The organism is Desulfoluna butyratoxydans (assembly GCF_900699765.1).
GTDB classification, from domain to species: Bacteria; Desulfobacterota; Desulfobacteria; order Desulfobacterales; family Desulfolunaceae; genus Desulfoluna; species Desulfoluna butyratoxydans.
This window is the reverse complement of sequence record NZ_CAADHO010000015.1, coordinates 1-42,688: the sequence shown is the minus strand read 5'-3', so window position 1 is coordinate 42,688 and position 42,688 is coordinate 1. Positions and strand designations below refer to the sequence as shown.

Here is a 42,688-nt window from a genome sequence, read left to right as displayed (position 1 = left end):
TATAACGCTCTCACATTTTGCCGAAGTGGTGGAATTGGTAGACGCGCACGGTTGAGGGCCGTGTGGGGCAACCCGTGGGAGTTCAAGTCTCCCCTTCGGCACCATTTAAAAGCAAGAGCCGTCGGATTCATATCCGGCGGCTTTTTTGTTTTGTTCAAACCCCATGGCTGTGGTAACAAATCACCCGAGACCCATAACCTTCAACCGGGGCACCTTTTGATTTGCCCCTGTGCGTGATTGCCATGACCACACTCCCTCGAATCAACTGCAGGGCCTGTATCCACTTCTTTATTACCTGGGACAACCGTCACCCCTACGGATGCCGCAAAATGGGCTTTAAAGGCCCTATGCTCCCTTCTATCACCGTACGGAAGAGTTCGGGGCAGCCCTGCCTCCACTTCCAGGCCAAGACCCCTGATAAACGAAAACCCTCCAAGACCGACATCATTGCCTGATCGCGTCATCGTTTAATGATGCCTTGACAGCATTCCGCGCCATACCTTAAAGTTAACTTTAACTACCACACTACAGACGACCCGCTATCAAAGGAATGCGCCCCATGTTCACGATCCATGTGGTGGACGGCTTCATTGAGACCCTTTATCTTGCCGTGTACGAAGAAAAGGTCCTGCTCATCGACTCCGGCTGCCGAAGCGACGTACCCCGCATCGAACAGGTCATGAAACGTCGCCTGAAACGCCCCATGAGTCAGCTCAAACTCGCCGTGGCCTCCCACCCCCACCCCGACCACGCAGGGGGCGCACACACCCTCCGCAGCCGCCACGGCGTTCCCGTTGCCGCCCCCTACGAGATCAACCGCTGGTATGCAGGATTTTCCGGGGGCCTCCAGCACAAAATCGACACCCTCCTGGGCTATGTGGTGGCACGGGCCATGAAATACCCCTTTGAGTGGATCTGGTACAAAAAACACCTCACCTTTGACCACCCCCTCAAAGACGGGGACCGCCTCCCCGGCTTCGAAGACTGGCAGGTCATCGCCACACCGGGCCACACCGCCCACGACGTGGTCCTCTACCACGCCCACAGCAAAACCCTCTACGCCGCCGACGTCATCCTGAAGGTGGGCAGCAGCTTTCGCCCGCCCTTCCCCGTCTCCATGAGACCCGAAATGCGCCAAAGCATCGAAAAACTCCGGAACCTGGAGGTCAACCACCTCCTTTTGGCCCACGGCGGCGCCATCCAGACCGACAATTTTCCTGCCATCCTCGATATCATGCTCAAAGAGATCGACAAAGGCGTCCCCCCGGGCCTTAAACGCCTTAAAAAACTCGAAGGCTTCTCCCCGGTGATGAAACAGTACAACAAAAAAAAGGAATAACCGTGCCTCCGGCGGCAAGGTGAGCCACCTTGAAAGCTGGTTGCCCCAGCGCTTTCCCCCTCGTTCCTCGGGTTAAAACACGGCGGCATTCCTGGTTAACGTGTACACGTCTTGTCCAGAGCCACGCTCAGAATTATCGGTGTGGAAAACCAAGCAATGGGTGGCGAAGGGCACAGGTTCTGTCTGCATCGGACATGGAGGCAGAGCCTGGGAACGAAAATAAGATGCCCCCCACTTTGTACCGGAAGACTCTCACTTTATCTGTCTCGCTCCCAGGCTCTGCCTGGGAGTGCTGGGAGCAAGGCTCCGCCTTGCCGGTATCGAGAACCCCATGCAATCCATGACACAGACCAAAGGCTCCGGCTGAATCGGGGATGGAGGCAGAGCCTCCGAGAAAGCGTTCCCAGGCGGAGCCTGGGAACGAAGGGCCCCTGATACGGTCTCGATATCCAGAACGGGCAAAGCCGTCAGGGAATGTGAGGAGCCTGAAGAATTTGCCTGCGCCCGTATCAATGTGTCCCCATTTAACCAACGGCATCGGACTACGGCACGACACGCTATGGCGATAGTGCATTCCCGAACCTGGTGGCATCTTTTGGGGTTACAGACAAAAAAGGCCGAACACCCATGCGGGTATTCGGCCTTATTGTTGTTTATCTTTTAAAAAGAAAAAATTATCAAAGGGTCAGGGAGCTCTCCTCGCCGAACAGCAGGTCGCAGAGGAGGCGAACCCCGAAGCCTGTGCCCCCGGGGCGGACATAGGGAGAGTCCTTCTGGGTGAAGGCAGGCCCGGCGATGTCGATGTGGGCCCAGCGGGTCTTGCCCACGAACTCCGAGAGAAAGAGAGCCGCGGTGGAGGACCCGCCCCAGCGATGGCCTGCAATGTTGGCAATATCGGCCACATCGCTCTTAAGGTGGGCTTTGTAATCCTCGGGCATGGGAAGGGGCCAGCAACGCTCGTGAACGCGCTCAGAAGAGCGCATCAGGGCCTTGGAGAGCCTCTCATCAGCGGTAAACACACCGGCGATGTCCTGGCCAAGGGCCACCATACAGGCACCGGTGAGGGTTGCCAGGTCGATCATGAGGTCGGGCTTATAGGTCTTAGTGGCCCAGGCCATGGCATCGGCCAGGATCAGCCGTCCTTCGGCGTCGGTGTTGCCCACCTCGATGGTCTTGCCGGAGACGCTTTTCAAAACGTCACCCACGCGCAGGGCTCTGCCTGAGGGCATGTTCTCCACCAGGGGCATGACCCCGATCACGCGCACATCGGGCCGGAGCTGCCCCACGTTGTAGAGGGTCCCGGCAACGGCTGCCGCCCCTGCCATGTCGCTCTTCATGCCCTTAAGGCCTTCGGCGGGCTTAAGGTTGAGGCCACCGGAGTCGTAGGTGACGCCCTTGCCCACGAGGACAACCGTCTTGGTGGCGCCCTCGGGGTTGTAATCGGCCACCACCATACGCGCCGGGCTGTCGCTGCCCATGGCAACCCCGAGCATGGCCCCGAACTTCATCTGGGCCAGCTCCTTGTGATCCTTGATCTCCACAGAGACCCCGACCTCTTCCATGGCCTTTTCCACCATGGCCCCAAACTTTTCAGGCACCTTGTCCATGGGGGGCGTGGAAACCCAGTCCCGGGCCAAGAGAGCCCCGGACACCACGGTCACGGCCTTTTCAGCCACAGGGCGCAGGCGGTTCACCTCGTTGCGGGCGATGAGCACCTCAATGGCCGACAAGGCCTTGACCTTGCGTTCCTTTTTCCCCCGATAACGATGGAAAAAGTGGTTGGCCAGAAGCGCACCTTCGATGACAGCGGTGACCTGGCTCTCTCGATCCATCTTGAGGGTTTCGATGTCCGGCATCACGATGGCCACCTTGGGCTGGCCCAGGTCCAGAGCGCGCCTGACGCCATTGGCCGCCATGCGGCGCAGATCGTCTTCCGTCACCTGCTTGGCTTTGCCGAGCCCGAGGAAAATGAGGCGCTCGGCCTTGATGCCTCCGGTGGAGTAACGCACCAGAGCGTCATCCTTTTTGCCTTCAAACTCGGGCAGGGAGAGGGCATCGTCCACCAGGGCTGCCAGCCGGGCCTCGGCGGTAATGGATTTTTTTTCGCACACCGGGACCACAATGTTGGTAAATCGCCGCCGGGACAAATCGGCACTTTTCAATATGATCATAGAGTTCTCCAATCAAAGGTGCGGTTATACAGAAAGAGCGTAAGGAGCAATACTCCGGTCATTTGCGTGCGGATTACACCATGTTTGTGTGGACGGAACGGACCATGCACAGGTGGCCGGAGCCGCCGTCAAGGACCATGGAGTGGGTCACGATACCAGAGGCGTCGTTTTCCACACCGGCCAAAAAGGTGCCGCCGGAGATGCCGGTGGCCACAAAGCAGGCCTTCTCGCTGTCCACGAGGTCGGTGGTGGTAAGAAGCTTATTGATGTCGGTGCCGTACTTGATGACGGTGTCCCGCTCTTCCTCGGTCTTGGGATCCAGGCGGCCGAAGATCGCCCCGCCCAGGGCCACCACCGCGCAGGCAGAGATCACGCCTTCGGGGGTGCCGCCGGTGCCCATCATCATGTCCACGCCGGAATCCGGGGTCACAGCCATGAGAGAGCCTGCCACGTCACCGTCGGTGTGGAGCTGAACCCTGGCCCCCTTGGCACGGATACGCTGGATCAGCTCCACGTGACGGGGCTTGTCCAGGACAAAGATCACCAGGTCCCGGACATCCTTGCCCAGGGCCCTGGCCGTGTTGTCCAGGTTGTCCTCCACAGGGGCGTCGATGTCCACCACCTGGGCAGCCTCTTTGGGCACCACGAGCTTTTTCATGTAAAAGCTGGGGCCGGGATCGTACATGGAGCCGCGGGGTGCTGCACCAAGAACGGCGATGGCGTTGGGACGCCCCAGGGCCATAAGGTTGGTGCCTTCCACGGGGTCCACGGCAATGTCCACGGCAAGGCCGCGGCCGTTGCCCACCTCTTCACCGGTGTAGAGCATGGGGGCTTCGTCTTTTTCCCCCTCGCCAATGACCACGCGGCCTGCCAGGTTGATGTTTGAAAACGCCTGGCGCATGGCGGCCACCGCCGCACCGTCTCCGGCTTTCTTGCGTCCGGTGCCAACCCATTTGGCCGCTTCAATGGCTGCGGCCTCCGTTACCTTCATCAAATCAAATGCGATATTCATGCGTTAAATCTCTTGGCTTCACTTCCGGTGCGACACTCCCCGCGCACCCCGGGATAATCCGGACTCCGGACCGTATTGTGGTCATCGCAGAACGCAGTCGCCGGACGCAGGCACTGCCCGCATCCGTCCGCATCCTACATGGTTGAATCAAAAAGGATAATCTATACCACACCCACCCGTGGTCAAGCCACCATATTCATCAGGTGAGCGAGGGTCATGGCCCCGAAAAGGGACACCGCGGCCGACCAGACCATCAGACGGCAGGCACTCTCCACGGTGGCCGGTACGTAGGGGTTTTCTTTGTACTCTTCGCAGATGTAGTCCTTGTCCACCACCTTGCCGAAATAGACGGAGGGCCCTCCCATGGTCACCTCCAGGGCTTCGGCAAAGGAGGCTTCCGGATACCCGGCGTTGGGGCTCAGGTGGTTGCGGCCGTCCCGGAAGGCAGCGCGCAGGATCTCTTTCCAGCGTCGGGCAATGCCGTAGTTGGCTGCGGCCACGCAAAAAACGGAGAGCCGTGCCGGGATGAAATTGACCACATCATCCAGCCGGGCCGAAACCTTGCCGAAGGCGATGTACGTCTCGTTTCGGTACCCCACCATGGAATCCAGGGTGTTAACCATCTTGTAGGTCATGGCCAGGGGTGCCCCGCCCAGGGCTGCGAAAAAAAGAGGGGAGATCACACCATCCACCAGGTTCTCGGCCACGGTCTCCACCGCCGCCTTGAGCACGCCCCGCTCATCGAGCTGCGAGGTGTCCCGCCCCACGATCATCCCCACCTTGGCGCGGGCCGCTTCGAGCCCGCCCATGCGCAGGGCGTCGGACACGGCCAGGGCCGCTTTTTTCAGGGACCGCGTGGAGATGGCAAACCAGATCATCAGAATCTCCACCACCCGGGCAAGATCCGCGTGCACATAGGACGCAACAGCCATCACCGCCGTGGCAACGGCCCACACAACAGCCACCATGCAGACGGTAAACAACCCGCCGGAGACCACCGTGGGGACCTTCAGGCGCCTGAAAAAGGCCTCGGACTTGCTGATGAGGTTGCCCATCCAGCAGATGGGATGCGGAATAAACGCGGGATCCCCCACAAGGAGATCCAAGAGAAAGGCTGCAGGCAGGATGTACCACTCGGAAATGGGAAACATGAATCGTCCTTATTTGATGTTGCTGTCTTTATGAAAACTGGAAGAACGGCCATTGGCCGCGTCCCCTCACTGAATTAGTGAAAGCCCTTTGTAATGTCAAGAAAGGAGAGAAGATATCCCCTCAATTTCGGTCTTGAAGTCGGTGAAAAAAAAGGCCATGATATATCTTTTTATTTTGTAACTATTCAGTATGCCTCCGGCGGGTCGCTTTTTTGACTAAAAGCTTCGCAAAAAACGTTTTGAAGGTAACTATGGCTGTATTGTTTCGACGGAGCCCGAAAAAGCCTGCGAAATACCTGTTTACCAAACGTTCTTGTCGCGCCGTTGCCTTTGGGCAAAGGCGGAGGTTTTTTTGAGCTGAGCAGTTACTTTATTATTAACTATATTGACCCCCGCAATTTGGGAGCACACACGTATGGAACACTTGAAAGCCTTTGGTGACCTGGTCCTCGATGTCTGGCAAAACGGTCTTTTTGGTATCGATATCGGCCGCATCCTGGTGGCAACACTCATCTTCCTGGCCTTCCTCCTTTTCCGGAAAACCATCTCCAAGGCCATCTTGAGACGCCTGAAACGGCTGACGGCCAAGACAACCTCCGAGTTGGACGACAAAATCCTCACGGCCCTGGAGCCGCCCCTGAACTTGCTGCCCGTGGTCCTTGGCCTCTTTTTCGCCAGGCAATATCTGGGCTTTGAAGGCGCTGCCGCCATTCTTCTGGACAAGCTCATCCGATCCCTGGTGGCCTTCACCATCTTCTGGAGCGTCTTCAACATCATCCTGCCCATCTCGCACCTGTTCAAGAAACTGGAATCGATCTTCGACCGATCCCTTCTGGACTGGTTCTTCAACGCCACACGGGCTGCCCTGGCCCTCATCGGGGGTGCCACCATTCTGGAGATCTGGGGTATCCGCGTCGGCCCCATCATCGCCGGTCTCGGACTCTTTGGTGTGGCCGTGGCACTGGGGGCCCAGGACCTCTTCAAGAACCTCATCTCAGGGATCCTGATCCTTGCCGAGCGCCGCTTCAAAATCGGAGACTGGATTCAGGTCAACGGCGTGGTGGAGGGCACCGTGGAGCAGATCGGCTTCCGTTCCACCCGAATCCGCAGGTTCGACAAGGCCCCGGTCTTTGTCCCCAACACCCTGCTCTCGGACAACACCGTCACCAACTTCACCTCCATGACCTTCCGCCGCATCTCCTGGCTCGTGGGCCTGGAGTACCGCACCACGGTAAGCCAGCTCAAGGCCATCCGGCAGCGCATCGAGGCCTGGATCACCGAACACGAAGGCTTTGTCAACCCGCCGTCGGCACCCCTGTTCGTTCGCATCGACAACTTCTCGGACTCGTCCATCGATTTGAAAATCTATTGTTTTACCCGCACAACGGTCTGGGGAGAGTGGCTGGAGAGAAAAGAGGAGCTCATCTGCGCCATCAAAGAGATCGTGGAGGAGGAAGGATCCGGGTTTGCCTTCCCGAGCCAGTCCCTCTACGTGGAGACCATGCCGTGGGAAGAGCGCCCCGCTGTGGCCCAGGGCAATGGCCCCGAGCAGATGCTGGTTCAGGCGAGTACAGGCAGCGATTGATAGTTCGCACGTATTCTGGTGCACAGAGTACACCCTACGGGCTGATGACTTATCCATGGATCAGGAAAACCCGCACGGTGCTTCGATGCGGGCAGATCTAAATGCACCGCCCGTTCAATCAACAAACCATCATGGCATTCAAGGTGCCCCGGACAACCGGGGCACCTTTTTTTGTGTTTTGCACGCCAGCTTACTTCAGGTGCTTTTTCAGCAGCCCGAGGAGCCTGTCGTTGGTCTCTTTGTCTTTGAGGGAGAACCGGACGAACTCGCCTTCGATGCCGATGAAGTTGGTGCAGTCGCGGATCAGGAACGCCTCTTCGGCCAAGGCGGCCCAGAGGCCTTCTGCGGTATTCTCGCCGGTGAGCTCGCAGATGACAAAATAAGTTTCAGCGCCGTAGGGGATAATCCCGTCCATGGCATCAAGGGCGGCCACAAACCGATCTTTTTCGCCTTTGACGTAGGCGCGGGTCTCTTCCAGAAAGGTGTCGATGGCCTCTCCGCCGGAGAGGATAAAATTCACGGCCGACTGGGCCATGGCGTTGACGCACCAGGGAAGCACGTACTTGGAAAACTCGGCGATGATGGCCTCAGGGGCCATGAGAAAACCCACGCGCAGGCCGGGGATGCGGAACACCTTGCTCATGGAGTTCAGGGTCACCACGTTGGCCAGGCCGTACCGGGCCACGCTCTGTCCGTAGGCGTCGCAGGCAAAGGGCAGGTAGGATTCGTCGATGACAAACCGGATGTCGGGCCGGGACTCGGCCATGGCCTTGATGGCCGCAGGCGTGGCCATGGTGCCCGTGGGGTTGTTGGGGTTGCAGAGAAACACCGTGTCGTAGCCGTCAGCGGCTTCGGCAATGTCCATGGTGTCCATGGCAAACCTGTCTTCCTTGCGGGTCAAAAGAAAATCCGCATCCGCCCCGTACATCTCGCAGGCATCCCGGTAGTCCGCGTAGGTGGGCCCCACAATAAGGGCCCGCTTGGTCCCAAGGGCCCTGGGGATGGCATAGATAAATTCGGTGGTGCCGTTACCGGCCAAAATGGACGAAGCTGAAATGCCGTACTTTTCCGCCAGCAGCTCCTTGATATGCCCTGCATCCACCTCCGGCAGGCTGACAATGGTGGAGAGTTTGGATGCCAGATGCTCCATGAGCCCTTCAGGCGGCCCCAGAGGGTTCAGGTTGCTGCTCATGTCGGTAATATCAGAAGGGGTTACCCCCAGATCCTTCGCCAGCTTGTAAATGTTGCCTCCATGACCGATTATCATAACCCGAACTCCTTATTTTTCATGGATTTTCATTCTTTTTCAAATATACACCGAATGGCCCGTCAGGCACACCCTGTAAAAATCAAAAAGTCAAAAGCAAGGCCTCCGGTGGCCAGGGGTTAATCCGCGATACCCCAGGTTGCGAATGCGCCTTGATCGTCGTATGTGGAGCGCCGCACTCCTATGCGGCACGGGTAACGACGGATAAAAAAGCCGCACCGGAGTGCGGCGCTCCATAATGACACTGGTGTCCCGGCAACACCGGTTGGCGGACGCCCCCCCCGAAGCGAATGACCTCAAAAGACACGGATAACGATATCCTCAGTCATTTGCTTTCGTTCCCAGGCTCCGCCTGGGAATGATAGACGGAGGCTCTGCCTCCACGATTGAACTCGCTTCACGCTGAAAATTATATGCAATGTGCCGCTATGATTCACACCAACATGGCGGAGCCTGAAAGCCAGAATAGTCACCTATGCCCCACCGGGTTTGGTAAAGAATGAAATGGGCCTCTCCCGCAAAAATGGTTGCCCCATGTCAAACATCACGCGAATGCCCCGAAACCGTTTGCATGATGCCTGACTCCATGCATTCGCCATAGGATTTCCAGGTGCTCCCACCTGGCCGCCGAAGGCAGGCTTTTCTTGCCCACTTTAACCATAGAAGGCATGCTTTTAGAGGGCTGCGGCGGCGGCCACGAAGAGAAACCCTTCGGAGATCTCTGTCATGGCGCCCAGCATATCGCCGGTGATGCCCCCCATCTTTTTCTTGTACCAGGCAAGGAGCACGGCGGTGATGGCGGCATAGACCAGAAGCACCATCACACCCCGGCCGCCGGTGCACAGGGCCAGCAAAACGGGAATAATCATAAACCGAAGACGCGTTGCCAGGGGCACGTCCCCGAAGAGGTCGTGGGCGGTGCCCTCTTTGCGGCCGTAAGGCAAAAGGCCGATACCGAAAATCTGGCTGCCCCGGGCAAGGGCGGGGATAGAGATGAGCAGCAGGGCCCGGCTCCAGCCGGGTGCGCTCATGGAGGCAAGGCCCGCCCACTTCATGGAGAGGATGGCGATCATGGCCAGAACACCCATGGCACCGCTGCGGCTGTCCTTCATGATCTCCAGGACCCGCTCTTTGGGGCGGTGACTGAAGAGGCCATCGGCCGTGTCCCCCAGGCCGTCCAGGTGAAATCCGCCGGTGAGGACCATGAGCAGCACCGTATCCAGGATCCCCACCACCATGGGGGGCCAGATGTGTGAAAGGATGGCGTCCGCAAAGGCGAGGATACCGCCCAGAATAAGCCCCACCACGGGAAACATGGCCACCTGGCCCACGGGGCGGAACACATTGCCCGCGCCCACGGGAAGGATGGTGGAAAACTGCATGGCCGACTTAAGATCCAGCACGTATTCCTTGCTCTTCATGCTCACCCCTTCACCGTCATGGGAATTCCGGAGACCGTAAAGACAACCTTGTGGGCCCGTGCGGCAAGTCGCTGATTGGCCGCGCCCTGAATATCCCGGAACTGACGCGACAGGGTGTTGTCCGGGACGATGCCCATGCCCACCTCATTGGAAACGGTCACCACGGGCACCTTGGAGGCTGCGGCAGCCTCGGCAAACTCGTCCACGAACCCTAAGATCTCTTCTTCGCTCTGCTCAGCCATGAAAAGATTGGTCACCCAGAGGGTGATGCAGTCCACGAGGATCACCTCGGCCTTGTCCTGCTCCTCTTCAATGACCCGGACGATGTCGTAGGGCTCCTCAATGGTGTACCAGGAGTCATCCCTTTGTGCCTGGTGATCGGTGACGCGCCTCTCCATCTCGGTATCCATGGGCTGAAGGGTGGCCACGTAGAGTCGGTTGTCCGATGCAAGGGACTCGGCAAGTTTCTGGGCGTGGGAGCTCTTTCCGCTCCGGCAGCCTCCGGTGACAAAGGTAAAGGAGCCCATTCAGGCCTCTCCTTTCGCCATGGTATCAATGGCATCCATGGCCAGGTGGGTTCGTGTGTGTTCGGCAAGCCTGCCGTAGGCTTCCTGGCGGGCGTCAAGGCCCCCTGCGGTGTCGGAGGGACGCACGTCGATGCCGATATCGGAAAGCCAGGAGTCCACGATGGCCGGGGTGTCGAAGATGCCGTGCATGTAGGTTCCCAGTACCGTTCCGGACGGGGCCATGCAGCCGTCGTGATCCCCTGCGGGCTCACTGTTGCGCTCCAGCACCGCCACCAGGGGGTCTCCGCCGTGGCGGGAGGTTGTGCCCATGTGGATCTCGTAGCCGCTGCCTTCGATGCCTTTATAAGTAAACCGGCTCAGGGTGGTGGTCTTGGGCGCCTTCATCACCGTGGCAACGGGCAGGAGCCCCAAGCCCTCTTCGGTTCCGGCCGCGCCTTCCACGCCCTGGGGATCCTCGATCTTCTCTCCCAGGATCTGGTAGCCGCCGCAGATACCTGCAACGTGCCCCCCTTTTTGGGAGAACACCTTGATGCGTGCGTCCCAACCCGTCTCCTTGAGCCAGGCCAGGTCCTTTCGGGTGTTTTTGGATCCGGGGATGATGACAAAAGCAAATTCAGAGAGGTCGCAGGGGCGATCCAGGTAGCAGAGTTCGATCTCGTCCCGCTGCATAAGGGGCTCGAAATCGGTAAAATTGGAGATAAAGGGAAGACGGATCACGGCCCCTGCGGGCTTGGTACCCGAAAGGGACGAGCGCCCCCTGGGCTGCTCGATGACCACCGAGTCCTCGGAGCCGATATGAAAATCGGTGTACCAGGGAAGCACCCCGAGGACAGGCTTTCCGCTTTTGGTCTCGATCCAGTCGCAGCCGTCTTTAAACAGGGAGATATCGCCACGGAACCGGTTGATGACCACCCCTTTCACCCGATCGGCGTAGTGGTCCGGCAGGCAGGCCAGGGTTCCCACCACCTGCCCGAAGACCCCGCCCCGGTGGATATCGGCCACGAGGATGACGTCGGCATCGGCGTAGTCGGCCATGCGGAAGTTCACGATGTCCCCGTCCATGAGGTTCACCTCGGCACAGGAACCGGCCCCTTCCATGATCACCAGGTCGTTCTCTTCCCGAAGACGATCCAGGGCCTCGGCAGCGACATTGAAGTACCGCTCCTTTTTCTTGTGGTAGGCGGCGGCGGACTCGTCCCCGTCCACCTTGCCCATGAGCACCACCTGGGAGCCGGTCTCCCCGGTGGGCTTCAGCAGCACCGGGTTCATCAGCACCGAGGGCACCACGCCCGCGGCTTCGGCCTGGATGATCTGGGCACGCCCCATCTCCAGCCCCTCGGGGGTCACCCCGGAGTTGTTGGACATGTTCTGGGCCTTGTAGGGCACCACCTTGAGCCCCTGCTCGGCAAAATGCCGGCAGAGCCCGGTGGTCACCACGCTCTTGCCCACGTCTGAGCCCGTGCCGAACACGGCAATACAGCGGGCCAACTTCTTCTGATCGTCAGCTTTTTTCATTCAAAAAATGCCTCCGGCGGCAAGGTGAGCCACCTTGAAAGCTGGTTTCCGCTGCGCTTTAACCCTCGTTCCTCGGGTTAAATCACAGCGGCATTCATGCAGGACTTGTCTGTTCATGTTTTGTTTAAGCCCTACCCCGGATATTTCATAAATACAAAATGTCATTCACCGCCCACACCGTAAACCACGGGCGCAGCCCGTCAGCACATGTGACGTACCTGAGGAACCCGCCTGTGCCCCTGCTATTTTTCGATGCCAACACGTGCTTTGACGCCCTGGTCGGCAAAATAGTGCTTTACGGGCTCGATCTGAGACACCAGGTCGGCCCGGGCCATGACCTCGTCGTGGGCGTAGCGCCCGGTGATGATGAGCTCGGTGCCGTGGGGCTTCATCTCCATGAGGCCCAGCATCTCCTCCAGGGTGATGAGGCCATACTTGACGGCGAGGTTTCCCTCTTCGATGACCACCACGTCATGGGACCCGGTGGAAAGGGCCTCTTTCACAAGGTTGTACCCCTCCCGGGCCCGGGCCTTCTCCTTGTCCGAGGGCTTGCCCTTGACCCAGCCCCCGGCGCCGAACTGACGCACGGTGATCAGGTCGTCAAACCGCTCCAGGGCCTTGATCTCGGAGTAATCTCCCTGCTTCATGAACTGGGCGATGAGCACCTTGAACCCGGCCCCGGCCGCCCGGACGCTCAAGCCGATGGCTGCCGTAGTCTTGCCCTTGCCTTTGCCTGTGTAGACCTGGATGTACCCTTTTTCCATGGTTCGCCTCATGGGTTCCTGTCGGTTAAGCTGTAACGATTCAGCTCATCAAAAGCTGCCTCCGGTGGCAAGGTGTGCCACCTTGAAAGCAGGTTGCGGATGCGCTTTGCCCCTCGTTCCTCGGGTCAAATCGCATCCGCCTTTAAAATGATATTCATTCTACCGTTTTCTGATGACCTGTTTATCAAACTTTTCAAAAGTTTGGCCCCCGGCAGGGCCGCCGGAGGCATAAGCTGAATCGTAACATTAAGATTTCAGATCATACTTCTTTCCGTAGCCCCGGGGGGTAAACATAAAATCGAGGTACCCTTCGGAGGCGCTGTTGCCGATGAACACAGTGGTGAGCATGTCCACGTCGGCTTCGTGAAGGTCTTTCAGGGGCACGATGGTCACCTCCTGGGCGTCCCGCATGGCACTCTTGACGATGCCCACGGGGGTGTCTCCGCTGCGGTGCTTCAGGGCGATCTCCTGGGCCTTGTTCAGCTGCCAGTTACGCTTCTTGCTCTTGGGGTTGAAGATGACCATGACAAAGTCGGCCTCGGCCACGGCGTTGAGGCGCTTTTCGATGAGCTCCCAGGGGGTGAGGAGATCGCTTAAGCTGACGCAAGCAAAGTCGTGGGTCAGAGGCGCGCCCAACAGGGAGCCGCCTGAAGAGAGAGCAGGAATACCGGGCACCACTTCCACGGTGAGGTCGCCCTCTTCCGGGGTGCCGCAGCCGGGACGACGGGCAGAGACCCCTTTCTCCTTGATGATCTCAAGGGCCAGCCCTGCCATGGCGTAAATGCCGGGATCCCCGCTGGAGACCAGGGCCACCTTCTTGCCGGTAAGGGCCGTCTCCACGGCGGCCTTGACGCGGTCCACCTCTTTTTTCATTGTGGTGGCGATCACCTCTTTGCCGTCCATGAACTCTTTGATGAGGTCCACGTAGACGGTGTATCCGGCGATGACGTCCGCGCCTTTGATCACGTCCACGCAGCGCATGGACATGTGGTCCACGCTGCCGGGGCCGATGCCTATAATGTAGAGGACGCCATTGCCAGCGCCGCCGTTACATTTTTCCCCTTCACCTTGGGCACCACAAGGGATCCCATCCTTGCACTCTGAATCGCTGCTGCTTCGCATACACTCACCGTTCCTACGTGTTTTAAAGCGGCCGCCGAAGGGGTCACCACCCCGTCGGTACCGCTGAGTTGGTCCTTGGTATAAAACGAGAGGGATACCCCGAGGCGCTCGGCGGCCTTAAGGATCCCCTCTTCATCGGCTTTTACGTCAATGGAGGCCATGGCCTTCAGGCACAAAGGGGAAATCCCCCCAGCCTGAAACGCTTTTTCAACGCCCTCCAGGATCTCTTCCACATCGGTGCCCCGGTTGCACCCCACCCCAACGGTGACGCGCCTGGGCCGGATCACCAGGGCCCCCTCTTTTGCCGGGTCCGACGAGCAGTCCACCACCACATCGGCTTCAGCCCGTTCTCCGGCCGGGACATAGAGATCCGCCATGTCGGCATAGATCCCCATGGGGTCCCAGAGCAGGGGTTTTCTCTTTTCCAGCAGGGCCATGTTCACGGCTTTGATGGCAGGCGGGTTCTCCACCACCAGCCCCCGCTCGGACACCACCCCGTCCACCGAGGCAATGCCGTGGGTGTCGGTGGCCGTGGTAATGACCGGCACCGCGCCCACAGCCGCCGCAGCTTCCTGCGCCAGGCGGTTCGCCCCGCCGATGTGACCGGACACCAGGCTCACGGCAAAGCGCCCCGCCTCGTCCATGACCACCACCGCCGGGTCCTGGGCCTTGCTCTTCAAAAGGGACGCGATCAACCGCACCACAATGCCCGTTGCCATGACAAACACATGGCCGCCAGCCCCGTGGAACCCGGATGCGATCCCCTCCCCTAAGGACGACACAGTGCGTGCCGAGGAAAACCCGGATGCCCAGGGCTTGTCCGGCAGGCACAGCTCGCCGTCCAGGGCGGCACACAACCTCTGGCCCAGGTGCGCGCCTTTTTCCGTGACAGCCCAGATTTTTACCGTTCGATCCCTCATTTCCGCCTTCTTGTGGTAACAATCAGTTTCAAAAGCATGCCTCCGGCGGCGAGGTGAGCCACCTCGAAAGCTAATTGCCCTTGCGATTTGTCCCTCGTTCCTCGGGCCAAATCGCAAGGGCCTTCGGCTCGGGCTTCGCCCGACATCAACGATCAGGGTGCATTCGAACCGGCCTGCAAGCGTCGAAATCGCTGGATACGTTACCGTAGCTTGTAGATAATCGGTTTTTCCACCATGCCTTCAGCGACCAGAGGCCTTTTCTCGCTCCCAGGCTCTGCCTGGGAGTGTCGGCTGCAAGGCTCCGCCTTGCCGGTGTCAAAAGCAACGGCATGACGAATAAAATTTGCCGAAAGACGTGATCTCAAGCGTGGAGGCAGAGCCTCCGTGGAGCATTCCCAGGCGGAGCCTGGGAACGAAGTCATCCAGATACCGAAGAGTGCCCCTGTCCTCGGCATCCACCACGGGCGCAGCCCGTAAGCGAATGTGATCGGCCTGAGGAACGAAGGCCGGGAGCATTCGCAACCTGGGGGTGCAGGGGCTCAGCCCCTGCCCGCCGGAGGCGCTTTTTGCCCTTGTCCCTTTACGCCTTTTCCACCCCGTCACGGTATTCGTGGGTAAAGGTGGCGTCGTAGAGTTTTGATTTGGCGGCGTTGTGGTCGCCCACGCCTTTGCCCACGATGATGAGGGCGGTTTTTCGGATGCCTTCGTTTTTCATGGTCTCGGGCAGTTTACCGATGGTGGTGTAGATGATCCTCTCATCGGGCTGGCTCACGCGGTAGGCCACGGCGCAGGTGGACTCTTCCCCGTAGTGGGCGGCCAGCTGGCTGGAGACTTTTTCCGCCAGGGCGCTGGAGAGGTAGATGGCCATGGAGGCGCCGTGGGAGGCCAGGGCGTCCAGGGTTTCGCCTTCGGGCACGGGGGTGCGGCCTTCAGCGCGGGTGAGAATCAGGGTCTGGGTCACCTCGGGGAGGGTGTACTCCATCTTCATGGCGGCGGCGGCCCCGAAGGCTGCGGTGACGCCGGGAATGACGGTGTAGGGCACTCCCAGTTTGTCCAGGTCGCGCATCTGCTCGTCGATGGCGCCGTACAGGGAGGGGTCACCGGTGTGGAGGCGCACCACTTTTTTGCCGGCCCGGTGGCCTTCGGCCATTTTTTCCACCATGCCGTCGAGGTCCATGGAGGCGCTGCTCAGGCATTCGCAGCCTTCCCGGGTCCAGACCAGGAGCTCCTCGGGGACGAGGGACCCTGCAAAAATCACGAGGTCGGCCTCTTCCAGGCTTCGCTTGCCCTTGACGGTAATGAGTTCAGGGTCGCCGGGGCCTGCCCCGGTAAAGATAATGGGGTGTCGTACGTCAGTCATCAACCTTCTCCTCGTATTCCGGTGACAATAAAGACCGGATTGGTTCCTTTGAGCATCATGTCCCAGGCCACGGTGGTGGAGACACTTGCATTCATGTGCAGCACCTCCACATTGAACCCTTCGTCTTCAAGGGCGGTCACGGCGGTGCCGAGGCTCTGGAGGAGCACGGTGTTGACCACCATGCGTGCGTTGTCTCCCATGCGGTCTGAGGCCATGCGGATGATGGCGTCCAGGTTTTTACCGCCGCCTCCGATGAAGACCACGTCCGGGTCGGGGAGATCCTGGGCGGCATCGGGAAGAGCCCCTTCCGTAACCGTCATGTTTGTTGCGCCATAGCGCGTGATGTTGGTTCGGATGTCTGCCACGCGCTCGGGTTTCTGCTCCACGGCGCACACCTGTTTCACGAACCGGGAAGCTTCGATGGAGACCGATCCGCTGCCGGCCCCCAGGTCCCAGAGCACCTGGTGACCTTCGAGCCCCAGTTTTGCCAGGGTCACGGCCCGCACTTCGGGCTTGGTGATCATGCCGCGCTGATGGGCAAAAGCCTCGCTGGGCATGCCCAGGCCGATGGCCTGTGGCGGCTCTGCAAGGGCGGCCCCCAGGACGACCATCATGTTGGGATCGCTAAAGGCTCCTGCGGCAATGCCTTCCAGGGAGGCTTCGGTGTGTTTCTCTTCCGGTGTGCCCATGGCCTCGAACACATGGCAGGCGCGGGCTGTGACGCCCTGCTCCATGAGCCGGGCGGCCACGCTGTCCGGGCTGTTCGTAAGGTCGGTGAACACCGCTGTCTTGTCGTGGACCAGAAGGCTCTTCAGGGTCTCGGGAGTCGGCCCCCTGCCATGGAGGCTCACCACCCCGGCGTCGTGCCAGGAAAGGCCCAGCCGGGAAAAAGCACCGGCAACGGCCGAGACGTTGGGGATCACCCGCACGGCGTCGGCACCAAAGCGCTTTGTCACCAGGGAGCCGATGCCGTAGTACAAGGGGTCCCCCGAGGCAAGGATCACCACCTTGCTGCCCTGGGACACCTTCGCTTCCAGGCGGTCCAGAACATCGGACATCTTGCCCTGGATGACGATTTTTTCAGCGGATGTGTCGGGAAAGGCGCTTAAGTGGCGCTTTCCTCCCACGAGCACGTCTGCTTCCGAAATCAGCGCAAGGGAGGCCTGGGGGAGATCCCTCTCCGACAGGCCGAACCCCATGACCGTAATGGACTGGTTCATACCGTCTCCTTCCGGCTGTCGCTTGCCACGTTTCCGTCAAAGTCAAAGATCAGGCACCGGGCCGTGACCTCCCCTCCGGCAAACCCTTTGGCAGATGCTGCGGCCAGTTCGGCCACGCGGTCCACCACCTGTGGGCAGGGCCCTGCAAGATAGGTAAAGGCCTCCCGGGCGGTGTTGGAGGCGGCCACCTTGGCCACCAGCTCGGGGTCGTCCACCATCTCTTCCACCAGGTCGGCCAGGAACCGAAGGTTCAGGTCAGACTTGGCGGCGTGGGTGTGGGGAATGCCTGCGGCCATCTTCACGGCCTTGCCGAAAAAGACGGCCAGGATCACGTCCATGGCCTGGGCTCCGGCCGTCTCCATGGAGCTTTTGAAGAAGTCGCCGATCTGCACGAAGCAGGTTTCGGCACGTTCCGGGAACACCTCCATGGCAAACCGCTCGCTGCGTCGCCCGGTGGTGCAGACCACGCTGTGGGCTCCCATGGCCTTGGCCACCTTGATGGAGGAACGCACCGTGGCTTCATAGGCTTCGTGGGAAAGGGGCCGCTCAATGCCCGTGGTACCTAAAATGGAGATCCCGCCTTCGATGCCCAGGCGGCTGTTGAGGGTCTTTTTGGCCATCTCCTCGCCATCGGGAACAAAGATCTCAACGACCAGAGGGTCGGACTCCCCGGTTTCAGCCCTGAGCATCTCCACAACCGCTCGAATCATCTTCACCGGGCCGGGGTTGATGGCGGCCTGGCCCACCGGGACTTCCAGGCCGGGCCGGGTTACCCGCCCCACCCCCTGCCCCCCGCAAATCACCAGGTCGTCTTCGGCGGCTTCTTCCCGTCGTACCCGCGCGCCGATAATGGCGTTGCGGGTAATGTCCGGGTCGTCACCGCCGTCTTTCATGACGGTGCACACGGCAGTCTCCCCGTCCATCTCGCAGGAGACCAGGGGAATGTCCACATGGCCTTCGCTTAAAAACGCGATGCGGACCTTTTCCGGGCACACCCCGGTGAACAGGAGGCTTAAGGCCCCCTTCACGGCCGCGGCTGCGGCTGTTCCCGTGGTGAACCCGTTTCGTAATGTTCGTTTTTTTGCCATATTTAAGAAAACCTAACGGGTCTCTCTTACGGAACAAGGCAGTAATAGAGAACCCCTGTGACCATCAACGAGACTATCCTCAGAAACTGACCGATGAGCAGGATCTGGGTCCCCATGACCGGGGAGAAGATACCTGCGTACCGGGGCAGCTGGTGCCTGACGGCCCGAATGGGAAAGGCGATGATGTTGCCGATGAGAAGGGCCAGGGCCGTCTGCTTGACGGTGAGGACCCCGGCATCGAGCAAGGCGCCTGCCGCGGCAAAGCCGGAGGAGAACTCGGCGGTAAAACCAAGCACCACCACAGAGAGGGACTCCACGGGCATGATCCTGGAGACGGCCAGGTGTGCCAGGGCTTCGTTCATGAAGTCGAAAAAGCCCAGTCGATGCACGAAAAAGACCGCCACGTAGATGGGAATCACCCAGGTGATGATGGTGGACACACGCTTGGGAAAGCGTTTTCGGATGCCCTGTTTCACCGCATCCCACCCCTTGGCCGTGGGCTCTTTGCCCTCAACCTCTTCGGTTCCGCCTTTTTCACCGTCCAGTATGGCATGGCCCAGCACCAGGAGAAACCCGCTGCGCAGGAGAAGTGCCGTGAAGGTGAGGCCGAAGTAGACCAGACCGGCCCTGCCCACCAAGGGAATCACGATAAAAAAGGTGGTGGGCAGGTGAAGAAAATAGGCCGGGAACTGGTTGAGGAAGTTGGCCATGAAGAGCTGCCTGCGGCTGATGGTACCATCCTTGTAGAAGCCGTAGAGCATGGAATTGGACGCCACCCCGGAGACAAAGGCCGTGGTAAAGGCCGCGCTGCAGCGCTCCCCCAGGCCCGCGAACCGAAAGAGCGGCCCGGCCACCTTGGCAAGGTAGCGCGTCCACCCGGTGGATTCGATGACCTGGCCTGCGACCAGCCCCAGGGAGATAAAGCAGATCAGGCGCAGCAGGGGCTTGAAGACGCGGGTCACCACCACGTGGGGGGTGACCCCGTCCATCCAGACAATCCCTGCTGCGATCATGGCTGCCGTTACGCCCAGGGAGACCGCCAGCGCTTTACCGCTGCCTTTTCCCTTGCGATTTCCGGCCATCTCAGTTTGCCAGCCCGTTCTTCTGCTTGGCGATGATGAGGGTCCAGTAATCGGGCTTGACCTCACGGAGGTCGCCGACGTTCCAGATGATCTCTTCACCTTCGCGGCCGCACTTCTTGATGGCACAGCTGTTCTCCATCAGGCCGCTGTCGGAAAGAGCGTCGGCGATGTCGTCCACGTTTTTGTAGGCTTTGAGGAGCACCACGTTCTCGGAGGTGGCGGCAACCCTGCGGACATGCTCGCCCCCGTAGGCGCCGGAAGTGATCACAAGGGACTCTTCGGCTTCCACAAGGGGGGTATTGATGCGGGCTGCGGCGGCCTGGAAGGAGGTGATGCCGGGGATGGTAACCACGGGGCACTCCGCGTGATCGGCTTTCATGTACTGGAGGATGTACCCGAAGGTGGAGTAGGTCAGGGGATCACCCAGGGTAAGGAAGGCGGCGTTTTTACCGGCCTTCAGAACCTCGGCGATGCGATCGGCGTTCTCTTTCCACGCCTTGGTGGTGACGCCCTGCTCGCTGGTCATGGGAAAGGGGAGAATCTCCACCTCCAGGTGCTCGGGGAGGTGGGGCCTGGCGATCTCCACTGCCAGGCTGAAGCTGTTCTTGGATGAGGATGCCGTGAAGATGACATCCACGTCTTGCATGGCCTTGACGGCTTTCATGGTGATGAGATCGGGATCTCCCGGACCTACGCCAATGCCAAAAAGCGTGCCTCTGTTCTCAGACATAACTAACTACCTCGGTATCCGCCTGCTGTTCAGGCGGTTGATTGGGGCCGGTATCCCACAAGAACCCTGGAACACCGACTGTTTTAAAGCGGCACGTGCCGCATCTTTCATCATAGCAGGGTTGACAGTTGACAGAAACGCCCCTTAACGCGCTGCACGCAGCATCCAACTCCTCCTGTCCGCTGTGATGAAAGCTTCTATGGATCAATCGGCGCCGTCACCTCGTTCCATGCCGATGACACGCCAGTATCGCCTTGCCCGGCGCGGCAAGGCGTGGTCGTATCACCTGGTTGGGGCATGGCCTCAAGGGGCCGACACAGATTTTTTTCTTAACTATTCTGGCAATTCTTCAGCTCAAAAAACGCCTCCGGCGGCCCTGCCGGGGGCCAAACTTTTATAAAGTTTGACAAACAGGTCATAAGAAAACGGTTGAATAAATATCATGTTAAAGGCGGATGTGATTTGACTCGAGGAACGAGGGTCAAAACGCATTCGCAACCTGCTTTCAAGGTATTTTCGTTACAGTGGCTTCGCCACACTTGCCGCCGGAGGCAGTTTTTTAAGAGCTATGTAGTTACCTCTTCTGTACGCCCTCGGCAGAGGCCATGATGGCCAGAGCGTTGACGGCAGCGGCGGCCACGTTGGAGCCGCCTTTTCGTCCCACGTTGGTGATGTACGGAACCCCCGGGGTTTCGAGGAGCTCGGCCTTGGACTCGGCCGCGTTCACAAACCCAACAGGAAAGCCAACGATAAGGGCGGGCTTGATGCGCCCTTCCCGCACCAGCTCCAACAGGCGAAGCAGGGCGGTGGGGGCGTTGCCCACGGCGTAGATGGCCCCGTCGAGACGATCTGCCACAGCGTCCACCGCAGCCCTGGCCCGGGTGATGCCCCCGGCTTTGGCGGTGGCAGCTACTTCGGGATCGGCCACCAGGCAGGTCACGCTTCCCCCGAAGGAGCCCACCTCCATTTTGCGGATCCCGGACAGGGCCATGTTGGTATCGGTAAAGATAGGCTTTCCGCCGCGAATGGCGGCGATGCCGCGTTCAATGGCCTCGGGGTGAAACCGAAGGCTCTCGACGTATTCAAAATCGGCGCTGGTGTGAATCACGCGGCGGGCAATGGGCCACTCCGCGTCGGAGAAGCCGTGGTCACCGGCCTCTTCTCCGATAATCTTGAAGCTCAGGTCTTCAATCTCCTGGGGTTTCATCGTGTCGTTGACTCCTTGTACGCGTTGCAGCGGGCCACAAACGCCTCCCCTACCCCGGCAGAGCTTCCGAAGTGAAGGTGGACGTAGCTGCCCAGTGTATTGCCCTTGACATACCCTTCGTCGGGAAGGGTGCGATGGGTACGCGGGGTGACCCGGTAGATCCGGTCTGCCTTGGGTTCTCCCACGGGTTTGGAATAGTGAAACTCATGGCCCCGCACGGTGGTGCCGGACGGGCCGAGCAGGGAGGTCTCTTTCAGGGTAATCTCCCGGTAGCCCAGGGCGCAGCGTTTCTCCTGCATGCGGGTCTCCAGGGGCAAACAGCCGGTCATCTCCCAGCGGCGTCCCTCAAAATCGGTGATGGCCTCGGAGAGGTACATGAGCCCGCCGCACTCGCCGTAGACGGGCATACCGGCATCGGCGGCGGCTTTGACGGCACGTCGCATGGCGGTGTTTCCGCTGAGGGCTTCGGCAAAGAGCTCGGGGTAGCCCCCACCGAAATAGATGCCGCTGATCCCTTCGGGAAGGGTTTCATCTTCAGCCGGAGAAAAAAAGTCCAGAGTGGCCCCTGCTTTTTCAAGGGTCTCGAGATTATCCGGGTAGTAGAAGCAGAAGGCGCTGTCCATGGCCACGCCGATCTTGACGGGTTGGGCGCTTTCGGGGGTGATCCCTTTGGATTCTTCCTGGCTTAGCGAAAGCTCACCGGCCCGTTCCAAAAGAAGATCCAGGTCGATGTGGGCCTCCACGGTGTCGGCCAGGTGATCGGTTTCCGTGCCGGAGAGTACGTGCTCTTCGTCGGTGACAAGGCCCAGGTGACGTTCGGGAATCCTCAGGGCTTCGTCCCGGGGAATCCCGCCCAGGCAGGGCATGTCGCTGTGGACCGACAGGGCCTCGGTAAGATAGGTGAGGTGGCTCTTGCTACCGATATTGTTAAAGACCACGCCCAGGAAATTGAGCTCGGGGTCAAAGTTTTCAAAGCCGGTGACCAGGGCGGCGGCGCTTCGGGCCATGCTGGCGGCGTTCACCACCAGGATCACGGGGAGCCCCAGCCACTTAGCCATCTGGGCCGATGACCCGGCCTCGTCGGTACCGGAAAAGCCGTCAAAGAGCCCCATCACCCCTTCCACCACGGCCAGGTCCGCCTGGGCCATGGTGCGGGAAAAGGCATCCCGGCAATAGTCCCTACTGAGCATCCAGCCGTCCAGGTTCCGGGAGGCCCGGCCCGTCACCCGCCGGTGATGGCCCGGGTCGATGTAGTCCGGCCCCACCTTAAAGGGCGCCACATCATACCCGCGCCGCTTCAGCGCCGCCATGATGCCCAGGGACAGGGTGGTCTTGCCGCTGCCGCTGGAGGTACCCCCGATGAGAAAACCTGATTTGCCGTGAATCGCCTTACTGCCCATGCGTTGCCAGTCCTTGTATGCTCGGTTCAAAGAGAGTGGGGTATAAAATTGCCCCGATACGCCGGGCCCCTTCCAGAAGGGCCGGGGTGGGCCTGGAGACCAGGGCCTCGTCCACAAAATGAATCTCGCCCTTGCGCACGGCCCGGATCAGGGAAAAGCCGGGTTCCTTTTCGATCTCTTCCCGGGTGACGCGGTTCATGCGCCCCTGCTGCACCAGGTAGACGTCGATCATCGGCCCCTTGGCCAGGAGGCGCTCCTTGCCGTAGATGGCGATGTTGCTGCCCTTGGATGGCACGGCGTCTTCAGCCACGTTGACGCCCCCTGCCAGCTCCAGTGCCCAGGCGGCCATGGAGCCTTTGGAGAAGGTGCGCAGCTTGCCGTGCATGGCCTCGAAGAACACCCTCCGCTTTTCCGGCACCGTCCGGGTGACCTCGTGGATGCGGCGGGTCTCTGTTTCAAAGGCCGACACCAGGGAGCGTGCCTGGGCCTCGTGACCGCTGAGGAGCCCCAGGGCCACCCAATAGTCCATCATCTCGTCCACGGTACCGGGTTGCAGGGAGACCACGGTGATACCTCGGGCTTTAAGGCTGGACACCAACCTGCCGTAGCCCCGCTCGATCATGGGGCGAATCAGCACCAGGTCAGGGCGTGCCGCCAGGAACCGCTCGGTGCCGTCGTGGTAGGAGAACCGGGGGAGCTCTGCTGCCCCGTCGCTCTTGGACGCGCCGATAAGGACATCTGCGGCCCCCATGGCCAGGAGGTTGTCTGTGTGTGCGCTGTAGAGGGAAATGATTCGTGTAAAGGGTTTGTCGAAGGTCACCACCTGGCCCGCAGCGTCGGTGATCCGGGCGGCATCGGCTGCAGGAGCCATAAACAAACCCATGAAGCCAGCACACACGCAGAGGATGCTAAGAAAAATTCTACCCATGGAACCCTCCGGCGTTAAAGAGCACCTGCCGGCTCCCGGTGGTTTCATCTTCCATGACGCGCGCCCTCACCCCGAACACCTCCCAGAGAGTCTCGGGGGTGAGGGTCTCCTCCACGGAGCCGGACACGGCCATGCGCCCCTCTTTCAAAAAATGGAACCGATCACAAAAAAGCGCGGCGGTGTTGATGTCCTGAAAGACCCCCACGGCGCATCGGTTTTCCCGTTTCACCTTCTCGCGCACCACGGAGAGAAGACTCAAGGTGTGTTTCATGTCCAGGTTGCTGGTGGCCTCGTCCAGGATCAAGACGGGCGTATCCTGGGCCAGGGCCCGGGCAAAAAGGGTCCTCTGGCGCTCTCCTCCGCTCACCTCGGTGACGGGACGGTCTGCCAGGTGACGGATATCGGCCACGGCCATGGCCTCGTCCGCCAGTTTGAAGTCGTGCTCAGACGGCGAGCCGAACCGGTCGATGTGGGGGTGCCTGCCCATCATCACCACCTCCCGCACGGAAAAAGCAAAACGCACCTCGTGGCTCTGGGACACCACCGCCACCTGCCGGGCCACCTTACGGGCCGACAGCTTTCGGACCGGAGTCCCGAAAAGTGTTGTGCTCCCGGCATCGGGATCCATCTGTCCGCTCAAAATTTCCACCAGGGTGCTCTTTCCCACCCCGTTGGGCCCTAAGATGGCGTGGAACACCCCGCCCTCAAAGCGGGCGTCGATGCCCTTTAGCACCTCGCGCCTGCCGCGCGTAAACGAAATTCCCTCCATGTGGAGCACGCTGTCCGTCATGCCTATGCCCCCCCTCCCATGCGGCTCTTTCGAAAGATCACGCAGAACACCGGCCCGCCGATGAGGGCCGTCAGCACCCCGATGGGCACTTCATAGGGTAGCACCGCACGGGTCACGGTATCGGCAAAAAGCAGGAGAACCGCCCCGATGATAAGGGTTGCGGGAAGAAGCTTCCGGGCGTCCGGCCCGGTGACAAACCGCACCATGTGGGGCACAAGAAGCCCCACAAAGCCGATGATGCCGGAGACCGCCACGCAGACCGCCGCCACAAGGGACGCGGCCACCAGGAGGATAAGGACCGTCTTGGAGGTATCCACCCCCAGGCTTCGGGCGCTTTTTTCGCCCAGGGCCAGAAGGTTCAGATCCCGGGCGTAAAAGAGAAAGAGGAGAAACCCGGCCCCGGAAACGCCGGAGAGAACAGCGGCATCACGCCAGGTGGCCGCGGCAAAGCTGCCCATGAGCCAGAAGATGATGACGGAAACCTGCTCGTCGGCCAGGTATTTCATAAAGCTCAAACCCGCCGAGAGGATGGCCGACACCATGATGCCCGATAAGATGAGGTTGGAAGAATCGATACCGCACCGCAGCAGCCGCCCCGAGGGCGAGGCCATGGCGATGACGATAAACAGGGTGAGGATGGCGCCCCCAAAGGCAAAGAGGGGAACAGACAAGAGGGTCTTGCCCATGCCGAAGAGAAGGGCCACGGCCGCGCCAAAGGCGGCACCGGAGGAGACGCCCAGGGTATAAGGGTCGGCCAGGGGATTCAGCAGAATGTTCTGGTAAACGGCCCCTGCCACGGCCAGCCCGGCCCCTGCGGCTGCCGCCGTCAGGATGCGGGGAAGCCTCACCTCCCAGACCATGACCCGTGCTGTTTCAGCCGCTACGGTGGCCCCGTCCGTACCGGTCACCCCGTTCCAGAGTGCCCCAAGGACATCCTGAAAGGAAAACGCCACAAACCCCATACGGGCCGAGAGCAGCACCGCGCAGAAAAGGAGCGCGCACAGGCACACCAGCCCTGCCGAGCCTTTCATCAGGGCAAGGGAGGGTTTTGTTTTCCTCATGGACTCCGTGGCGATGGTCATGGGGGGGCCTTCCATCAACGTTCGGGTTTAAAAGCGAAAACCTCCGGCGGCAAGGTGTGCCACCTTGAAATCAGGTTGCGGATGCGTTTTGCCCCTCGTTCCTCGGGTCAAATCACATCCGCCTTTAAACAAAACTCACCCAAAAAGGGTTTTAAAACCTGTTTGTTAAACTTTCATGTCGCGCCGTAGCCCTTGGGCGAAGGCGGATTAAAAGTTTAGCCTCCGGCAGGGCCGCCGGAGGCAACCAAACCATAGAAAACTACTTGCCGGTGTGAACCGTTACCGCGTCCACGGCATGCTCGGCGTAGAGCTTGGCCCACTCGGGGTTCTCACCCAGGCCTTTGAGCTCGCAGGTCACTTTGATGCGCATCTTTTCAATAACGGTCTTCCAGGCGTCGTCTTCGTCTCCGGCCATGTCGTTCCTGGCATGGTCACCGGCAACCACCATAAAGGGCTTCATGAAGACCTTCTTGGTTTTGATGTGTTTCAGGGCGGTGGTGACGTCATCGAGGCCGGGGTACCCTTCCACGGTCCCCACCAGGGTGGTGACCTCGGGGTACATGGAGTTCATGGTCTTCTGGAATTCAATGTACGCGCTGGTGGGGAACACCTCGTTGCCGTGGCCCATGTAGACCAGGACAGCGCCCATCTTCTTGGCCTTTTTCACGTCCGCTGCCATGGTCTTGGCGGCGGCTTCAATGTCATTGCGGTACTCGGGATGCAACCCGGCTTTGCCCAGGGCGGGACGGCCCAGGGTCATGTAGGAGAAGGGCTTCCATTTGGCGCGGAGGGTGTCGATGCCTGCAATGGCGTCCACATAGGCCTTGAGGTCGAGGTACTCTTCGCCTGCGTAGACGTGGGTGGTCTGCACCACCACGCGTTTTTTGCCCTCTTCCTGCAGGGCACCGAAGGTGGCCAGGGGGCCTTTGACATCGTAAAGCCAACCAGGGACGCCGGGGTTGGCTTTTTTCCAGGCGGCGTCATCGGCGCGGTCGTGCCAGATGCCCCGGATGATGTTGGAGGTAAAGGCGTGCTTGATCTCCGCCTTGGGGAACTCTTTTCTCATCTCTTTGTCGATGGTGAGGATGGCCTTAAGGGCTTCGGGGTAGCTGGTGCCGAAGCTTGCAATAACCACGGCGTCCACCGCCTCTTTTTTGGTGGCAGCCGTGGCCGGGCTCATGGCAGGAAGGATAGACAGTGAAACAATCAGGAACAGAAGGGTCGCTTTTTTCATCATTTTTTTCCAATCTCCGTTCGTAACAGGTGTATTACAATCATATGACATCGCCGGGGGGTCAACCGATGGACCAGATGGGAACGCTGCCTCCTTTTAAAGCAATGCGCCCCTTTTCATACCCGGCCATACGGCACTGAATCGAGGTAAACCCCTTGGATATCATGCGCCACCATGCCCAATGGATGTCTCCCTCTCCGTCCAGAGGAGAGACCACAGCCACCTTGTCCACATCAAAGGACACATGGCCGCCCTTAAGCAGGTCATCCGGGGCAACGCCTTCGGGAAGTTGCCCCTGCACACACAGAATCATGCCTTTTTTCATCATCGGCTCCTTTATAAACTGATCATTTACAAAGGACCGGAGACCGGCTGACTCCTTGCACAGCCCCTCCGGTCCGACCATCACCGAAAAAGGGCTGTTCCCTGTTTGCTTCGCCCTTTTCATTACGCGGTTCCCCTGTTCTCCGCAGGAGCGCTTTGTGATGCGACATTCCGCACCCAAAGCAACGCGTCTTATGCCGGGCAGGTCTTCTGACTCCCGGGCCTTCCGAACGGCGCACCTTCCCGCCCTGATTGCCGCCGGCCTGAAAAGGAGGGCCAGCAGCGGGCAGTGGCTTATGGATAAGAGGGAGTCCCCTCACCCGTGCCGTACGGTTCCCGGTTACAGCGGCGGGACCGTTCCCGATTTTCACGGGATTCCCTTCCTGCGTGTATGCAAGACCCCTTGCGGGGACCCGGTCACGTACTCACCCGAAAATCCGCCGCCGTGATGGGCGCAGATTAACGGGCTTCCAAAACAAAAAATCCCCATGCCTGCAATCGTATGCAGGCATGGGGATTCCGTATTCAATCCTCACGGTCGGGCGCACCCTTTACCACGGCAGTGCGCCACTTCTATATGATTCAATCCCCGTGTTCCGGCGGCTTTTCCTGTTTCAGGCCGCCTCTCTCACCACGGTGGAGATATGACGAAAACATCAGACAACGGGACATCATATAGCGCATGGCAGGTCTTCTGACTTCCGGATCATCCGTACCTCCGCGCCTTCCCCTCATTGTTCGACCCGATTACTTCGGACGCATCAAGAAAGTGGCGTTGTTGCGAAGGACGTCCCCGGTTACAGCGGCGGGCCCGTCTCCGATTCTCACGGAGTTCCCTATTAAGCATTAGCTGCACCAAGCATAGGATGTGATCCTAAGCCACACTTTTCCGGTTGTCAAGCCAATCTAAGGCCCGTGCCCCATTCCCTGCCCGACGGCCATCCCGTTAAAATTCCGAACGATGGCACCGGACAGGGAACATGCAGGGGCGATGCATTCACAGGGGCTGCTTATTCAGCAAGCCCGTCGGCACGTTTCGCTGCCCGTACACCGGAGAACTTGAAGAGGAAGAGACCGAGCAGCACCACGGCGGTACCCACGCCAATGACGGTGGAGGTTCCGATGGAGAGCCCGAACCCGATCTTGGCCTGAAGGATAAAGGTAACCACCACGGAGGTCATGAAGGTCGCCGGCAGGCAGGCGATCCAGTAGTTCTTCATCTCCTTGGCAAGGAACACGGCTGCAGACCAGAGAACGAGGGTGGCCAGGGCCTGGTTGGAGAACCCGAAGTAGCGCCAGATGATCCCGAAGTTCTGGGTGGAGATTACAAAGCCCAGGGCAAACAGGGGCACCGCGATCATGAGCCGCTTGGCGGTCTGGGACTGGCTCACCTTGAAGGACTCGGCCAGGATCAGTCGGGTACTTCGGAAAGCGGTGTCCCCGCTGGTGATGGGCAGCACGATAACCCCGATGACGGCCAGGAAGCCGCCCACAGGCCCCAGAAGGACGTTGGAGACTTCAGAGACAACGGCTGAAGGAGTCCCTGCGGCAATCACGGCGTTAAGAGCTTCCGGGGACTTGTAGAAGGAGAGCCCCACGGTGGCCCAGATCAGGGCGATGATGCCTTCAAGGATCATGGCGCCGTAGAACACAGCGCGGCCGTCTTTTTCGTTTTTGACGCACCGGGCCATCAAGGGAGACTGGGTGGAGTGGAACCCGCTGATGGCACCGCAGGAAAGGGTGATGAACAGCAGGGGCCAGATGGGCTTGTTCGCAGGATGGGCGCTGGTGGTCACATCCAGGTTGGGCAGGATCTCATAGCCACCGAACATCAGGGCCACCACAGTGGCAACAGTGGTGATGAGCAGCAATGCGCCCAGAAGGGGATAGATCTTTCCGATGACTTTGTCGATGGGAAGGATGGTGGCGAGGAAATAGTAGCCGAAGATGGCAAAGATAAAAATCTGGGTATTCACGCCGGTCAGCCCGGTGAGGAGCTTGGCCGGGGCCAGAACAAAAATAACGCCCACCAGCATGAGGAGCACCACGGAGAAGACTCGCATGGCCTGTCGTGCGGGCATGCCGAGGAAATCACCCACCACCTCGGGGATGCTGCCCCCGCGGTTACGCATGGAGAGCATGCCGGAGAAGTAGTCGTGAACCGCCCCGGCAAAAATACAGCCGATGACAATCCAGACCAGGGCCACCGGTCCGTAGAGGGCCCCCAGGATGGGGCCGAAAATGGGGCCGATCCCGGCAATATCCAGGACCTGAATAAAAAGGACCTTCCACTTGGGAAGGGGCATGTAGTCCACCCCGTCCTCAAGCTCGTAGGCAGGGGTTTTTCGGGAGCTGTCCGGCCCGAAGGTTTTTTCAACAAACGTACCGTAGGTAAAGTACCCGAGAATCAGTGCAGCAACGCACGCAAAAAAAGTAAGCATAATATATCTATCCTCCATGACAAAACGCATTGATCGCCCTTGGGGCGGTTCCTCTTTCACACCTGCTGTTGTAGCGGAATAAAAAGGGGATACGCCACGCTCGAAACGGCCCATGTCGTTTTTCGGGGATGGAATGCATCAGGAGGGTGCCGAAACAACATGGCCGCCCAAAGGGGCGGCCATAGAGCTTTCAAAAAGGGAGATCAGGGACGCGCCGAAGGATGGTTCCGGGGGATGGAAAAGGAGACCTCCGTACCCTGGCCCTGGGTACTCTCGATGACCATGCGGCAGGAAGGGCCGTAGATCCGTCGTAGCCTCTGGATGGTGTTCCGCACCCCGATGCCCTCACCGGCAGCTGCCAGCTCCTCGGGGTTGTACAGGCGGCCCACCGTCTCCTCGGACATGCCCACGCCGTCGTCGGTCACCCGCACCGTGAGAAGCGTTGCATTACAGCCAATGGAGACGGTCACCGTCCCCCCCTTCTCATTGGGGGTGATCCCGTGCTTGACGGCATTTTCCACTACGGGCTGGATCACCAGGGCGGGGATGGGCCAGTTGTCGCACCCCTCCCCCACATCAAGCCGGTAGGAGACCCGGTCGCCGAAGCGGGCCTGCTCAATGGCCAGGTACGCCTCCACCTGCTCCAGCTCCTCCTGTACGGTGATGTAGCCTTTGCTCTGGTCAAGGTTCCGGCGCATGTAACTGGACAGGTCCAGGATCAGCTCCCTGGCCCGGTCGGGCCGGGTACGGCAGAAGCTGGCGATGGTGTTAAGAGAGTTGAAGAGAAAATGGGGGTTGATCTGGGCCTGGAGCCGCCGGATCTCCGCATAGGCCAGCATCCGGGCCTGGATCTGGATGTCTTCCAGCTCCAACTGGGTGGAGAACAGCACGGCAAGCCCACGGGCGGTCTGAAAGTGGACCTTGTCCAGGGGTTTTTCCCGGGTGCCGTAAAACTTCAGGGTCCCCACGATGCTCTCCCCCTTTTTCAAGGGGACGATGATGCCGTGATGGAAGGGGCAGCCATGGTGCGGGCAGGCGATCTCCCGCTTCGTGTGCCGGAACAGGGGCAGCCCGTCGTCCAGAACCATGCCGGTGGCGGCGGTGCGGATGGGTTCACCGGCAATGTGATGATCCGCCCCAACCCCCATGTGGGCCAGCACATGGGTGGTATCCGTGATGGCAACAGCCGCCACGTCCACCTGTCGGAAAATGATCTCAGCCGTCTTTTTGGCCGAGCCCGCCCCAAGCCCTGCGCGCAGATACCCCACGGTGAGGTTGGCGATTTCCAGGATCTGCTGGACCTGGCGGGATTCCCGCCGCTCGCGCTCCCGAAAGAGCCCCTTGATCAGCTCCACAAAAAAGGCCGCCCCCACAGAGTTCACGAAGATCATGGGCACGGCAATGAGCCGCACCAGGTCCACGGCCTCGGAAAAAGGCTTGGCAAACAACAGCACAAGCCCCATGTGCATGGACTCTCCGGCCACCCCCAGACCGAAGGCCACCTTCCAGTTCATCACCCGTGAGCCGTACCATCCGGCCAAAAGCCCGGCGGCCACACCTTCCAAAAGCGTGGCCGTGGCACAAGGCGCCGAGGTAAATCCGCCGATATCAATAAGGAAGCGATGCCCGCCTGCAATGACACCAGCCCCAAGCCCCACCCAGGGGCCGCCGAAAAGCCCGCCCGTCACCACGGCCATGGCCCTTAAGTTGGCAAAGGCGTCGTGGACCGGATCGAACCCGTAGTTGCCCAGAATGGCAAACAGGCCGAAAAAGCAGGTCAGAACAGCCTTCTCCACCCAGGGGTGCTTCCCCAGAAAGGTCTTGCCCGCCGCCCCCATGTTCAAAATGAGAAAGGCCGCGGCCACGGTGAGGCCCAGGTGCTCTATAAGGGTGATCAACAGATGGGTGATGGATACATCCACGTTCGGGTATTCTCCTTTAAAAAAGCCTCCGGCGGCCAGGGGATTTTTGGCCTAAGTGGCTTCGCCACCCCTGGCCCCCAGGTTCGCGAATGCTCTTTCGCCTTCGCTCCTCAGGCTCATCACATTCGCTGACGGGCGTCGCCCGTAGTCTACAGCATAGCGCGCTCACGAGAACTTATATATCCATAAGAAATCACGAGAAATATTCCCAAAGCACCTCGGATTATATCAACCCCATAAACGAGGGAGAGATGATCCGCATCCTGGAGTCCAGGGCACATCCTCTGGCCGCCAAAGGCGCACTTTTTCCAGAATATCTACCTCAACCGTAGACCGCACAGACACCAAGGGGCCAGACTTTCATAGGTACCGGTCGTTTTTTGGAGATGCGGGGACTTTTCCGGGGGCTGGAACGACAGGGAATCAGAGCCCAAGGTTCTCCTTGAGGCCTTTGACACGGTTTCGGCTCACCACCACCTCGCTGGCGGCGGGGTCATCCATGACGAGGAGGTACTTGCCGTTGTACCAGCTGGTGACCTCGCGGATGTGCTTGAGGTGAACCAGGCTGGCGCGGTGGACGCGATAGAAGGGGTAGCCTGCCACCAGCTCTTCGAGGCGATCCAGGGTGGGGGCACCGTGGGAGATGTAGTCGCCGTCATGGGTAAAGACCCGCACCCGTTTTTCTTCGGCCCGGCAAAAGATCACCTCGTCGGGATCCAGGAGCAGCAGGCGTCCCTGGCTCTCCACGGACAGGCGCACCACATGGGGCGACCTGGCGCCCAAAGCCTCCAGCAGCCTTGCCATCTCATCACCCGGAGCCGAAGACTCCGCCTCCAGCCGCTCCCTGGCCCGCCCAACGCCCTTGGCCACGCGTTTCATGGAAAAGGGCTTCAGGATGTAGTCCACAGCCTGCTCGTCAAAGGCCTTCACCGCGTACTGGTCATAGGCCGTGCAGAAGATGAACAGAGGCGCCTTGTGCAGGTCGCCGCAGGCTTCAATCACGTGAAACCCGGTGTGACCCGGCATGTTGATGTCCAGAAAAACCAGATCCGGCTTCAAGGTGCCGATCTTTTCCACCGCTTCTTTGGCGGAGTTGGCCGACCCCACCACGGTGACATCCGGCAACCCCGACAACAGGTAAGCCAGCTCGTCCACGGCAGGCTGCTCATCATCCACCACCAGACATCGAATTTCCATACCCCCTCCCATATAAGCGCCGACGCACATCGCATTGCCACTATATACATCCCGAAGGCAACACGTCAAACAGACACCAGGCCCTTCAAAACGCAAAAAAGCGGGATATCGCCGGGCGACTCCCGCCATGCCGTGCCACACAACCTGGCCGTATTTCAGCTCTCTTCCAACACCCGATTCATGCGGCCCTGGCCGTAGCCCTCAAGATCGGCGGCCACATGGAGATACCCTGCCTGCCTCACCGCAGCCACCACCTGCGCCATCAGCTCCTGATCAAACACACGCCGCAGGTCCTCCTGGGAAAACTCGATCCTGGCCACGGTCCCGTGGTGCCGCACCCGATAGTGCGAAAACCCCAAATCGTCCAGGGCAGCCTCGGCAGCCTCCACCATGGCAAGGGCCTCCCGCGTGATCTTCTCTCCGTAGGGAATACGCGTTGCCAGGCAGCTCATGGCCGGTTTGCGGGCCACAGACAGCCCCAGTGCCTCGGCAAGCTCCCGAATCTCAGACTTATAGAGGCCCGCATCCACCATGGGTGCCCCGATACCGAGCTCTTCCGCGACCTTAAGTCCGGGGCGGTAGTCCCCCAGGTCATCGCAGTTCACCCCATGCACTACATTGCTCACCCCGAGGGCCTTCGCTTCATTACTCATCTGCGTGAACATACGGCGTTTACAATAATAACATCGTTTGGGGGTGTTCCCCAGAAAATCCTCATCCTCCAGCATGCCGGGATCATAGAGGATATGCCGAACCTTCAGTGCCTTGGCACAGGCCCTGGCCGCTTCGATTTCACGACGCGAGTGCACAGGGGAGACCGATGTCACCGCCACAACGTTCTCTCCGAGGGTATCTACCGCTGCTTTCAAAAGCAGTGTGCTGTCCACGCCTCCAGAAAAAGCTACAGCCAGGGATTCGTATGTTTTCAGGCGTGTTAAAAGGGTTTTATACTTTGTTGTACTGCGATTCACAGGGGTCCTGACTCCACCAAAATGGTTTACAATTGTTTACAACTTTTATATACATGACCGTTAACAAGTAGAAAATAACCAGTTGGCATCATATTATAAATAATTGAGATTTTCAAAGGTGATCACATGGCAAAGGAAACCGTAAAAAACTCAACCGATGCGCCCAAGGAGGCCGCAGCCAAGGAAGAGTCTCCCAAAAAGGAGAACAAAACAACGGCTGAAAAGACCACCGCAAAGAAAGCTCCCAAGTCTAAAAAAGCCGTAAAAAAGGCAGCAGCCACCAAGAAGAAAAAAGAAGAAAAAGCATTAAAAGCAGAAGCTAAAACCACCACCGCCAAAAAGACCACCGCGAAAAGCACCACGAAAAAAGACGGTGCCGCTGAGGCCAAGAAGCCTGCTGCTAAAAAAACCACGGCAAAAAAAGATGATGCCAAGGCCAAAGCCGATGCAAAAAAGAAGGCTGACGAAGAGGCGAAGAAAAAAGCTGAAGAGGAAGCCCGCCTGAAGGCCGAGGAAGAGGCCAAGAAAAAAGCCGAAGAAGAAGCCCGACTCAAAGCCGAGGAAGAGGCCAAGAAAAAGGCTGAAGAGGAAGCCCGTCTGAAGGCAGAGGAAGAGGCAAAGAAAAAGGCTGAAGAAGAAGCCCGACTCAAAGCCGAGGAAGAGGCCAAGAAAAAGGCTGAAGAGGAAGCCCGAATCAAGGCAGAGGAAGAGGCCAAAAAGAAGGCTGAAGAAGAAGCCCGTCTGAAAGCGGAAGAAGAGGCAAAGAAAAAGGCCGAAGAGGAAGCCCGACTCAAAGCCGAAGAAGAGGCAAAGAAAAAGGCTGAAGAGGAAGCCCGTCTGAAGGCAGAGGAAGAGGCAAAGAAAAAGGCCGAAGAGGAAGCCCGAATCAAAGCCGAAGAAGAGGCAAAGAAAAAGGCTGAAGAGGAAGCTCGACTCAAAGCCGAGGAAGAGGCAAGAATTAAAGCCGAAGAGGAAGCCCGACTCAAAGCCGAGGAAGAGGCAAGGATAAAAGCTGAAGAGGAAGCCAAACGCCAGGCTGAGCTGGACGCCAAAAAGAAATCCGAGGCAGATGCTCGCCGCAAGGCAGCCGAAGAAGCCCGCGCCAAAGCCGAGCAAGAAGCCAGGGTTCAGGCCCAGGAAGAGCAGCGCCTGCGTGAGGAAGCCGCCAAAAAGGCCTCCACGCGAAAGCTCATCACGGCTGTCTGCGCCTTCGGCGTATTCGTCCTGATCCTCATCGCCTCCAGCGCCTCCAACACCTCCAACTACTTTGTCACGACCAAAAAGCACTCCACCTTAATATATAAGGGAATCTTCTCCCCCACCGGCAAGGAACTCCTCATTGAAATCCCCACGGCCGTGACCCTGGATACCGTCAAGGAGACCTACACCCTTCAGGAGGTGAAGCCCCTGATCTTTGCCCACCACATGAATTCGGCATCAGCCCTTCGCACCACGGAAGGGGTTCCCGATCTTGAGGCCATCATCGCATCCTACGAAGCTGCCGTGGACTTTGCCCCCGGCACTGAGGAGCTTGACGAAGCCCTTAAGCAGCTGGAAGCAGCCAAAGACGTCTTAAAGGCCATTGAGTAGTCGCCAGCCTGATCGGTTGACGCACTGCTTATAGAAAAGACCACCCTGCCTCCCATACTGGGGAGGCAGGGCTATAAAAATACAAAAACCCCGCCCCCAGAAATTGTTTAAGGCATCCATTCAGGCAATCCCCTGCCAGCCCTTTTTCCAACGTGTAAAGACCATCACCACAGCCCCTCAGCGCCCCAACGGACCCCACAAACCAACACGCTGAAATACAGAACAATTCCCCTCAACACACCCTTGGCACACCCCTTGCTCTAACATTGATCAGACAACGCAACACGACTCAAAACCAGACCGGAAGACGCCGCCCCAGACGCACTGCATGAGACCGATCCGGTCATCCATCCCACACCCAAGGAGGCCCAGGTGAACGATCTCCATCAACGTGTCCTCATCCCTGTAGACGGATCCATTCAATCCACCCATGCCGCACTCTACGCGGCACGCATCCTGATCCCTGAAAAGACGACGTTCACCCTGTTTTTGGTGGAAAATGTCGTGCCGGAAACATTCTGGGACAACCAGTCCGACGGCATGGAAGGCCCAAGCCCCGACAAACTGGGCGGTTGGTGGGAAGAAAACCACATCCGCTACAACCGCAAGGTCATCGAAAAAATCCGCACCGACCTGATCAAAGAAGGGTTTTCAGATGAATCCGTGGAGGTAAAAATCCGCCCCAGGCGGGTGGGCATTGCCCGGGACATCATCCGGGAGTCTAAAAAGGGCTACGACTTGGTAGTGGCCGGTCGCATCGGCCACAATATCCACACCGGGGCCATCCTCGGCAACTGCGCCCGCAAGCTCATCGCCTCGGTGAACCACGTGCCCCTGGTCATCGTTGGAGGCAACCCCGACAGCACTGGCGTGCTCATCGGCTTCGACGCCTCCGAAGGCTCCAAAAACTGCGTCCGGCAATTGAAAAAAAGCGTCACCCGAAACATTGAAAAAGTGAAAATCTGTTATGTGTCGCGCTCCCTCAACCTCATGAGCGGCTCTTTTGACCCCTTCCAGGCCTCACTGGACGCATACAACCTCATGGAGCAGGAACACCAGATCCACCACCAGTCCCGCATGCGCCCCCACCTCCAGAAGGCCGAAACCATCCTCAGGGACGCCGGGTTCGACCGGGCAGGCGTGGACTCCATCATCCTGCGCTCCTACCTGAGCCGCTCCGAGGGGCTCATGGACGAAGCCAAGAAAAGCGGCTACGACACCGTCATGGTGGGGCGCCGGGGCCACTCCATTGTGGAAGACTTTCTCCTGGGCCGAGTGGGGGACAAACTGGTCCAGATGGGCCAGGACAGGGCCATCTGGCTTGTCAATTAACGACCGTTCTCAAACAAGGGCCCATGGACAGCCCCGTATCAACCACGATTTAAACCACTTCCATCCGCCCTGTTTTTTCGGTTCAAAAAACGCGTCAAAGGGATTGACGCCATCGGAAAATGCCATTAGTATACGTCCCACATGAGCGGGAATAACTCAGTGGTAGAGTGTCAGCTTCCCAAGCTGAACGTCGCGGGTTCAAGTCCCGTTTCCCGCTCCATGAAAGGTAATAAATTCAATGGGTTACAAGTTTGATTTGCACAAAAAACGTGTGCAAAACTTGTGCAGACTTGATAATTCAAAGAGTTACAAAATACGAAGCCGTGAAGAGGTACCAAATCTTCACGGCTTCTTTGTTTTCAAGGCTCTTGGGCGTTTTGCCCATCACGAAAAATGGGCCCGGCAAAAGCCTAAGCAAATCACGTGCCACTACTTGCGTTTGTGCAAAACGTGTGCAGATTTGTGCAGGGTAAAACACCTTGCAAGGACACCCTGGAAGACAAACATTTCCCCTCATTTTTTCCCGACAACGACCTTCAAGGATACCTGTTCCCATGGCCACCGTCACCTTCGATCCGGATTGCTCCATGGACCTCAACCTGGAGCTGATCAAACGCCCCGCCTCCACATTCTTCATGCGTGCCGCTGGCACCTCCATGACCGGCGCCGGGATCTACCCGGAAGACATCCTCATCGTGGACCGCTCCCTGGAAGCAACAGACAGAAAGGTGATCATCGCCATCGTCAACGGCGAGCTCACCGTCAAGCGCCTCAGGCTAAAAGACGGCCGCGCCTTCCTGGTAGCAGAAAACGAAGGCTACCCACCCATCGAGATCACAGGCCACATGGAGTTTGCTGTGTGGGGTGTGGTGACGTATGTGGTGCACTCGGTCTAACAGAGCTTTGGCTTAAGAGATCCCCCTCTTCTGTTCTGGGCCTGGGTGCGCACCTCTTCCTGCCTCACCAGAGCATCGGTGTGCCTCTCAAGGGGTATGGCGATGATTTCAAGGTTACGGGCAAGGACGTTCAGAATCTGCGACTCACCCGGCAACTCATGGGCAAGCCGGTCGGCCAGGGCCTCCAGGGCAGCCTGGGTCAGAACGATTTCAGAAACACAATTCGACAGATTGGCAAAATGGGTCATGCGGTTGGTGGTCATGGTGGGCCTCGTTGGTATTTTTTTGATGAAAGGTAAAAGCTGCGCCTCCTCCGCAAAACAAAAGAAGCGACACACTGCTCAAAAACCCTACCAACAAGGGCTCCCGGTCCTCACGGATACCGGACAGTGTGCCGCTCCTTCTGACACCTGAGGCGTGGATACACCACAGGCGTAGAGAAATCTGGCGCTCATTCTCACCATCCTGCTTTGAGACAGAATTGTGAAGGGGAGGCACCCCTTGTTGGTGATTAAAGCGTGCCAAAAAGTTGAGTGGAAGGTCAAGGAAAAAGTTGAGTGGCCTGCAGGCCCAAGGATTCACGGCAGAGAAAAAGCCCGTTCATCAGAACGGGCTTTTTCTTTTTGATCCCCTCGTAATCGGGTCAGTGTTTCAGACGCTCAAGAATTTCAATGCAGCTCCGAAAATATTGCAACAGTCTTAATCCCCTCCTAATCGGGTCAGTGTTTCAGACAAGAACTGCAATGCCCGTGCTCTGCGAAGACAAAACGTCTTAATCCCCTCGTAATCGGGTCAGTGTTTCAGACGCAGGATCTCCCGGTAAGGAACCCGGTTTTGGAGCCCGTCTTAATCCCCTCGTAATCGGGTCAGTGTTTCAGACTGAAAAAAGACCTCACCGATGCCGCCAGCGCTCACGCGTCTTAATCCCCTCGTAATCGGGTCAGTGTTTCAGACGCTTTGGCTAATCCTCCCCGAATCTTTTTCTTGGACGGAGTCTTAATCCCCTCGTAATCGGGTCAGTGTTTCAGACACGTTGAAGAAAAATCTTTGTCAGAAATTATCAAAGTCTTAATCCCCTCGTAATCGGGTCAGTGTTTCAGACCCCCATTGTTCTTGGAATTCACGTTTGGGATTCATGCATGTCTTAATCCCCTCGTAATCGGGTCAGTGTTTCAGACTTTCTTCAAAAATTTTTTCAGGGGCTATGCCCCAAGGTCTTAATCCCCTCGTAATCGGGTCAGTGTTTCAGACTACACAAACCGCAACCCCGTCCCCGCCGGCTGCTGGTCTTAATCCCCTCGTAATCGGGTCAGTGTTTCAGACAGTACCCCTCTCAAATCCTTGGCTGTCAAGGCCCCCAAAAGCCAAAAAGGATAACCTCCGAAGGTTGACTCACTTTTAACTATTCTTGAAAATTTTCTGGAACCGAATTTCATATGATTCACCATAAAAATCAGAACCATACCAAAACCGGATAAACTAGCGTCTTTTCAGTCGTCCAAAAAAAATCTAGGGCAACGCCTGGTATCAGGGCCTCTTCACAAAAAACATGGCCTCGGGCCATCGTGGTAACCATATGACTCATGACTGCGAAGAAGGCTTTCAATGGTGAATCCACCATATATTATGCAGTAAATCAAGTTCAAAATGATTACGGCCACATGCCACAGGCTATCCCTCTCCAATGCCAAGTACTGCGAAGCATTAAAAATGAACCCACAGGACCGGCCAATCCACGGAAAATAAAAAGCCCGCTCATCAGAACGGGCTTTTTCTTGTTGATCCCCTCGTAGGCGGGTCAGTGTTTCAGACCAACTCTTGGGGTGCCCTTTACGTCGTGTATGCGACGTTGTCTTAATCCCCTCGTAATCGGGTCAGTGTTTCAGACCCATGCCCCGCGGCCGAACGCCGCACCCTTTTTGACGTCTTAATCCCCTCGTAATCGGGTCAGTGTTTCAGACACATTTCTGATGGCGGCAACAGCTAATAACGTAGAGAAAAGTCTTAATCCCCTCGTAATCGGGTCAGTGTTTCAGACGGTTAGCCTGTAGTTCGGAAAGCCTCATAACAACTGTTGTCTTAATCCCCTCGTAATCGGGTCAGTGTTTCAGACAGTACCACTCTCAAAGCCTTGGCTGTCAAGGCCCCCAGAAGCCAAAAAGGATAACCTCCGAAGGTTGACTCACTTTTGACTATTCTTGAAAATTTTCTGGGACCGAATTTCATATGATTCACCTTAAAAATCAGAACCATACCAAAACCGGATAAACTAGCGTCTTTTCAGTCGTCCAAAAAAAATCAAGGGCAACTCCTGGTATCAGGGCCTCTTCACAAAAAACATGGCCTCGGGCCATCGTGGTAACCATATGACTCATGACTGCGAAGAAGGCTTTCAATGGTGAATCCACCATATATTATGCAGTAAATCAAGTTCAAAATGATTACGGCCACATGCCACAGGCTATCCCTTTTCAATGCGAAGTTCTGCGAAGCGCTGCAAACGTGGCATTCCTTTAAAACCGACGAAGCCCCAGTAACAACGGGCTTCCATCCCCCTGTTGCACCCACCCCTTTAGTTGCAAAAAAACGCTCCAAACCTATCGAAGGTGAGGTGTGGAGGAGTGAAATTTTTCCCGGGTCTGGGATTTTTCACGGATGGCGGGGCTTTGGGCGGTTTCCTGTCGGCGCTAAAAAAACGGCACAGGAATTTTGCCTGTGCCGTGGGCTGAGAAGCCCGTTGTTATTGGGGGATCACGGATTCGGGGTGTGGAGGAAGGAGAGGTACCGGCGGCTGGATCAGCCGCCGGTTTGCGTTTTAGCCCTGGATGGAGTCGATGTCGGATTTTGCAATGGCCACGGTGGTGGCCTTGGCTGCCACCGTGCCGGCTGCAGAAGACTGGCCCACCCCGGGGTGGGTGTGGCTGGCCAGGGCGGATAGGGCATCTTTGATGGCGCCCAGGGCGCTGGTCAGGGTGGGAAGGAGAGAGACGCCACCCGGGGCACCGATGGTGATGGCCGGGGCGGCCAGGGTCACGGCGGCGGCGTTGATTGCCTTGGGGCCGGTGACGGTTTCGGTGGAGGATCCCCCCACGGTCTCGGCATGGGTGCCGGAGACAGTGACCGTCTTTTCTCCGGACGACTCGGAGCGGGCCCCGCTTGCGGTATCGTCCACGGTCTGGGCCTGAAGCCTGCGCAGGGCCGTGGCCACCTCCTCGATGTTCCGGGCGGCGTCGAGGATGTCCTGGTCTGTTTTCCGCTCCCAGTTGCCTGCGGCATCGTGGAGCTGGTGAACACCCGGGCGCTGTTGCCAGAATCCGGAGCCATCCGGCACGCCCGGCATGGAGAGCCCCATGGGATAGACGTGCTGGATCACCGGGTGATCGGGGCGACCCTCGACCCACCGCACGGTGACGATGGTGCCGGGCCGGGGCCAAAGAAAAAGCCCGGCGTCGGGCCCTGCGGCCGGTACGGGCAGGGGCACGGCTTCGAACCGGGGGAAGTCCGGGGCGGGCTCGCCCTCGGGGGTCAGGATCTCAATGTCCGCCGCCCAGTAGGGCCGGAACCGGTCACAGGTCGCCCCGGCCACGGGCGGGTCGGAGATCTTCACAACCCGGGCGTACCGGTCCAGGTGATAGCCTCCGGAGAGCTCCGGGAACATCCGGAGCACTATGCGTCTAATCGCTTCGCGCATGTCACCACCATAAAGTGTTCTTTGAGTTGCAGGCTTGTGATGTACTGCCCGTTCATCTGCACACCGGGTCGCAGCCCGGGAATAGCTTGAAGTGTCTTGGTGCCGTCAAGCTGGACGTCCTGGAAGAAGGTCTCCGGCACGGTGAAGGGCTTGCCCGCCCACCGGCTGTCCTCCCATGCACCCACGAAGACCTGGCCATCGCCCTGCTGCTGCCATATGTAGTTGGAAATGGCAAACACGGCGCCCATGGAATCAAGGCCGTGGATGCCGTTGGCGATGGTCTGGAAGGCCGGGCACGGTGTGTCTGCATAGCCCGCTTCCGGAACCACAAAAGAGAGCCCGGTTTTCCGGGCGTAGACGCCCAGCACGTCCCGAAGAGAAGCATTCCGGATCGACACGGGCAAGGAACCCCACAGCACCGCCGAAAGCTCCCGGCAAAAAAGGCGTTGCTGCCTGGCGTCCACCGTGTGGCTCCGAACCACAAACCCGGTGAAAAACGCCACCGGGTCCTTCCGGGCATCGCCCATGGCCATCTCCACAACACCTGAAAGGGGCTTGTCGCTGATCACCGTAAAATCCGCCCGGCCCGGCGTGGAGATATCCAGGCTCACATGCTCCCGAACCAGGGGCACCGGTTCCCCGGCCACCATCACTATCTTCTCCAGCTTCACGTCAAGGCCTCCGCGTTTTCCAGAACATCATCAAAAGAATCCGCCCCACGGCCATTCCTCCACGAAGACTGAAGCTTCACCGGCTTGCGCACCTCCACCCGCTCCGGGTTGCTCTTGCACTCCCGCAGGGTAAAGGAGACCTTCCACATCTGAAGCCCCCCTGCCTCCTCCCAGTTCACATGCTCGGCAAACTGCACCTGGCGAATCCCCACGGCATTGGCCGTGGGGTGGGTGATGGTCCAGATCTTCCGGGCCCCTTCTTTGTTTAAGGTCTCGGCGGTCTGGATCAGGCCCCCCAGGTCCTTGGCCCTGGTAAAGGGGATCTGAAGCGACACCCGCAGGATCTTGGGCTTGGTCCCCTTCTCCACGGCATCTGTCCCCGAAGTCTCCCCGGCGATGTCCTCCGTTCGGAACTCCAGGTTGCCTTTCACCACCAGGTTCTTGCCGGGCACTTTAAAATCATCCAGTTGCATCATGGGGCTGTGTACCTCGTGGGTTTGGGGGGTTGTTCGGGCCAGGGGACGTCCCCTCCAGGCCAAGGCCAGCCGGACTGGTCGGGAAGGTCGCACAGGGCATCGGCCCAGGCGTGCCAGGCGGCGCGCTGGGTTTTGTAGTGGGCCTGGGCGGCGGGGTTGTCTTCGGATGAGTCGATCCAGCGGGTGAGCTGTTGGGCTGCTGGCTGGTATTCGACCTTGAGTTTGTCGTCACGGGTTGCACGAATTTGCATTGCCGAATTTT

General features: G+C 58.8%; 37 protein-coding genes, 2 tRNA genes, 2 CRISPR repeat arrays and 2 riboswitches. Of the genes, 8 read left to right on the top strand and 31 right to left on the bottom strand.

Going from position 1 to position 42,688, the window contains the following annotated elements; all coding sequences use genetic code 11:
• Nucleotides 1-19 precede the first annotated feature (19 nt).
• The 3 genes from MSL71_RS24855 to MSL71_RS24845 all read left to right on the top strand — a co-directional run bounded on the left by MSL71_RS24855 (nt 20) and on the right by MSL71_RS24845 (nt 1,339).
• Nucleotides 20-104: transfer RNA gene (locus MSL71_RS24855), tRNA-Leu, on the top strand.
• A 138-nt stretch (nt 105-242) separates the two neighbouring features.
• A complete protein-coding gene (locus MSL71_RS24850) occupies nt 243-455 on the top strand; it encodes a uracil-DNA glycosylase (RefSeq protein ID WP_180146725.1) in 213 nt (70 codons plus the stop codon).
• 104 nt (nt 456-559) lie between these two features.
• The gene (locus MSL71_RS24845) at nt 560-1,339 is read left to right on the top strand and encodes an MBL fold metallo-hydrolase (RefSeq protein ID WP_180146723.1); all 780 of its coding nucleotides are present in this window, start codon (nt 560-562) and stop codon (nt 1,337-1,339) included.
• A gap of 677 nt (nt 1,340-2,016) precedes the next feature.
• Here MSL71_RS24845 and MSL71_RS24840 read toward each other — a convergent pair.
• The 3 genes from MSL71_RS24840 to cbiB all read right to left on the bottom strand — a co-directional run bounded on the left by MSL71_RS24840 (nt 2,017) and on the right by cbiB (nt 5,673).
• The gene (locus MSL71_RS24840) at nt 2,017-3,510 is read right to left on the bottom strand and encodes a leucyl aminopeptidase (RefSeq protein WP_180146721.1); all 1,494 of its coding nucleotides are present in this window, start codon (nt 3,508-3,510) and stop codon (nt 2,017-2,019) included.
• A 73-nt stretch (nt 3,511-3,583) separates the two neighbouring features.
• Nucleotides 3,584-4,522 (bottom strand): class II fructose-bisphosphatase, encoded by a 939-nt coding sequence (gene glpX, locus MSL71_RS24835; RefSeq protein WP_180146720.1) that lies wholly within the window; start codon nt 4,520-4,522, stop codon nt 3,584-3,586.
• Between the two features lie 182 nt (nt 4,523-4,704).
• Nucleotides 4,705-5,673 carry an adenosylcobinamide-phosphate synthase CbiB gene (cbiB, locus tag MSL71_RS24830; protein ID WP_180146718.1) on the bottom strand — a complete coding sequence of 323 codons (969 nt, stop codon included), beginning with the start codon at nt 5,671-5,673 and terminating at the stop codon, nt 4,705-4,707.
• A gap of 415 nt (nt 5,674-6,088) precedes the next feature.
• Between cbiB and MSL71_RS24825 the strand changes: the two genes are divergently transcribed.
• Nucleotides 6,089-7,258 (top strand): mechanosensitive ion channel family protein, encoded by a 1,170-nt coding sequence (locus MSL71_RS24825; protein WP_180146716.1) that lies wholly within the window; start codon nt 6,089-6,091, stop codon nt 7,256-7,258.
• Between the two features lie 190 nt (nt 7,259-7,448).
• On the opposite strand, the gene MSL71_RS24820 is transcribed toward MSL71_RS24825, so the two are convergent.
• The 23 genes from MSL71_RS24820 to larE form a co-directional block, all read right to left on the bottom strand.
• Nucleotides 7,449-8,525 (bottom strand): threonine-phosphate decarboxylase, encoded by a 1,077-nt coding sequence (locus tag MSL71_RS24820; protein ID WP_180146713.1) that lies wholly within the window; start codon nt 8,523-8,525, stop codon nt 7,449-7,451.
• A gap of 674 nt (nt 8,526-9,199) precedes the next feature.
• Nucleotides 9,200-9,946 (bottom strand): adenosylcobinamide-GDP ribazoletransferase, encoded by a 747-nt coding sequence (gene cobS / locus MSL71_RS24815; protein ID WP_180146710.1) that lies wholly within the window; start codon nt 9,944-9,946, stop codon nt 9,200-9,202.
• A 2-nt stretch (nt 9,947-9,948) separates the two neighbouring features.
• Entirely contained in the window at nt 9,949-10,473 is a 525-nt protein-coding gene (cobU, locus tag MSL71_RS24810; protein WP_180146707.1) for a bifunctional adenosylcobinamide kinase/adenosylcobinamide-phosphate guanylyltransferase, read from the bottom strand.
• Nucleotides 10,474-11,988, bottom strand: a complete 1,515-nt coding sequence (locus tag MSL71_RS24805) for a cobyric acid synthase (RefSeq protein WP_180146704.1) — start codon at nt 11,986-11,988, stop codon at nt 10,474-10,476. It abuts the gene before it with no gap.
• 242 nt (nt 11,989-12,230) lie between these two features.
• The gene (locus MSL71_RS24800; RefSeq protein WP_180146701.1) at nt 12,231-12,752 is read right to left on the bottom strand and encodes a cob(I)yrinic acid a,c-diamide adenosyltransferase; all 522 of its coding nucleotides are present in this window, start codon (nt 12,750-12,752) and stop codon (nt 12,231-12,233) included.
• 246 nt (nt 12,753-12,998) lie between these two features.
• Nucleotides 12,999-13,733 (bottom strand): precorrin-3B C(17)-methyltransferase, encoded by a 735-nt coding sequence (gene cobJ / locus MSL71_RS24795; RefSeq protein WP_281374552.1) that lies wholly within the window; start codon nt 13,731-13,733, stop codon nt 12,999-13,001.
• 32 nt (nt 13,734-13,765) lie between these two features.
• Complete coding sequence (locus tag MSL71_RS24790) at nt 13,766-14,794, bottom strand: cobalt-precorrin 5A hydrolase (RefSeq protein WP_180146695.1); 1,029 nt, start codon at nt 14,792-14,794, stop codon at nt 13,766-13,768.
• Nucleotides 14,795-15,374: 580 nt separating this feature from the next.
• The gene (cobM, locus tag MSL71_RS24785) at nt 15,375-16,154 is read right to left on the bottom strand and encodes a precorrin-4 C(11)-methyltransferase (protein WP_180146691.1); all 780 of its coding nucleotides are present in this window, start codon (nt 16,152-16,154) and stop codon (nt 15,375-15,377) included.
• Nucleotides 16,154-17,374, bottom strand: coding sequence for a precorrin-6y C5,15-methyltransferase (decarboxylating) subunit CbiE (cbiE, locus tag MSL71_RS24780; RefSeq protein WP_180146688.1), 1,221 nt, complete (start codon nt 17,372-17,374; stop codon nt 16,154-16,156). The genes cobM and cbiE overlap by 1 nt, the downstream gene beginning before the upstream one ends.
• On the bottom strand, nt 17,371-18,462 hold the full coding sequence (cbiD, locus tag MSL71_RS24775) for a cobalt-precorrin-5B (C(1))-methyltransferase CbiD (RefSeq protein WP_180146685.1): 1,092 nt from the start codon (nt 18,460-18,462) through the stop codon (nt 17,371-17,373). The genes cbiE and cbiD overlap by 4 nt, the downstream gene beginning before the upstream one ends.
• Before the next feature lie 26 nt (nt 18,463-18,488).
• Nucleotides 18,489-19,544, bottom strand: coding sequence for a nucleoside recognition protein (locus MSL71_RS24770; protein WP_180146682.1), 1,056 nt, complete (start codon nt 19,542-19,544; stop codon nt 18,489-18,491).
• A gap of 1 nt (nt 19,545) precedes the next feature.
• Nucleotides 19,546-20,274 (bottom strand): precorrin-2 C(20)-methyltransferase, encoded by a 729-nt coding sequence (gene cobI / locus MSL71_RS24765; RefSeq protein ID WP_180146679.1) that lies wholly within the window; start codon nt 20,272-20,274, stop codon nt 19,546-19,548.
• Between the two features lie 574 nt (nt 20,275-20,848).
• Nucleotides 20,849-21,481 carry a precorrin-8X methylmutase gene (locus MSL71_RS24760; protein ID WP_180146676.1) on the bottom strand — a complete coding sequence of 211 codons (633 nt, stop codon included), beginning with the start codon at nt 21,479-21,481 and terminating at the stop codon, nt 20,849-20,851.
• Nucleotides 21,478-22,881, bottom strand: coding sequence for a cobyrinic acid a,c-diamide synthase CobB (locus MSL71_RS24755; RefSeq protein WP_180146673.1), 1,404 nt, complete (start codon nt 22,879-22,881; stop codon nt 21,478-21,480). Before MSL71_RS24755 ends, MSL71_RS24760 begins: the two co-directional genes overlap by 4 nt.
• A complete protein-coding gene (locus MSL71_RS24750) occupies nt 22,871-23,809 on the bottom strand; it encodes an ABC transporter substrate-binding protein (RefSeq protein WP_180146669.1) in 939 nt (312 codons plus the stop codon). Before MSL71_RS24750 ends, MSL71_RS24755 begins: the two co-directional genes overlap by 11 nt.
• A complete protein-coding gene (locus MSL71_RS24745) occupies nt 23,802-24,599 on the bottom strand; it encodes an ABC transporter ATP-binding protein (protein WP_180146666.1) in 798 nt (265 codons plus the stop codon). Before MSL71_RS24745 ends, MSL71_RS24750 begins: the two co-directional genes overlap by 8 nt.
• A gap of 2 nt (nt 24,600-24,601) precedes the next feature.
• Complete coding sequence (locus tag MSL71_RS24740) at nt 24,602-25,681, bottom strand: FecCD family ABC transporter permease (protein ID WP_246317928.1); 1,080 nt, start codon at nt 25,679-25,681, stop codon at nt 24,602-24,604.
• 259 nt (nt 25,682-25,940) lie between these two features.
• Nucleotides 25,941-26,918: a sirohydrochlorin cobaltochelatase gene (locus tag MSL71_RS24735; RefSeq protein WP_180146664.1), complete on the bottom strand. Its 978-nt coding sequence runs from the start codon at nt 26,916-26,918 to the stop codon at nt 25,941-25,943.
• A 58-nt stretch (nt 26,919-26,976) separates the two neighbouring features.
• Nucleotides 26,977-27,240, bottom strand: coding sequence for a hypothetical protein (locus MSL71_RS24730; RefSeq protein ID WP_180146661.1), 264 nt, complete (start codon nt 27,238-27,240; stop codon nt 26,977-26,979).
• Nucleotides 27,241-27,422: 182 nt separating this feature from the next.
• Nucleotides 27,423-27,671: riboswitch (cobalamin riboswitch) on the bottom strand.
• Between the two features lie 235 nt (nt 27,672-27,906).
• Nucleotides 27,907-28,114, bottom strand: a riboswitch (cobalamin riboswitch).
• A gap of 135 nt (nt 28,115-28,249) precedes the next feature.
• Entirely contained in the window at nt 28,250-29,680 is a 1,431-nt protein-coding gene (locus tag MSL71_RS24725) for a carbon starvation CstA family protein (protein WP_180146658.1), read from the bottom strand.
• A 203-nt stretch (nt 29,681-29,883) separates the two neighbouring features.
• Nucleotides 29,884-31,602 (bottom strand): LytS/YhcK type 5TM receptor domain-containing protein, encoded by a 1,719-nt coding sequence (locus tag MSL71_RS24720; RefSeq protein ID WP_218951135.1) that lies wholly within the window; start codon nt 31,600-31,602, stop codon nt 29,884-29,886.
• A 423-nt stretch (nt 31,603-32,025) separates the two neighbouring features.
• Nucleotides 32,026-32,799, bottom strand: a complete 774-nt coding sequence (locus tag MSL71_RS24715; RefSeq protein ID WP_180146655.1) for a LytR/AlgR family response regulator transcription factor — start codon at nt 32,797-32,799, stop codon at nt 32,026-32,028.
• A 155-nt stretch (nt 32,800-32,954) separates the two neighbouring features.
• Complete coding sequence (gene larE, locus MSL71_RS24710) at nt 32,955-33,770, bottom strand: ATP-dependent sacrificial sulfur transferase LarE (protein ID WP_180146652.1); 816 nt, start codon at nt 33,768-33,770, stop codon at nt 32,955-32,957.
• Nucleotides 33,771-33,896: 126 nt separating this feature from the next.
• On the opposite strand from larE, the gene MSL71_RS24705 reads away from it, so the two are divergent.
• From MSL71_RS24705 to MSL71_RS24690, 4 genes are all read left to right on the top strand, one after another.
• Entirely contained in the window at nt 33,897-35,360 is a 1,464-nt protein-coding gene (locus MSL71_RS24705; RefSeq protein ID WP_180146649.1) for a cell envelope integrity TolA family protein, read from the top strand.
• A gap of 372 nt (nt 35,361-35,732) precedes the next feature.
• On the top strand, nt 35,733-36,692 hold the full coding sequence (locus MSL71_RS24700; protein WP_180146646.1) for a universal stress protein: 960 nt from the start codon (nt 35,733-35,735) through the stop codon (nt 36,690-36,692).
• Nucleotides 36,693-36,837: 145 nt separating this feature from the next.
• Nucleotides 36,838-36,912 (top strand) — tRNA-Gly (locus MSL71_RS24695).
• A 334-nt stretch (nt 36,913-37,246) separates the two neighbouring features.
• Complete coding sequence (locus tag MSL71_RS24690; RefSeq protein ID WP_180146643.1) at nt 37,247-37,588, top strand: LexA family protein; 342 nt, start codon at nt 37,247-37,249, stop codon at nt 37,586-37,588.
• Here the strand turns inward: MSL71_RS24690 and MSL71_RS24685 are convergent.
• The 5 genes from MSL71_RS24685 to MSL71_RS24665 all read right to left on the bottom strand — a co-directional run.
• The gene (locus MSL71_RS24685; RefSeq protein ID WP_180146640.1) at nt 37,585-37,851 is read right to left on the bottom strand and encodes a hypothetical protein; all 267 of its coding nucleotides are present in this window, start codon (nt 37,849-37,851) and stop codon (nt 37,585-37,587) included. The two genes, MSL71_RS24690 and MSL71_RS24685, sit on opposite strands and share 4 nt — an antisense overlap.
• 357 nt (nt 37,852-38,208) lie before the next feature.
• Nucleotides 38,209-38,911: a CRISPR direct-repeat array (repeat unit 37 nt; unit sequence GTCTTAATCCCCTCGTAATCGGGTCAGTGTTTCAGAC).
• A 451-nt stretch (nt 38,912-39,362) separates the two neighbouring features.
• Nucleotides 39,363-39,701: a CRISPR direct-repeat array (repeat unit 37 nt; unit sequence GTCTTAATCCCCTCGTAATCGGGTCAGTGTTTCAGAC).
• 702 nt (nt 39,702-40,403) lie between these two features.
• Complete coding sequence (locus tag MSL71_RS24680; protein WP_180146637.1) at nt 40,404-41,279, bottom strand: hypothetical protein; 876 nt, start codon at nt 41,277-41,279, stop codon at nt 40,404-40,406.
• Nucleotides 41,255-41,950, bottom strand: coding sequence for a hypothetical protein (locus tag MSL71_RS24675; RefSeq protein ID WP_180146634.1), 696 nt, complete (start codon nt 41,948-41,950; stop codon nt 41,255-41,257). The genes MSL71_RS24680 and MSL71_RS24675 overlap by 25 nt, the downstream gene beginning before the upstream one ends.
• On the bottom strand, nt 41,947-42,426 hold the full coding sequence (locus MSL71_RS24670; RefSeq protein WP_180146632.1) for a baseplate complex protein: 480 nt from the start codon (nt 42,424-42,426) through the stop codon (nt 41,947-41,949). Before MSL71_RS24670 ends, MSL71_RS24675 begins: the two co-directional genes overlap by 4 nt.
• On the bottom strand, nt 42,423-42,688 hold a 266-nt coding region (locus MSL71_RS24665; RefSeq protein WP_218951134.1), incomplete at its 5' end, for a hypothetical protein. The genes MSL71_RS24665 and MSL71_RS24670, both read right to left, overlap by 4 nt.

Coding starts and splice junctions, on each gene's coding strand:
- MSL71_RS24805 (WP_180146704.1), bottom strand. CDS start 11,988: ATGAAAAAAGCTGACGATCAGAAGAAGTTGGCCCGCTGTATTGCCGTG.
- MSL71_RS24790 (WP_180146695.1), bottom strand. CDS start 14,794: ATGAGGGATCGAACGGTAAAAATCTGGGCTGTCACGGAAAAAGGCGCG.
- MSL71_RS24705 (WP_180146649.1), top strand. CDS start 33,897: ATGGCAAAGGAAACCGTAAAAAACTCAACCGATGCGCCCAAGGAGGCC.
- MSL71_RS24755 (WP_180146673.1), bottom strand. CDS start 22,881: ATGGGCAGTAAGGCGATTCACGGCAAATCAGGTTTTCTCATCGGGGGT.
- MSL71_RS24850 (WP_180146725.1), top strand. CDS start 243: ATGACCACACTCCCTCGAATCAACTGCAGGGCCTGTATCCACTTCTTT.
- MSL71_RS24745 (WP_180146666.1), bottom strand. CDS start 24,599: ATGACGGACAGCGTGCTCCACATGGAGGGAATTTCGTTTACGCGCGGC.
- MSL71_RS24820 (WP_180146713.1), bottom strand. CDS start 8,525: ATGATAATCGGTCATGGAGGCAACATTTACAAGCTGGCGAAGGATCTG.
- cbiD (WP_180146685.1), bottom strand. CDS start 18,462: ATGGCAAAAAAACGAACATTACGAAACGGGTTCACCACGGGAACAGCC.
- cobS (WP_180146710.1), bottom strand. CDS start 9,946: ATGAAGAGCAAGGAATACGTGCTGGATCTTAAGTCGGCCATGCAGTTT.
- cobU (WP_180146707.1), bottom strand. CDS start 10,473: ATGGGCTCCTTTACCTTTGTCACCGGAGGCTGCCGGAGCGGAAAGAGC.
- MSL71_RS24735 (WP_180146664.1), bottom strand. CDS start 26,918: ATGATGAAAAAAGCGACCCTTCTGTTCCTGATTGTTTCACTGTCTATC.
- MSL71_RS24730 (WP_180146661.1), bottom strand. CDS start 27,240: ATGAAAAAAGGCATGATTCTGTGTGTGCAGGGGCAACTTCCCGAAGGC.
- MSL71_RS24825 (WP_180146716.1), top strand. CDS start 6,089: ATGGAACACTTGAAAGCCTTTGGTGACCTGGTCCTCGATGTCTGGCAA.
- MSL71_RS24680 (WP_180146637.1), bottom strand. CDS start 41,279: ATGCGCGAAGCGATTAGACGCATAGTGCTCCGGATGTTCCCGGAGCTC.
- MSL71_RS24800 (WP_180146701.1), bottom strand. CDS start 12,752: ATGGAAAAAGGGTACATCCAGGTCTACACAGGCAAAGGCAAGGGCAAG.
- cbiB (WP_180146718.1), bottom strand. CDS start 5,673: ATGTTTCCCATTTCCGAGTGGTACATCCTGCCTGCAGCCTTTCTCTTG.
- MSL71_RS24690 (WP_180146643.1), top strand. CDS start 37,247: ATGGCCACCGTCACCTTCGATCCGGATTGCTCCATGGACCTCAACCTG.
- glpX (WP_180146720.1), bottom strand. CDS start 4,522: ATGAATATCGCATTTGATTTGATGAAGGTAACGGAGGCCGCAGCCATT.
- cobJ (WP_281374552.1), bottom strand. CDS start 13,733: ATGCGCTGCGTGGACGTGATCAAAGGCGCGGACGTCATCGCCGGATAC.
- MSL71_RS24845 (WP_180146723.1), top strand. CDS start 560: ATGTTCACGATCCATGTGGTGGACGGCTTCATTGAGACCCTTTATCTT.
- MSL71_RS24685 (WP_180146640.1), bottom strand. CDS start 37,851: ATGACCACCAACCGCATGACCCATTTTGCCAATCTGTCGAATTGTGTT.
- MSL71_RS24760 (WP_180146676.1), bottom strand. CDS start 21,481: ATGAAACCCCAGGAGATTGAAGACCTGAGCTTCAAGATTATCGGAGAA.
- MSL71_RS24840 (WP_180146721.1), bottom strand. CDS start 3,510: ATGATCATATTGAAAAGTGCCGATTTGTCCCGGCGGCGATTTACCAAC.
- MSL71_RS24725 (WP_180146658.1), bottom strand. CDS start 29,680: ATGCTTACTTTTTTTGCGTGCGTTGCTGCACTGATTCTCGGGTACTTT.
- MSL71_RS24750 (WP_180146669.1), bottom strand. CDS start 23,809: ATGGGTAGAATTTTTCTTAGCATCCTCTGCGTGTGTGCTGGCTTCATG.
- MSL71_RS24715 (WP_180146655.1), bottom strand. CDS start 32,799: ATGGAAATTCGATGTCTGGTGGTGGATGATGAGCAGCCTGCCGTGGAC.
- MSL71_RS24740 (WP_246317928.1), bottom strand. CDS start 25,681: ATGACCATCGCCACGGAGTCCATGAGGAAAACAAAACCCTCCCTTGCC.
- MSL71_RS24670 (WP_180146632.1), bottom strand. CDS start 42,426: ATGATGCAACTGGATGATTTTAAAGTGCCCGGCAAGAACCTGGTGGTG.
- cobI (WP_180146679.1), bottom strand. CDS start 20,274: ATGTCTGAGAACAGAGGCACGCTTTTTGGCATTGGCGTAGGTCCGGGA.
- cbiE (WP_180146688.1), bottom strand. CDS start 17,374: ATGAACCAGTCCATTACGGTCATGGGGTTCGGCCTGTCGGAGAGGGAT.
- MSL71_RS24770 (WP_180146682.1), bottom strand. CDS start 19,544: ATGGCCGGAAATCGCAAGGGAAAAGGCAGCGGTAAAGCGCTGGCGGTC.
- cobM (WP_180146691.1), bottom strand. CDS start 16,154: ATGACTGACGTACGACACCCCATTATCTTTACCGGGGCAGGCCCCGGC.